At 57.8% G+C, this 57671-nt stretch carries 47 protein-coding genes and 2 pseudogenes (2 of these 49 cut by a window edge); 22 read left to right on the top strand and 27 right to left on the bottom strand.

The window, feature by feature from the left end; all coding sequences use genetic code 11:
* Nucleotides 1-75, bottom strand: the start of a protein-coding gene (locus AO068_RS08180) for a fumarate hydratase (protein WP_058408086.1). 1449 nt of this gene lie to the left of the window's left edge; the window shows 75 of its 1524 coding nt (coding positions 1-75); its start codon is at nucleotides 73-75; its stop codon lies beyond the left edge, outside the window.
* Between the two features lie 179 nt (nucleotides 76-254).
* Here AO068_RS08180 and AO068_RS08175 point away from each other — a divergent pair, with 179 nt between their 5' ends.
* On the top strand, nucleotides 255-1193 hold the full coding sequence (locus tag AO068_RS08175; protein WP_058408085.1) for an iron-sulfur-binding ferredoxin reductase: 939 nt from the start codon (nucleotides 255-257) through the stop codon (nucleotides 1191-1193).
* A 120-nt stretch (nucleotides 1194-1313) separates the two neighbouring features.
* Here the strand turns inward: AO068_RS08175 and pyk are convergent, their stop codons facing one another.
* On the bottom strand, nucleotides 1314-2765 hold the full coding sequence (pyk, locus tag AO068_RS08170) for a pyruvate kinase (RefSeq protein ID WP_002554985.1): 1452 nt from the start codon (nucleotides 2763-2765) through the stop codon (nucleotides 1314-1316).
* Nucleotides 2766-2941: 176 nt separating this feature from the next.
* Here pyk and AO068_RS08165 point away from each other — a divergent pair, with 176 nt between their 5' ends.
* Both AO068_RS08165 and AO068_RS08160 read left to right on the top strand, forming a co-directional pair.
* On the top strand, nucleotides 2942-3337 hold the full coding sequence (locus AO068_RS08165) for a tetratricopeptide repeat protein (RefSeq protein WP_002554984.1): 396 nt from the start codon (nucleotides 2942-2944) through the stop codon (nucleotides 3335-3337).
* A gap of 193 nt (nucleotides 3338-3530) precedes the next feature.
* The gene (locus AO068_RS08160; RefSeq protein ID WP_058400758.1) at nucleotides 3531-3890 is read left to right on the top strand and encodes a PilZ domain-containing protein; all 360 of its coding nucleotides are present in this window, start codon (nucleotides 3531-3533) and stop codon (nucleotides 3888-3890) included.
* A gap of 28 nt (nucleotides 3891-3918) precedes the next feature.
* On the opposite strand, the gene AO068_RS08155 is transcribed toward AO068_RS08160, so the two are convergent.
* Together AO068_RS08155 and AO068_RS08150 are read right to left on the bottom strand one after the other, a co-directional pair.
* A complete protein-coding gene (locus AO068_RS08155) occupies nucleotides 3919-5262 on the bottom strand; it encodes a DUF58 domain-containing protein (protein ID WP_058408084.1) in 1344 nt (447 codons plus the stop codon).
* Nucleotides 5259-6317, bottom strand: coding sequence for an AAA family ATPase (locus AO068_RS08150; RefSeq protein ID WP_058408083.1), 1059 nt, complete (start codon nucleotides 6315-6317; stop codon nucleotides 5259-5261). Before AO068_RS08150 ends, AO068_RS08155 begins: the two co-directional genes overlap by 4 nt.
* Nucleotides 6318-6739: 422 nt before the next feature.
* On the opposite strand from AO068_RS08150, the gene AO068_RS08145 reads away from it, so the two are divergent.
* The 3 genes and pseudogenes from AO068_RS08145 to AO068_RS08140 all read left to right on the top strand — a co-directional run bounded on the left by AO068_RS08145 (nucleotide 6740) and on the right by AO068_RS08140 (nucleotide 9423).
* The gene (locus AO068_RS08145) at nucleotides 6740-7384 is read left to right on the top strand and encodes a haloacid dehalogenase type II (RefSeq protein ID WP_058408092.1); all 645 of its coding nucleotides are present in this window, start codon (nucleotides 6740-6742) and stop codon (nucleotides 7382-7384) included.
* A pseudogene (locus AO068_RS29210) lies at nucleotides 7372-7506 on the top strand (D-amino-acid oxidase); the annotation flags it as partial. The gene AO068_RS08145 and the pseudogene AO068_RS29210, both read left to right, overlap by 13 nt.
* 531 nt (nucleotides 7507-8037) lie before the next feature.
* Entirely contained in the window at nucleotides 8038-9423 is a 1386-nt protein-coding gene (locus AO068_RS08140) for a GntP family permease (RefSeq protein ID WP_058400762.1), read from the top strand.
* 120 nt (nucleotides 9424-9543) lie between these two features.
* Here the strand turns inward: AO068_RS08140 and AO068_RS08135 are convergent, their stop codons facing one another.
* The 4 genes from AO068_RS08135 to AO068_RS08120 are packed head-to-tail and all read right to left on the bottom strand — an operon-like array spanning nucleotide 9544 to nucleotide 14036.
* Nucleotides 9544-10761: a DUF4350 domain-containing protein gene (locus tag AO068_RS08135; protein ID WP_058408082.1), complete on the bottom strand. Its 1218-nt coding sequence runs from the start codon at nucleotides 10759-10761 to the stop codon at nucleotides 9544-9546.
* The gene (locus tag AO068_RS08130; RefSeq protein WP_058408081.1) at nucleotides 10758-12347 is read right to left on the bottom strand and encodes a DUF4129 domain-containing protein; all 1590 of its coding nucleotides are present in this window, start codon (nucleotides 12345-12347) and stop codon (nucleotides 10758-10760) included. The genes AO068_RS08135 and AO068_RS08130 overlap by 4 nt, the downstream gene beginning before the upstream one ends.
* Nucleotides 12334-13314, bottom strand: a complete 981-nt coding sequence (locus AO068_RS08125) for a stage II sporulation protein M (RefSeq protein WP_058408091.1) — start codon at nucleotides 13312-13314, stop codon at nucleotides 12334-12336. The genes AO068_RS08130 and AO068_RS08125 overlap by 14 nt, the downstream gene beginning before the upstream one ends.
* Nucleotides 13311-14036 carry an RDD family protein gene (locus AO068_RS08120; RefSeq protein WP_058400766.1) on the bottom strand — a complete coding sequence of 242 codons (726 nt, stop codon included), beginning with the start codon at nucleotides 14034-14036 and terminating at the stop codon, nucleotides 13311-13313. Before AO068_RS08120 ends, AO068_RS08125 begins: the two co-directional genes overlap by 4 nt.
* Before the next feature lie 180 nt (nucleotides 14037-14216).
* Here AO068_RS08120 and sbcB point away from each other — a divergent pair, with 180 nt between their 5' ends.
* Nucleotides 14217-15647: an exodeoxyribonuclease I gene (gene sbcB / locus AO068_RS08110; RefSeq protein WP_058408080.1), complete on the top strand. Its 1431-nt coding sequence runs from the start codon at nucleotides 14217-14219 to the stop codon at nucleotides 15645-15647.
* 70 nt (nucleotides 15648-15717) lie between these two features.
* Here the strand turns inward: sbcB and mvaT are convergent, their stop codons facing one another.
* Nucleotides 15718-16098 carry a histone-like nucleoid-structuring protein MvaT gene (gene mvaT, locus AO068_RS08105; RefSeq protein WP_002554971.1) on the bottom strand — a complete coding sequence of 127 codons (381 nt, stop codon included), beginning with the start codon at nucleotides 16096-16098 and terminating at the stop codon, nucleotides 15718-15720.
* A gap of 357 nt (nucleotides 16099-16455) precedes the next feature.
* Between mvaT and purU the strand changes: the two genes are divergently transcribed.
* Both purU and AO068_RS08095 read left to right on the top strand, forming a co-directional pair.
* A complete protein-coding gene (gene purU / locus AO068_RS08100; RefSeq protein WP_003363851.1) occupies nucleotides 16456-17307 on the top strand; it encodes a formyltetrahydrofolate deformylase in 852 nt (283 codons plus the stop codon).
* A gap of 78 nt (nucleotides 17308-17385) precedes the next feature.
* Entirely contained in the window at nucleotides 17386-17586 is a 201-nt protein-coding gene (locus AO068_RS08095; protein ID WP_005779067.1) for a hypothetical protein, read from the top strand.
* Nucleotides 17587-17635: 49 nt separating this feature from the next.
* On the opposite strand, the gene AO068_RS08090 is transcribed toward AO068_RS08095, so the two are convergent.
* Nucleotides 17636-19108, bottom strand: a complete 1473-nt coding sequence (locus AO068_RS08090; protein ID WP_002554968.1) for an inorganic phosphate transporter — start codon at nucleotides 19106-19108, stop codon at nucleotides 17636-17638.
* Nucleotides 19109-19313: 205 nt separating this feature from the next.
* A complete protein-coding gene (locus AO068_RS08085; RefSeq protein WP_058400770.1) occupies nucleotides 19314-19511 on the bottom strand; it encodes a hypothetical protein in 198 nt (65 codons plus the stop codon).
* A gap of 836 nt (nucleotides 19512-20347) precedes the next feature.
* On the opposite strand from AO068_RS08085, the gene pcaR reads away from it, so the two are divergent.
* The 5 genes from pcaR (at nucleotide 20348) to AO068_RS08060 (ending at nucleotide 25673) form a co-directional block, all read left to right on the top strand.
* Entirely contained in the window at nucleotides 20348-21190 is an 843-nt protein-coding gene (pcaR, locus tag AO068_RS08080; protein WP_003363842.1) for a pca regulon transcriptional regulator PcaR, read from the top strand.
* Nucleotides 21191-21390: 200 nt separating this feature from the next.
* Nucleotides 21391-22248: a CoA transferase subunit A gene (locus AO068_RS08075; protein ID WP_058400839.1), complete on the top strand. Its 858-nt coding sequence runs from the start codon at nucleotides 21391-21393 to the stop codon at nucleotides 22246-22248.
* A complete protein-coding gene (locus AO068_RS08070) occupies nucleotides 22245-23027 on the top strand; it encodes a CoA-transferase subunit beta (RefSeq protein WP_170947368.1) in 783 nt (260 codons plus the stop codon). Before AO068_RS08075 ends, AO068_RS08070 begins: the two co-directional genes overlap by 4 nt.
* Nucleotides 23024-24229, top strand: coding sequence for a 3-oxoadipyl-CoA thiolase (pcaF, locus tag AO068_RS08065; RefSeq protein ID WP_177342360.1), 1206 nt, complete (start codon nucleotides 23024-23026; stop codon nucleotides 24227-24229). The genes AO068_RS08070 and pcaF overlap by 4 nt, the downstream gene beginning before the upstream one ends.
* 142 nt (nucleotides 24230-24371) lie before the next feature.
* Nucleotides 24372-25673 carry an MFS family transporter gene (locus AO068_RS08060; RefSeq protein WP_058408078.1) on the top strand — a complete coding sequence of 434 codons (1302 nt, stop codon included), beginning with the start codon at nucleotides 24372-24374 and terminating at the stop codon, nucleotides 25671-25673.
* Between the two features lie 67 nt (nucleotides 25674-25740).
* Here the strand turns inward: AO068_RS08060 and AO068_RS08055 are convergent, their stop codons facing one another.
* The 3 genes and pseudogenes from AO068_RS08055 to AO068_RS08045 form a co-directional block, all read right to left on the bottom strand.
* Nucleotides 25741-27201 (bottom strand): AdeC/AdeK/OprM family multidrug efflux complex outer membrane factor, encoded by a 1461-nt coding sequence (locus AO068_RS08055; RefSeq protein WP_058400773.1) that lies wholly within the window; start codon nucleotides 27199-27201, stop codon nucleotides 25741-25743.
* Nucleotides 27198-30333, bottom strand: a pseudogene (locus AO068_RS08050) (efflux RND transporter permease subunit). The gene AO068_RS08055 and the pseudogene AO068_RS08050 overlap by 4 nt, the downstream one beginning before the upstream one ends.
* A 3-nt stretch (nucleotides 30334-30336) precedes the next feature.
* Nucleotides 30337-31497, bottom strand: a complete 1161-nt coding sequence (locus tag AO068_RS08045) for an efflux RND transporter periplasmic adaptor subunit (RefSeq protein WP_058400775.1) — start codon at nucleotides 31495-31497, stop codon at nucleotides 30337-30339.
* A 255-nt stretch (nucleotides 31498-31752) separates the two neighbouring features.
* On the opposite strand from AO068_RS08045, the gene AO068_RS08040 reads away from it, so the two are divergent.
* Both AO068_RS08040 and AO068_RS08035 read left to right on the top strand, forming a co-directional pair.
* The gene (locus AO068_RS08040) at nucleotides 31753-32397 is read left to right on the top strand and encodes a TetR family transcriptional regulator (RefSeq protein ID WP_002554958.1); all 645 of its coding nucleotides are present in this window, start codon (nucleotides 31753-31755) and stop codon (nucleotides 32395-32397) included.
* Nucleotides 32398-32878: 481 nt separating this feature from the next.
* On the top strand, nucleotides 32879-34009 hold the full coding sequence (locus tag AO068_RS08035; protein WP_058400777.1) for a DUF3396 domain-containing protein: 1131 nt from the start codon (nucleotides 32879-32881) through the stop codon (nucleotides 34007-34009).
* A gap of 14 nt (nucleotides 34010-34023) precedes the next feature.
* Here AO068_RS08035 and AO068_RS08030 read toward each other — a convergent pair whose 3' ends face one another.
* Nucleotides 34024-35520, bottom strand: a complete 1497-nt coding sequence (locus AO068_RS08030; protein WP_058408077.1) for an MDR family MFS transporter — start codon at nucleotides 35518-35520, stop codon at nucleotides 34024-34026.
* A 127-nt stretch (nucleotides 35521-35647) separates the two neighbouring features.
* The gene (locus AO068_RS28995) at nucleotides 35648-35818 is read right to left on the bottom strand and encodes a hypothetical protein (protein ID WP_004416346.1); all 171 of its coding nucleotides are present in this window, start codon (nucleotides 35816-35818) and stop codon (nucleotides 35648-35650) included.
* A 165-nt stretch (nucleotides 35819-35983) separates the two neighbouring features.
* Here AO068_RS28995 and AO068_RS08025 point away from each other — a divergent pair, with 165 nt between their 5' ends.
* Nucleotides 35984-36223 (top strand): hypothetical protein, encoded by a 240-nt coding sequence (locus tag AO068_RS08025; protein ID WP_058400779.1) that lies wholly within the window; start codon nucleotides 35984-35986, stop codon nucleotides 36221-36223.
* On the opposite strand, the gene AO068_RS08020 is transcribed toward AO068_RS08025, so the two are convergent.
* The 9 genes from AO068_RS08020 to bglX form a co-directional block, all read right to left on the bottom strand.
* Nucleotides 36224-36847 (bottom strand): flavin reductase family protein, encoded by a 624-nt coding sequence (locus AO068_RS08020; RefSeq protein WP_058408076.1) that lies wholly within the window; start codon nucleotides 36845-36847, stop codon nucleotides 36224-36226.
* Nucleotides 36848-36986: 139 nt separating this feature from the next.
* Nucleotides 36987-37304 carry a hypothetical protein gene (locus AO068_RS08015; RefSeq protein WP_058408075.1) on the bottom strand — a complete coding sequence of 106 codons (318 nt, stop codon included), beginning with the start codon at nucleotides 37302-37304 and terminating at the stop codon, nucleotides 36987-36989.
* 424 nt (nucleotides 37305-37728) lie between these two features.
* Nucleotides 37729-39054: an MFS transporter gene (locus AO068_RS08010; RefSeq protein ID WP_058408074.1), complete on the bottom strand. Its 1326-nt coding sequence runs from the start codon at nucleotides 39052-39054 to the stop codon at nucleotides 37729-37731.
* Nucleotides 39055-39227: 173 nt separating this feature from the next.
* Nucleotides 39228-40871 carry a J domain-containing protein gene (locus AO068_RS08005; RefSeq protein ID WP_058400840.1) on the bottom strand — a complete coding sequence of 548 codons (1644 nt, stop codon included), beginning with the start codon at nucleotides 40869-40871 and terminating at the stop codon, nucleotides 39228-39230.
* A gap of 5 nt (nucleotides 40872-40876) precedes the next feature.
* Nucleotides 40877-42571: a molecular chaperone HscC gene (locus tag AO068_RS08000; RefSeq protein WP_058400782.1), complete on the bottom strand. Its 1695-nt coding sequence runs from the start codon at nucleotides 42569-42571 to the stop codon at nucleotides 40877-40879.
* A 134-nt stretch (nucleotides 42572-42705) separates the two neighbouring features.
* Complete coding sequence (locus tag AO068_RS07995; protein WP_080395015.1) at nucleotides 42706-45078, bottom strand: PAS domain-containing protein; 2373 nt, start codon at nucleotides 45076-45078, stop codon at nucleotides 42706-42708.
* 224 nt (nucleotides 45079-45302) lie between these two features.
* On the bottom strand, nucleotides 45303-46637 hold the full coding sequence (locus tag AO068_RS07990) for a sigma-54-dependent transcriptional regulator (protein ID WP_058408072.1): 1335 nt from the start codon (nucleotides 46635-46637) through the stop codon (nucleotides 45303-45305).
* A 6-nt stretch (nucleotides 46638-46643) separates the two neighbouring features.
* Complete coding sequence (locus AO068_RS07985) at nucleotides 46644-48401, bottom strand: ATP-binding protein (RefSeq protein ID WP_058408089.1); 1758 nt, start codon at nucleotides 48399-48401, stop codon at nucleotides 46644-46646.
* Between the two features lie 69 nt (nucleotides 48402-48470).
* Nucleotides 48471-50765 carry a beta-glucosidase BglX gene (gene bglX, locus AO068_RS07980; protein WP_058408071.1) on the bottom strand — a complete coding sequence of 765 codons (2295 nt, stop codon included), beginning with the start codon at nucleotides 50763-50765 and terminating at the stop codon, nucleotides 48471-48473.
* 319 nt (nucleotides 50766-51084) lie between these two features.
* Here bglX and AO068_RS07975 point away from each other — a divergent pair, with 319 nt between their 5' ends.
* Nucleotides 51085-51777 carry a TPM domain-containing protein gene (locus AO068_RS07975; protein WP_058408070.1) on the top strand — a complete coding sequence of 231 codons (693 nt, stop codon included), beginning with the start codon at nucleotides 51085-51087 and terminating at the stop codon, nucleotides 51775-51777.
* A gap of 26 nt (nucleotides 51778-51803) precedes the next feature.
* On the top strand, nucleotides 51804-52421 hold the full coding sequence (locus tag AO068_RS07970) for a TPM domain-containing protein (RefSeq protein WP_004664032.1): 618 nt from the start codon (nucleotides 51804-51806) through the stop codon (nucleotides 52419-52421).
* Between the two features lie 57 nt (nucleotides 52422-52478).
* Here AO068_RS07970 and AO068_RS07965 read toward each other — a convergent pair whose 3' ends face one another.
* Together AO068_RS07965 and AO068_RS07960 are read right to left on the bottom strand one after the other, a co-directional pair.
* The gene (locus tag AO068_RS07965) at nucleotides 52479-53495 is read right to left on the bottom strand and encodes an alpha-xenorhabdolysin family binary toxin subunit B (RefSeq protein ID WP_058408069.1); all 1017 of its coding nucleotides are present in this window, start codon (nucleotides 53493-53495) and stop codon (nucleotides 52479-52481) included.
* Entirely contained in the window at nucleotides 53492-54712 is a 1221-nt protein-coding gene (locus AO068_RS07960) for an alpha-xenorhabdolysin family binary toxin subunit A (RefSeq protein ID WP_058408068.1), read from the bottom strand. The genes AO068_RS07965 and AO068_RS07960 overlap by 4 nt, the downstream gene beginning before the upstream one ends.
* Nucleotides 54713-55007: 295 nt before the next feature.
* Between AO068_RS07960 and AO068_RS07955 the strand changes: the two genes are divergently transcribed.
* From AO068_RS07955 to AO068_RS07945, 3 genes are all read left to right on the top strand, one after another.
* Nucleotides 55008-56228 carry a class I SAM-dependent methyltransferase gene (locus AO068_RS07955; protein WP_058408067.1) on the top strand — a complete coding sequence of 407 codons (1221 nt, stop codon included), beginning with the start codon at nucleotides 55008-55010 and terminating at the stop codon, nucleotides 56226-56228.
* 151 nt (nucleotides 56229-56379) lie between these two features.
* Complete coding sequence (gene yiaY, locus AO068_RS07950) at nucleotides 56380-57528, top strand: L-threonine dehydrogenase (protein WP_058408066.1); 1149 nt, start codon at nucleotides 56380-56382, stop codon at nucleotides 57526-57528.
* A gap of 24 nt (nucleotides 57529-57552) precedes the next feature.
* A protein-coding gene (locus tag AO068_RS07945) for a GNAT family N-acetyltransferase (protein WP_058408065.1) crosses the window boundary here: on the top strand, nucleotides 57553-57671 show its start. 328 nt of this gene lie beyond the right edge of the window; only the first 119 of its 447 coding nucleotides appear in the window; it begins with the start codon at nucleotides 57553-57555; the stop codon falls past the right edge of the window.

The following is a 57671-nucleotide window of genomic DNA, read 5'->3' as shown; positions in this document are numbered from 1 at the left end:
GGGGTGGTAGTAGGAAATGAACTGCAGTGCGTCTGCAACGCTCTGAATCAGGTCGTCTTGCTTGATCACGGTCATGCGGCGCGCTCCTCTGTAAGGACGGGAACATTCAATTACGCTATCGGCGGCAGTCTGGAACTGCGGCTTGAACCAGAGCTGTCAGGTTAGCCGTAGCGGGCGCAAAAAGGCGCGGCAGTATAACCCGCCCGACAGGCCAGTCTGTACAATCGCCGTTATTTTCTGCACAGGCCGCCTGAATGCCTCAATTGCATGTTGGTGAGCGTAGCTGGTCGGTGCCGTCGGCCAGCAATCTGCTCGACGCCCTGAACCATGCCGGTGTGCCGGTCCCCTATAGCTGTCGTGCCGGCAGTTGCCATGCGTGCCTGGTGCGCTGTGTCAAAGGCGAGCCTGATGACGCGTTGCCCGACGCGTTGCCCGCTGAAAAGCGCCAGCAGGGTTGGCGCCTCGCCTGCCAGTGCCGAGTGGTCGGTGACCTGGCTGTCGAGGTGTTTGACCCGCAGCGTGACGGCCTGCCTGCGACAGTAGTGGGCTGCGACTGGCTCTGCCCGACCGTGCTGCGTTTGCGTCTGGAACCCGCGCGACCTCTGCGCTATAGCGCCGGGCAACACCAGGTGTTGTGGACTGACAGCGGTGTTGCCAGGCCTTATTCGCTGGCGAGCCTTCCGGGCGAGGACCCGTTTCTGGAATTTCATATCGACTGCCACCAGCCCGGTGCCTTCCGCAACGTCGCCCGACAGCTGCGGGTCGGTGACACGTTGAGGCTCGGCGAACTGCGCGGCGGGGCCCTGCGCTATGACCCCGACTGGCAGGAAAAACCTTTGCTCTTGCTGGCTGCCGGTACCGGGCTCGGCCCGCTATGGGGCGTATTGCGTGAGGCGTTGCGTCAGGAGCATCAGGGCACCATCCGCCTGATTCATCTGGCCCATGACAGCCAGCAGCACTATCTGGCCAATGAGCTGCAAGCCCTGGCTGAGCGTTATCCACAGTTGCTTGTTCAACTGATTTCCGTGCAGGCGCTGGAGACGACCCTGGCCGAGCTGCGCCTGTTGTCGCGGCATGCGATGGCGTTGTTGTGTGGCAGTGCCGAGAGCGTGGAGATATTTGCCAAGCGGCTGTATCTGGCAGGTCTGCCGCGTAATCAATTGCTGGCGGATGTGTTTGTGGCGCGGGAATAAGGTGCATGTTAGTCACAGCTCTTGTTCGGCACGATTAATCACAAAGATTCGTCAGGCATACACAATGCAAAAAGGCCCCGACTCTTGCGAGACGGGGCCTTGGCTTGCAGCGTTCTGCTATCAGACCAATGGGTCGCCGACGTGCAGAATCTTCATGCCGTTGGTGCCACCGATAGTGTGGTAGCTGTCGCCCTTGGTGAGGATGACCCAGTCACCTTGCTCGACCAGACCACGCTTGAGCAGTTCGTCGACTGCGGCCTGGCTGACCTGACCCGGTGGCAGGGCTGCCGGGTCGAACGGCACGGTGTAGACGCCACGGAACATCGCTGCACGCGCTTGAGTACCACGGTGCGGAGAGAACGCGTAGATCGGCACCGAGGAGCGGATGCGCGACATGATCAGCGGGGTATAGCCGCTTTCGGTCAGTGCGATGATCGCCTTCACACCCGGGAAGTGGTTGGCGGTGTACATGGCCGCCAGCGCGATGCTTTCGTCACAACGGGTGAACGAGTGGCCGATACGGTGGCTGGAAGTCTTGCCGGTCGGGTGCTTTTCAGCGCCGATGCAGATACGCGCCATCGCCTGAACCGCTTCGATCGGGTAGGAGCCTGCAGCACTTTCCGCCGACAGCATGACGGCGTCGGTGTAGTCGAGCACGGCGTTGGCCACGTCGGACACTTCGGCACGCGTCGGCATCGGGCTTGAGATCATCGACTCCATCATCTGCGTGGCGACGATCACCGCCTTGTTGTGGCGACGTGCGTGCAGAATGATGCGTTTCTGTACGCCAACCAGCTCGGCATCACCGATTTCAACGCCCAGGTCGCCACGCGCAACCATGACAGCGTCACTGGCGCGAATCAGCTCATCGAGCACTTCGTCGTTGGCAACGGCTTCGGCGCGTTCGATCTTGGCGACCAGCCAGGCTGTACCGCCGGATTCGTCGCGCAACTGGCGAGCGTATTCCATGTCGGCGGCATCGCGCGGGAAGGAAACGGCCAGGTAGTCCAGGTCCATTTCGGCAGCGAGCTTGATGTCCTGCTTGTCTTTCTCGGTCAGTGCCGGAGCCGTCAGGCCACCGCCGCGACGGTTGATGCCCTTGTGATCGGACAGCGGACCGCCGATCAGCACGGTGCAATGCAGTTCGTCAGCCGTCTGGGTGTCGACGCGCATGACTACGCGACCGTCGTCGAGCAGCAGCTCGTCGCCTACGCCGCAATCCTTGACCAGATCCGGGTAGTCGATACCCACGATTTGCTGGTTGCCACTGGTCAGCGGATGAGCGGTGGAGAAGGTGAACTTGTCACCGACCTTCAGCTCGATTCGCTTGTCGGTGAACTTTGCGATACGGATTTTAGGACCCTGCAGGTCGCCCAGCAGAGCGACGAAGCGCCCGTGTCTGGCGGCGATTTCGCGGATCAGTTTGGCGCGTGCCTTGTGCTCATCCGGAGTACCGTGAGAGAAGTTCAGACGAGCAACGTCCAGACCCGAAAGGATCAGTTGTTCGATGACTTCCGGCGAGTTGCTGGCAGGGCCAAGTGTGGCGACGATTTTGGTGCGGCGAACGGTCATGCACAAACTCCTTAATTGAAGCGCAGCGAGAGGCTACTCCTGTCTGGGTCTTTAGTCATTGTTCCTTTGCACTACCGTGTTGCTGTCAGGGAGGGCAATCGGCTGACGGTCGGTGTGCGATTTACTTGAAGAAACAGGCTGTGACGCCGATACAGGGCAGAGAACAGGAGAGTCCCATGCGTATTGTAACGATTGTTGTATTACTGACTGCGCTCAGCGGTTGCACCCGCTGGGCGATGAATTCCAACCTCGATCACGCTTACCGTGCCTATCAGGAAGGTGATTGTGACCGGGTCATGCTGGATCTTTCCAAGGTGGAGCGTCAAAGCCGTTCGCGCCGCTATGTTCAGCCGGAAGTGTCGATGCTGCGTGGCCAGTGCCTGGAGCGGCAGAAACTGTATGTCGATGCTGCTCAGACCTATCAATTTCTGATGACTCAGTATCCAGAGAGCGAATATGCGTTCCGTGCACGGGCCAGGCTCGATACGCTTGCGCAAACCGGCCTCTACCCCAAGGCTCAGCCTGCCAGGCCGATCCCGGCACCTGTTCGAAACGCTCCTGTGTCAAAATAGTTACCCTCATTTGAATGGCAGGCGCCGTGTTCGGGTGGATTTTGAAAAATTCTGAGCTAGGCTGTGATCACATAGTGGACGAGCTGCAGAGCTCTAGGCCGAGGCGGTTATCGTGCAGTGCCTCGTTTTTGAAGTCCGCAGCCAGCGAACGGTGTTAAGTGATCGCAACAGTGGTCTTGGAAGGCAGCCTGCCATGTATAAAGAGCGGAAAATAGAACGGCACCAATTGCAGGATTACCTGCAGGTGTTCAATCGTCATACTGGCAAGCTGATGGGGTGTCTGGGGAATGTGTCCGGGGAAGGGCTGATGCTGATCAGCGAACTGCCCGTTCTGGTAGGGGCCAGGTTTGATCTGTGTCTGAAAATGCCGAATGGCACTGCCGGGCAATCAATAGATCTTAGCGCCAAGTGCCTCTGGAGCCACGAAGACGAGACGCCAGGCAGCTACGACTCCGGTTTCGAGTTGTCTCAGGTCTCGACAGAATATCTGGCGTTCGTCCAGCTCTTGCGGGAGTATTTCTGTTTCTACCCCTTTTATGAAGCCTCAGCCTGAGTCAGCTGGCTGACTCGCAAGGTTTCGCTTATAGCGTACCTGCCTTTTTCCAGCTCAGATAACGGCTGACCAGCTGCGGCCCCAGCTCCCTTGGTCGAGCATCCATTATTGCAATGCCTTGAGCACTCAAGCGGTCGTGCAGCGAAGCGCGAGCGTTGAGGAAATTCAGGGTCCCGCAATAATCCAGCGCTTGATCATAGGTGTGTACGGGGGCCTGACGCAGACTGTCGAGCACTTCCTCCCTGAGGCTGGCAATCAGCACCCGATGCTGCTTACCTAGCTGTCTTGCAGCAGCCACCAGCTCCTCATCGTCTTCATCGCGCAGGTTGGTGATCAGTACCACCAGTGAACGTCTTTTATGGCGCACCATCAATTGGCGAACGGCGGCGCTGTAGTCAGCGGGTCGCCGGGTGGTTTGCAGGTCATAGACCGAGTTGAGCAACAGGTTGAGCTGCCCCGGCCCTTTTACGGGGTCCAGATAGCGGTCCTGCTCACCCGCAAACGTTGCAAGGCCAACCGAGTCACCCTGGCGCAGTGCGACATAACTCAATAGCAGGCAGGCATTCAGCGCGTGATCGAAGTGAGACAAATCACCGTCCTGGCTGCGCATTCGACGTCCGCAATCGAGCATGAAAACGATCTGTTGATCCCGCTCGTCCTGATACTCGCGAGCAATGGGGGAGCGCTGGCGGGCGGTAGCTTTCCAGTCTATCTGGCGCAAGCTGTCGCCTTCACGAAACTCGCGCAACTGATTGAATTCCATTCCTGCCCCGCGACGTTGCAACTGGCGCACCCCCAGTTGGCTCAGCCAGTTGTCCACCGCCAGCAGTTGCCCACCGTAAAGCCGGGCGAAGTCCGGGTAGACGCGGGTCGTGCTGTGTACCGGAAGATAGCGGCGTGCCGTCCACAAACCCAAAGGCCCCGGCAGGCTGATTTCGCACTGCTCAAAAGTAAAATGGCCACGGCTTGAGGGGCGCAGACGGTAACCGATGCTGCCTTTGCCGCGCGCAGGCAGGATGATGGACTGCGGCAGGTTTTCATGTTCCAGGCCATGCGGCACATGATCGAACACCTGCAAGGTGACTGGCTTGACACCGTTGTGTTGCAGGTCGAGCCGCGCCTCGTTCCAGCGGTCCAGCGCCAGGCTGCCCGCAAGCTCGCGCTGCACGCGTGGCGAGGGACGCCTGAACAGCCAGAATGCATCAAGCAGGCTGATACCCGCGAAAGCCAGCAACGCTGCCCGATAAAGCTCGTCGATTTTTGCCGGATACTCGATGCCCAGCGCATGGAGCGTTCCTGTCAGCAACGCAACGCACATGAACCCACCGAGCCAGCGCAGCATCGGAACCGACGGTTTCAGAACCTGATTCACAGGCGCGGTGCCGAGACCTGGTCAAGGATCTGCCGAAGCACCTGATCCACTGAAAGGCCCTCGATGTCCAGTTCCGGTGATAGCCTGACCCTATGTCGCAACACAGCCAGCGCGCAGCCCTTGATATCGTCCGGAGTAACGAACTCACCGCCGCGCAACAATGCTCTGGCCCGCCCGCCACGCACCAGTGCAATTGAAGCGCGCGGCCCTGCGCCCTGGCTAAGACCTGGCCAGGTGCGCGTACTGCGCGCCACGCGCACGGCGTAGTCCAGCACCTGCTCATCAATGGGCAGCTCGCTGGCAATGCGTTGCAGTGCCTGAACCTCCCGAGCCTGCATGATGACCCGCAGCGGCCGCACATCCAGCATGTCGGCACGGGTCGAGCGGGTGACCTGGCGCACCATGTTCAGCTCTTCCAGCGCTTCGGGATAGCCCATGCGCAGCTTGAGCATGAAACGATCCAGTTCGGCTTCCGGCAGTGGGTAAGTGCCTTCCTGTTCGATGGGGTTCTGGGTTGCCAGCACCATGAACGGCTGCGGGATGGACAGCGCCCGACCTTCGAGAGTTACTTGCCGCTCCTGCATGGCTTCGAGCAGCGCGGCCTGAGTCTTGGCCGGTGCCCTGTTTATTTCGTCGGCCAGCAGCAGGTTGGTGAACAGCGGCCCCTTGCGCAGCTTGAACTGCTCGGTCTGCATGTCGTACACAGCATGGCCGGTGACATCGCTGGGCATCAGGTCCGGCGTAAATTGAATGCGCGCGAACTCACAGCCTATGCAACTGGCAAGCGCCCTTACCAGCAATGTCTTGCCCAGCCCCGGTACGCCTTCCAGCAGCACATGCCCGCCGCCGATAAGGGCGGTCAGCACGTCCTCGATCACTGTGTTTTGGCCAATCACAGCCTTTTGCAGCTCGTTACGCAACGCCTGAGCCAGCTGGCTGGCGCGTTGTCGCTGCTGCAACTGATTGCTTGCAGCGTTTGCCGGGCTGGCCGGTTCGGTGGCGGGGTCGATAAATGGCTTGGTGCTGCCTGATGTTTCGGGCGTTTGCTCGCTCACGATTTCTGGAGCGTTACTAACTGTTATATTAGATTTATCGTCCATAAATCAATTACTTACCTGATTTGGCTTTTCGTAATTTTTGTGCGCAGCGACTGAGTGTTTCTTCTCTTGCCGAGCATTATTTCCATGGTAACCGCTCAGGGCATGCGGCGTATTGGTGCATGCGATTCAATTGCGCTGACATAGCTGCCGTCTGCACCACAGGTAGAAATCTGCGCAAGGATGCCTTTTCTGCCTGGAAGGCAGGTGCGTTTGCGTGCCAGTTACGAAAGACAGCAATCGGCGAGGGTCGGGCACTCACAGGCAGTGCCTCTCCGGCTTTATTCAGGAGCAGCGTCGCTCAAAATTGGCTCTTAGCAACTTGGTGCTCAAATCCTCCCAATGCTCGACAAAAGCAGTGCTTTCTTCGTCCCAAGTACATCACCTTAGACTGCTACGACACCTTGACCAACTTCAAGACGGCGGCCCTGACGCGCGAGCTGTTCGCCGATCGCATCGGCCCCGAGCGCATGGAGCAATTCATCAAGGATTTCGCTGCGTATCGTCTGGACCAGGTCATGGGCGACTGGCGGCCTTACGATGAAATTCTCAAAACCGCGCTGGCGCGAACATGCAAGCGATGGGGCATCGAATACTGCGATGAAGGCCAGACCTACTACGACGCGGTGCCGACCTGGGGGCCGCACCCGGATGTACCGGCGGGCCTGGCAAAAATCGCCGACAAGATTCCACTGGTAATTTTCTCTAACGCCATGGACGAACAAATCATGTCCAACGTCAACAAGCTCGGAGCGCCGTTCCACAAAGTGTTCACCGCCCAACAGGCTCAAGCCTATAAACCGCGCCTGGCAGCGTTTGAGTTCATGCTCGATAGCCTTGGCTGCGCGCCTGAGGATGTGCTGCACGTATCTTCAAGCTTCCGTTATGACTTGATGTCGGCCCATGACATGAAGATCAAGCACAAAGCCTTCGTCGCCCGCGGCCATGAACAGCCGGCGGATGTCGCCTTTGGCTACCACCAGATCCCCGACATTGGCGGATTGCCAGGATTGGTCGGTCTTTAAGCCCCGGCGCGGGTCACTTGATTGCCGATATCGTCAGCGGCGCACCCCCGATAGTCGATCCGCGACCTTATAACCCGGACCGATTCCGGAAATCAGCCTGGAGTAAAGTGGCGGACTTCTGATCGACTGCATTGCTCCATAGATCAGCTGGCGTCCCTGAGCACAGCTTGCATCTGCCCTCTAGCTGCAGTTACGACCTGATCTTGCTTATGAAAGAAGATCAGTCTTGACAAGTTTTTGTCATTGGGGAAATACTTTGCCGCGATTCATATATATGACTATATAACAAGGCGAATAGGTCAATGAATGCTCTGTCCAACGATGCCCGTTTGCCGCTGTATCAACGTCTTCATGACCAGTTGGCCCAGCAGATTGCAGCCAATCACTGGCACCCTGGCCCGTGACTACGCCGACACCCCGCTAGAGTGGCGTCGCTCCCATGCCCATTCCCATATTGGCCTCCTGACTGAACTACCTGACCGCAGTGACATGGCAGCAGGCTGCGAAGTGTTTGCCTTTCCTGAAACGGGTGTTGCACGTGAAGGCACCCATACGCTGTCTGGCTTTTCGCGTGCTTCGTCGAGCGTTATGTCTCGAACCGGTTTTTCAAATGCTGAGTGCAGCCTCAGCGCCAGCCCAACTGAGATATTTTCATGACTAGCATAGATATACAGCTTCTAATGACCGCGCTTGTAAGCGTCGTGGTGTTGGTGGCACTGATCGTGTCGCGCCTCAAGATGCACCCGCTTTTGGCCCTGATGGTAGTTTCTGTTGGTGTGGGTTTTGCCACCCAAATGCAGCCAGAAAGCATTGTCGCTCACTTGATCGCCGGTGCCGGAAAGACACTAGGGGCCGTTGGGATTGTAATCGCGCTTGGCGCAATGCTAGGCAAAATCCTGGCTGATGCTGGCGTCACGGAGCAGCTGGCCGAGGTCATCCTCAAGCGCACCCCGGATCGCCTGATACCTTGGGCAATGATGATGGTTGCGTTTGTAGTTGGCATACCCATGTTTTTCGAGGTGGGTTTGGTAATTATGCTGCCGCTGATATTCAGTGTGGCGCGAAAGCTGGAAAGCCAGGCTCGCTTCAAAGGCTCGGCGTATGTGTATGTGGGTGTTCCAGTGATTTCGGCGCTCGCCGCCATGCATGGCATGGTACCGCCGCACCCTGGCCCGTTGACGGCCATCGCCGCACTCAAAACCTCAGTGGGGCCCACAATGCTCTACGGTTTTTTCGCGGCTATTCCAGCAATGATTTTGGGCGGTCCACTTTACGGCGCGTTCATTTCGAAGCGCATGAGCACCAGGCCTGATCAGGCATTACTTGATCAGTTCACTCTGGCCGAAAAAACCGACAATCAACCCCGCCCCGGCGTTTTGCTCGGCGTACTGGCAGCCTTGCTACCGGCGATCCTGATGCTGATCAATGCCGTCGCCGAGATGGTGCTACCCAAGGGCAATGCGATGCTGCAAATGGCCAGTTTCGTGGGCAACCCGCTGATATCCATGCTCTTAGGCGTGCTTTTCGCCGGCGCAAGCCTGGTACTGGCGCGCGGTGGCGACGCCGAAAAGGTGCGCGATTCGCTGGGTAAAAGCCTCAAGCCTATTGCCTCCATCATCATGATCATCGCAGGAGGCGGGGCATTTCAGGAGATGCTAACCAGTGCCAAGGTAGGCGATGCTATCGTGCACCTGACCCAGCAGTCTGCCTTCCCTCCGTTAATCCTGGGTTGGCTGATTGCGATGTTACTCTCGGTCTCCACTGGCTCCGCAACTGTGGGCATCGTAGGGGCTGCAGGCTTGCTGGCACCACTTGCGGGCGCTGATCCCACCCTTAACTTGCCCTTGCTGGCATTATCAATCGGCTGCGGTTCGCTGTTTTTCAATTATGCGAACCATGCAGGCTTCTGGATGGTAAAGGAGTCCTTTGGCATGACAATGGGAGAAGCGACGAAGACTATCTCGGTGGTTCAATCCATTGTGGCGGTGGTCGGATTGGTTGTGGTGTTGATCTTGAATGCGATTATTACAGTAAGTTGAGTCGGGATTCATTCGCCGCGCCGAAGCCTGCCCAAATGAGGTATCCAACACTACGTACCCACGAGCTTCTAAAGGTTTGATTTCAATATCGCAGATATCCAACGATTCGCCAGTGCAGGATCACAGGGCATTCCTGAGCGTTTGCAGGTGGGCTACCTGACGGGTGAATTCGCTGTGTGAGACGCGTTGCGGCGGGCGAGGGCGCAGGGCGTCGCTGATGGCGCTGGTGGGCTGCCGCGTCAGGCGCGAAAGCACCTGCCATTGTTCTGCGACAGCCAGCCGCTCGAAGCCTGGATGAAGCTGGCGGGCGCGGCGCAGGATGTCTTGTTGCAGGCTCTTTATCAGCGTTTGTTGCCCGCTGCGTCTGCGCAGGAACTCGGCGCTGGCACGCAGGTGCTCGGTCAGTTGGCGACGTGCAAGGGGGGCGGGCCGTCGCATCGGGCCTTCGCGCAGGCCGATGTGCCAGAGGCCCAGGCCAATCAGCAACGCCAGCGTCAGCAGTGCCTGAGGGTAGTTGCGCAGCAGCAGGGTCAGCAGGTTGTCGTGTTCGGTTTGCAGCACCAGGGTCACTTCACTGCCCTGGGTCAGATACCAGAGCAGCCAGGCATTATCATAGTTGCCGATCGAGCGGATTTTCCACAGGTTGGCGTCAGTCACAATCGTGATCAATCCGTTACCACGGTTTATTTGCAGCAGGTGTGTGGCATCGGCGCTGTTGGCCCACGACTGTGCATGGTCTTGCGGGTCTTCCAGATGGAACGCAGGATCGAAGCTCATGTATGCCGGGGCACTTTCGTTTTCCAGATACAAGCGGGTCAGTTCCGGCCAAGGCTCTTTTTTGCGTTTTGGCGAGGGGGTTATCAACGGGATGGGCAGCGGCTGCTGAGCGTCGCTCAGCTGTTGTTCCTGCGCATTGATGTCCGTAGTGAGGTATTGATGAACTTGCAACCTGTCCAGCAACAGATCGCCGCTGCGACCTTTTTTCTCATTCCAGAGTTGCTCGGCCACTACCAGCAGGTGCCCGCCCGCTTCGGCCCAGTTCAGCAGCCGTTCGGTTTGCGCAGGTGTCATGTCTTCCCGGTCATTGAGCAACAGCAGCGTCTGGGTGCTCTGACTCGGGTCGGGAAGCCGGGCCAGTGTGTCAGTGGTGTTTACCGTGATGGAGAGGCTACGCAGGAAGTGTTCGGCCGCAAGCCAGGGATTGGCCTTTGCCTGTGGCGAGGGGCCCTGATCCACGGTTTTCTCGTAGCGCTCCAGGTCACGGCTGAGGTAAAGCCCTGCGCCTGTCAGCAGTAAAAGGGCCAGTAGCCCGATCAGTATTCCGGTGCGGCGGCTCATGCCTGCACCGCCGGATTGAACAGGCGACGCCAGCCATCGCAAAGCTGCTGCCGGGCATGCGCCGGTGGCAGTCGATGCCCGTAGGCGAGGTTTTGCCAGTGCATGGTCAGGTCATGACTGAATTCACTGAGCAGCGGCTGGTTCAGCGCAGCGATATGCGCCAGTACCTGAGCTTCGGTATCGGCACTTTTCAACGGCAGTCGATAGTCGCTCAGCAAGCGACTGAGCAGTGCGCGGTACAACAGGCTCAGGGCTTCACGAGGCTGGCTGCTCCAGAGCTGCTCGGCCCGGCCCGCGACATCGTCAGGCAGGCTTTCGGCATTCACTTGCAGGCCCAGGAACTGCTGTGGATCCGGGCGGGCGGTTTTTGTTCTGCCGGGCGCCCGGCTTGCAAAGGTCTTGAACCAGTCTCTGTAATACCAGAGCACCAGCCCGGTCAGGCCGATAACCACGCCCCACAGCAGCACCTCAATCAGGCTGGCCATGGCGCTCGCGGCCCTAAGAAGCCGATTGAGCCAGGTAATCAGCCAGCCCTGGTCGTGGGTGTCCCGAACCACTGACTGGCTTTTCTGTTGTTCAGGGAAGTGCCAGCCTGTCTCGGTTTTGGGGTTCTTGAAGGGCGGCTGTTGCAGGATGCTGTGTATTTCGCTACGTGCCGCTTCGCTGGTCAGTGTCTGGCGGGTCAGGCGCGGCGTGTCCGGTGCTGCGAGGGTGGGGGGCGGTTCTGCCGCGCTGCTATCAGGCAGCGGGCAGCTGTAGCTCTGTTGTTCGGCCCAGACCGTGGCCGGTGCCGTCGAAAGCACCAGTCCGACACCGATCAACACTACATAGGCGCTGCCGATTAGGCGCTGACGCAGGCGTCTGAAAACCAGCTCTATATCCCACGCCTCAAGAACCGTTCGGCGATTGAGGTACAGGGTGAAGCCGCACGCAACGTAGATGGGTTCCCAGAGTACCAGCGCCAGTGCATAGAAGAGGTTGGTCAGGTGGTCGATCCACAGCCACTGGTTTTCAACGTCGAGCAGACTCATCCAGTGCCAGTCGATCTGGATCTGCTGCGGAATAAACGCGTAAAGCAGGATCAGCAGACCTACCCACAATGAGTATTCCAGGTGTGCGCCGACGATGGTGAGCAGCCGTGCGGCACGCAGGTCTTTCTGGCTGAGCAGGCTGATACGCAGGTCGCGTTCCGTGCCTGCCAGATGCTCCAGTTGCTGCACCGGCAACTGAAAGCTGCGACTCAGGCAGAGTCTTCGCCACAACAGGCTTGGCAACAGCTGGCTTTTCAAGGTCGCGGGCCACGCCTTGAGAGCTTGCCCGAGCGTAGGCGTTGCCCCGAACAGTGACTGCGACAGGATGAGCAGCGGCAAGCGTTCGAACGCAGGCTTGAGCCACCAGAACAGCAGAATGGCGGCCGTGGGGTAGTCCCATAGCAGTGCGCTGAGCAGGCAGAAAACGGGCAGGGTGACGATTGCCCAACTGCTCATCAGCAGACCGCGGTGCCGACCCGCGAGCAGCACGCCCAGGTCGATGGCTTCCCAAGGGGATCGAGGGCGTATGGCGACGTTTGACTCAGTCAGGCGCATGAGGTGTACGTCCTGCCAGGGTCAGATACGCAGCGACCAGCAGCCATAGGGCGGCACCTGCAAGGTACTTGAGCAGCGCTCCGGGCCAGGTCATCGATGACCAGTAAGCCTCGATGAATGCCGCAATCAGCAGAAACAGGATGACCCCGCCGATCAGTTGCACACTGGTTCTGGCCGCAACACGCAGCGCGGTACTGCGCGTCAGCCTTCCAGGGGCCAGCAAAGCCCATCCCAGCTTCAGACCCGCCGCCCCGGCCAGGGCGATGGCGGTCAGCTCGAAAGCACCGTGACCGATGACGAATGTCCAGAATGTCTGCCCGAAGCCGATGTCGGTCAGATGACCGGCAATTGCGCCTGTCATCAATCCATTGAACAGCAGAAAAAACAGGCTGCCCAGCCCGAACAGCAAACCGCTGGCGTAGGTTTGAAAGGCAATGCCGATATTGTTCATGATGTAGTAGCCGAACATCATCCAGTCCGCGTCGGAGGCTCTTTCGACGGGTTGTCCGATCCGGCTGGCCGATGGGTCATACATGCTCTGCATGTCGGCCAGTTGCTCAGGGCTGACGATGCTGTAGATCAGTTGCGGAAAACCGTAGACCAACAGCCCCATACCGATCAGGCTGCCGAAGAACAACAGGCTGGCGACCAGGACGAAACGCCACTCGGCGCGCACCAGTCGTGGAAAACCTCCGAGAACAAAGCCCAGCAGACGAGCGCCCATCGCACTGCGGTGTCGGTAAAGCTGTTGGTGGCCGCGCATGGCCAGTTGATGCAAGGGGTCGACCAGGTGGCTGCTGTAGCCACGCTCCTGTGCCAGCGCCAGGTGGTGGCAGACGCGTCGATAATCACCGGGGAATGTTTCGCAGGCATTGGCATCGGCCTTGCCGTTTTCCAGCGCATCAAGGCGCTGACCAAAGCGTTGCCACTCATCTTTATGGCGGGTTTCAAACAGGCTCTGCTTCATTTAGGCCCCAGCAGGTTGCGGGCGATGCCGTTTACATGAGCGACCGCTTTATCAGCGGGGATGTGCAAGGGTTCTGCAAGAATTGCCGCCAGCTCCCGGGTGCGGGCAATGGACAGTTCACCTTGTCGTTCCGCCAGACTGAGTACTGCCCGCTGTTCATCAAGATGCAGGGCGAACGGCACAATTACCGGTTCTGCCTCTGGCAGGGTGGGGCGCGTTACCGGCTGGTCGCTATAGATAACCAGCGTCCCGGCTGCGAGATCACCCAGTCGTTTGAACAATGGATGGCTCAGGCAACTGATTGCACCCAGCCCGTAGCCCAGCGGGAGCATGTCGACGAAACGCAGCAGGTTGCGTATCAACGACGCGGACCAGTCTATCGGCGTGCCGTCATCGTGCACCACCCGCAGGCCTAGTATCCGCTTTCCGGGAGTACGCCCCTGACTCAGCACTTCAAACAGCACCATGTACCACCAGTTGATCAGAAAAAACACGATGGCGGCCAGGCCCATGCCGAGCTTGTCAAACCACTGCAAGAGTAAAAAGAACACGCCGATGAGGGTTGCGCGAATGGCGAAGTCGATACCGAACGCCAATGCGCGGGAAACCAGTCCGGCAGGGCGAAGAACCATATCGATGCCTTCCGGCGTCTCGATTTCAATGCGGGTGTCCAGTGGCGTGGGCAGCGCTGCATTCCTTGGCGAAGCGGGAGGAGATGACATTGTCGGGAGGACGCGCCTGAAAACGAAAACTGATGCTAGCTATCGCAGCGGAGCTAAGCAACCGACCATTCAAGACGCGGGCTGTAAGAAAACATTTCCCGGTACGCCGGATATTACCCGATTAGGCAATGACACCTGTCACGCCCTACACTTCGCGGGTCTTTTGTTCAGGATCAGCCCGTGACTTCCAGCATTTTCTGGTACGACTACGAAACCACCGGCATCAACCCGCGCAATGATCGTGCGCTGCAGATGGCCGGAATCCGCACCGATACCGAACTCAATGAAATCGCGTCGCCGGTCAATCTGCATTGCCAGCTAAGTGACGACATTCTGCCCCATCCCGCTGCCTGTGTGATCACCGGAATCACGCCGGCCACGCTGGCAGAAAAAGGCTTGTGCGAGGCGGATTTCATGACCCGCGTACATGCCGAACTATCTGCGCCAGGGACATGTGGTGCGGGTTACAACACCTTGCGTTTTGACGATGAAGTCACGCGTTACAGTTTTTATCGCAACTTCTTCGACCCTTATGCACGCGAGTGGCAGGGCGGTAACAGCCGCTGGGATCTGATTGATGTCGTGCGCGCGGCCTATGCATTACGCCCCGACGGCATTGTCTGGCCCGAACAGGACGGTCGCGTCACACTCAAGCTGGAACGACTGACTGCTGCAAACGGCATTGATCATGGACAGGCGCATGATGCGTTATCCGACGTGCGTGCAACTATTGCCTTGGCGCGCCTGATTCGTGAAAAACAGCCGAAGCTTTATGACTACCTGTTCGCATTACGCAGTAAACAGAAAGTCCAGGAGCAGGTTCGTCTGATGCAGCCACTGGTGCATATATCGGGACGTTTTTCTGCGGCACGCAATTACCTTGGCGTGGTGCTTCCGCTGGCATGGCACCCGCATAACCGCAACGCGCTGATCGTCTGTGACCTGCACCTTGACCCTTCACCGTTGTTGCAAGACGACGCTGAAATACTCAAGCAGCGTTTATATACCCGGCATGAAGCGCTGGGGGAAGGCGAATTGCCGGTGCCGCTCAAATTACTGCATATAAACCGTTGCCCGGTGATAGCCCCCCTGGGGGTGCTACGTAGCGAAGATCAGCAGCGGCTGCAACTGGACATGGCGGGCTACCAGGCACGCGCAACGCAGTTGAGTGAAAGCCGGGAAGTTTGGCAGGATAAACTGAGCGTCCTTTATGGCAAGGAAGATTTTGCTGCAAGTGAGGATCCAGAACAGCAGTTATATGACGGTTTTATTGGTGACCGTGATCGTCGACTGTGCGAGCAAGTTCGGCAAGCCGAGCCCGAACAACTGGCACGTGACGCGTGGCCGTTTGATGACGCCCGCTTGCCTGAATTGTTATTCAGGTACCGCGCTCGTAACTTTCCTGACACCTTGAGCAGTGAAGAGCAACAGCGGTGGGAGGACTTCTGTCAGCAGCGGCTGAGCGACCCGGAACGGGGGGCGCCCAATACCCTGAAGGACTTTGCGACTGCGCTGGCTGAATGCTCTCTTAGTGCCGCGCCAGAGCAGTTGGAGGTATTGCGCCAATGGCAGGATTACGCGCAGGCGCTGAGTAAACGTCTGGGTGTATAAATAACGGACAATAAAAAACGCCAGCAGGCTGGCGTTTTTGCAATCGCAATGAAGCGCGACCGTTTGAAGCTTAGCCCAGCAGAGTGGCCCAGCTTTCGACGTCGTCACTGCCCCACTTGGCTTTCCACTCTTTCAATGTCTTGTGGTTGCCACCTTTGGTTTCGATGACTTCACCGTTGTGCGGGTTCTTGTATTGCTTGACCTTGCGGGCGCGTTTGGTACCGGCAGGTTTAACAGCGCCGCCACGGGGGGCTTTGTTTACCTTGGCATCCGGATCCAGCAGGGCAATGATGTCACGCAGCGACTTTTGATATTCGCCCATCAGCGTACGCAGCTTGCCTTCGAATTCTAGCTCGGTTTGCAGTTTGTCGTCTTGCGACAGGTTCTTCAAACGGGCTTGCAGTTCTTTGATGGCTTCTTCTGTGGCGCGGTATTCGTTGATCAGGGACATGAGGAGACCTTATGTTGTGTAGGTTGCAGGGATACAGTGGGGCAATAATAGTCACTGTAAATGAGCAAGTAAACATTAAATAAAAGTTTTATTTGAATTATTTAGCAATATACACGCGTCCTACAGACGTCTGAACTAGGCAAGCGCCGAGCCCCCTTCAAAAGATCCTCGCTATAAAGCCCTTCTTTATATAGGTCTTGTTAGGCGTCGCGGGTGGTAAAAGTCGATACTGGCACGGTGCAATCTTTTGCCTGGGCGGTGTCCTTTTCGGCCTGCACATTCAGGCAGCAAAGATACTGCAGTTTTGCTGCGCAGCCGCTAGAATAGCGGCTTTGCGAAGTTCTGGAGTTTCCCCCAATGCGCACTTTTCGTCTGGTGATTGCTTGCCCGGACCGTGTAGGCATCGTTGCCAAAGTCAGTAACTTTCTGGCGTCCCATAACGGCTGGATCACCGAAGCGAGTCATCATTCGGACAATCTCAGCGGCTGGTTTTTCATGCGTCACGAGATACGTGCCGACACCCTGCCTTTTGACCTGGACGGGTTCCGTGAAGCGTTCACGCCGATCGCGGAAGAGTTTTCGATGGACTGGCGCATCACCGACTCGGCGCAGAAGAAGCGCGTCGTGCTCATGGCAAGCCGCGAGTCGCACTGTCTGGCCGATCTGCTGCACCGTTGGCACAGCGACGAACTCGACTGTGACATAGCCTGTGTGATTTCAAACCATCAGGACCTGCGCAGCATGGTCGAGTGGCATGACATTCCTTATTACCATGTCCCGGTGGACCCGAAAGACAAGGAGCCTGCATTTGCCGAAGTCTCGCGTCTGGTCGGGCATCATCAGGCGGACGTTGTGGTCCTTGCGCGTTACATGCAAATTCTGCCGCCACAACTGTGCCGTGAATATGCCCATCAGGTGATCAACATTCACCACAGCTTCCTGCCATCCTTCGTCGGTGCCAAGCCTTATCATCAGGCGTCGTTGCGTGGCGTCAAGCTGATTGGCGCGACCTGTCACTATGTGACCGAAGAGCTCGATGCCGGCCCGATCATCGAGCAGGATGTGGTGCGCGTCAGCCATCGCGACAGCATCGAAAACATGGTGCGCTTCGGTCGCGACGTGGAAAAGATGGTATTGGCCCGCGGCCTGCGCGCTCATCTGGAAGACCGTGTTCTGGTACACGACAACAAGACAGTCGTCTTCGACTGATCTATCTTTTCGGGAGTGCGCCTGTCGCGCTCCCGACCTGGCTCGTCGGCAATGGTGCAATGCTCAGGGTGACAGCCAATGACCGATCCTTTCGAAAAAGCCACATCCACCGCTCCCGCCACGCTTGGCGAGGGCTGTCTCAGCCGCTATGACCCCGCCGCCCTGACTCCGGAAAACGGTGCCGATTTCGACGGTGCAGCAGCGCTATGGCGTGAGTTGCAGCAATCGGAAATGCCCGCTGAAAGGCTTGTCGAGAAAGGTGCGGAGGGAGAGGGGTGAATCAAGCCCTTCAGGCAGTGCAAGGCTGCACCACCTGAAGGGCTCTGAGTCAGGACAGTGCCTTGGAGGCCAGCCAGAACAGCGCTGCGGACAAGGCGACCGTTGCAGGCAGGGTCAGCACCCAGGCCAGCAGGATGGTGCGAACCGTTCCGCCTTGCAGGCCGCTCTTGTTGGCGACCATGGTCCCGGCAACGCCTGATGACAGGATGTGGGTGGTGGAAACCGGCAGACTGAACACGTTAGCCAGGCCGATTGCGCAGGCGGTGGTGATTTGCGCCGACATGCCCTGTGCGTAAGTCATGCCCTGTTTGCCGATCTTCTCGCCGATCGTCAGTACCACGCGTTTCCAGCCAACCATGGTACCGATGCCCAGTGCCAGTGCGACCGCCAGAATTACCCAGAACGGTGCGTATTCTGTGGTGGTGGTCAGGTCTTTGCGAAGTTTCTCCAGATCGGACTTTTCACGCGCTGACAGGTCTGGAAGTTTGCCGACCTTGCGGGCCGTGTCGTCCAGGCACAAGAGATAGCGGCGCACTTCGATACGGCTTTCAGGGGCCAGCGAGTGGTAGTCGGACACGCCTTTGAGGCGGTCGAGCAACGCGTCGATGGTGGGTTCGGTCTGCTTCGGATTACAGGCAGAGCTGGACGGCAAGTCGCCTTTTTCAGCTTTGCCCATGGCCAGATATTCGCCCAGCGTGCTGCTGTTGCGTTGATAAAACTGGCTCAGATGCTGGGTCGCATCGCGGGTACGTTCGATCTGGTAGGTCGTGCTGGTCAGGTCCAGTACAAACTGGCTGGGCACGATGCCGATCAACACCAGCATGATCAGGCCGATGCCTTTCTGGCCGTCGTTCGAACCATGTACGAAGCTGACCGCCATTGCGGAAATGACCAGCACCAGACGGTTCCAGAATGGCGGGTGCTTTTTGTCGTCCAGCTTGCGACGCTGGTCCGGGGTTTTATGCATCTTCGACTGCGGGCGCCACCATTTCAGCGCAACCAGCACCAGGCCTGCAACGATGAAGCCGGCCAGCGGCGAGAACACCAGCGAAGCACCAATGTCGATCGCTTTCTGCCAGTTGACGCCGTCGGCCAACGGGATGCCGTTGATCAGTGCATTGGCCAGACCGACACCGAGTATCGAACCGATCAGGGTGTGCGAACTGGAGGCCGGGATACCGAAGTACCAGGTACCGAGGTTCCAGGTAATGGCCGCCGCCAGCAGCGAGAACACCATGGCCAGGCCATGTCCGGTGTTGACGTTGATGAGCAGTTCGACCGGCAGCAGATGGACGATGGCGTAGGCAACGCCCACACCGCCCAGCAGCACGCCGAGGAAGTTGAATACACCAGAGAAGAACACGGCCAGATGAGGCGGCATGGCTTTGGTATAAATGACTGTCGCCACCGCGTTGGCGGTGTCATGAAAGCCGTTGATGAACTCGAAGGTGAGGACAAAAGCCAGGGCGAGCAAAAGGCTCACAAGCACCCAGGCATCGAGCCCGCTGAATAAATCGATCATGTAGGTTTTCTGACCGGGTCTGAAGGGGGCGCGATTATGACAGAAAAAATACCGAACGACTTGTCGTCACTGCGAGGTGTCGCCTCAAACCAAAAAAAAGACGCATGAGCGCCGCCCCGTTGAATGCTCAATGAGGCTGTAAGGCGGTTAGTTCCGGGGGCTGGAAGGCAGAGATGAGCAGTCGGGGATCATGAGACCCGCGATGTCACTGCTCTTCTTTCAGGCCTTCTTCCATTTTTTGCAATTCTTGCTTGAACGCCTGGTCCAGCAGGCTGGCTCTTTTGCGCCAAGGCTTGCGTTCCGGTTCCGGTTGCGCGGCGTAGGTGGTGATTTCACCGCCGTAGACATCCTTGTAACGTTGTTCCTGGCGCTCAAGTTCCGCGCGCAGTTCATCTTTAGTCACTGTAATACCTGATCGAGTCGATTGAGTTCTGGTGATGACGCAAAACAATGCAAGTATGTTCACGCCATTCGGACTGTATACCAGATACAGTCAGAGACCTGCTCGGGCCATTGCCCGAAGAGGTTGCGGAACATCCTGTTATTGCCTGCGGCTACGTACACCAGAGAAACAGCTGTCGTAGCGACATGTGTGTGATTTCGAGCGCAAGGCTTGCGCTGGCAGGCTTCCCTTTGATCGCGCGGCGATGGTGCACCGTGACAGCGCTTCGATGGGATAATCGAGGCAGAAATCGGGTGAACGGATCAATCGTTTGCGAGGGTGTTGCCGGCCCACTGATGGATACTATCTCCAAGAAGTTCTGTTACGTCAACAACAGAGGTTGAATAAGTTCACAGGTCTGGTTTTTTTGTACGATTGTTCCGAAGTTTTAGTGAGCCATTTATATGACGGAACTTTTATAAAACAAATTTTACACACCTGGTGACAAAACCCTGACGATGAAATTCAGAGAGTTTTATATGCACGATGTCTGGAGTTGTGATGCGGGGTTCAGCAGGCGGGGCGTGTTCATGCGCAGCAGGCGCTGCCGCAATGAAAACGGCCTTGCTTGGTAAGCAAGGCCGCTGCCTTGGACTTCTCAGTGGGTACCTGACCAGTAATTTCCAAGAAGTCACTTCGTGGCAGAGGTAAAGGTATAAGTATATTTACGGCGGGTCAATTGCGATTATCGGCCACCTGTTCGATAATCGCACAAGCAGAGGCTGTCTTCACTGCTTCCAATAGACCTGAAACCTGCGCTCCACAGGGCCTGAAAGGGAGTTACAGAGGGTGTGTCAATGAACGATGAACTGCGTAAATCTTTTGCCTCATTGGCACCGCCCATCGTGGCGTCACCCGCAAAGCGCATTCAGGCGCTGACCGGTGACCCGGATTTCATGACTTCGCTGGCGCGCGGGCTTGCCGTTATTCATGCATTTCAGGAGCGCAAGCGGCACCTGACCATTGCCCAGATCAGCCACCGGACGGAAATTCCCCGGGCTGCAGTGCGTCGCTGTCTGCATACGTTGATCAAGCTGGGTTACGCGACCACCGATGGTCGTACGTACTCGCTGCTGCCCAAAGTGCTGACCCTGGGCCACGCCTATCTGTCATCTACGCCTCTGGCGACTTCTTCGCAGCCTTATCTGGACCGTATGAGCGATCAGTTGCACGAGGCTTGCAACATGGCCACGCTAGAAGGGGACGACATCCTTTATATAGCGCGCTCGGCGACCACGCAGCGATTGATCTCGGTCGACCTGTCGGTGGGCGGTCGCCTTCCGGCATATTGCACGTCCATGGGCCGAATTCTGCTGGCCGCGCTGGATGATGTGTCGTTGCATGAATACCTTGATCATGTCGATCTGCAGCCCAAGACCAGTCGTACCATTCGCACGCCGGAAGCGCTGCTGGAATGTCTGCAACTGGTCCGTCAACAAGGCTGGTGTATTGTCGATCAGGAACTGGAGCAGGGGCTGCGCTCTATTGCCGTGCCGGTCTATGATGCGTCGGGCCAGGTGCTGGCGGCGCTGAATGTCAGTACCAGCGCCGGCCGTGTGGCACGTAGCGAGCTGGAACAGCGCTTTTTGCCGATCATGCTCGATGCCAGTCGCGACCTGAGTACGCAGCTGTTTACCTGACCTTGTTTGCCTGGGTATGGTTAAACGGGCCTGGTTATCCAAGCTCGTGAGCGATTGTTAGTCAGCTGAATTTGTTCGGTTACCGAACGGTTAGTCGATTATCGGATTGTTTGCCTGTCTGCTCAGGCATAACCTCATTTTCATTCCGGCGCAGGTCTTCGCGCTGTTTATTGAACGTGATGTTGGGTTCGGAGCACCTCATGGCAGACATTCTTTCTCTACGCGATGCTGTGAAGCAACTGGTCAACGATGGCGACATCGTTGCGCTGGAAGGCTTCACGCATCTGATCCCCACCGCCGCTGGTCATGAAATTATCCGTCAGGGTAAAAAAGACCTGACCCTCGTGCGCATGACGCCTGACCTGATCTACGACCAGTTGATCGGTGCCGGTTGTGCGAAGCGTCTGATTTTTTCGTGGGGCGGCAACCCCGGTGTCGGTTCTCTGCACCGCCTGCGTGATGCCGTTGAAAAGCAATGGCCGCGCGCGATGGAAATTGAAGAGCACAGCCATGCCGACCTCGCCAACGCCTACGTGGCTGGTGCGTCGGGCCTGCCGTTCGCGGTGCTGCGCGCCTACGCCGGGTCCGACCTGCCCAAGGTCAACCCGCTGATCAAGACGGTGACCTGCCCGTTTACCGGTGAGGTGCTGGCGGCGGTGCCATCGGTACGCCCGGACGTGACCGTTATCCATGCACAGAAAGCCGACCGCAAAGGCAACGTGCTGCTCTGGGGGATTCTCGGCGCGCAGAAAGAGGCCGCGCTGGCTGCGAAGCGTTGCATTGTGACGGTGGAAGAAATTGTCGATGACCTGAAAGCGCCGATGAATTCTTGCGTACTGCCGACCTGGGCATTGAGCGCCGTGTGTCTGGTGCCCGGTGGTGCTCACCCGTCTTATGCGCATGGCTATTACGAGCGTGACAACCCGTTCTACCAGGCCTGGGACCCGATTGCCCGGGACCGTGACACCTTCACCGCGTGGATCGATGAATACATCCACGGCACCGCAGATTTCAGTGAATTCCAGAGCAAGCTGGCTCGCGCTTCGGAGGCCAAATAATGACCTACTCCACCAGTGAAATGATGACCGTTGCCGCAGCCCGTCGTCTGCGTAATGGCTCGGTATGCTTCGTTGGCATCGGTCTGCCCTCCAAGGCTGCGAACCTGGCGCGTCTGACATCAGCGCCCGACGTGGTGTTGATCTACGAGTCCGGCCCGATTGGTGCCAAACCTACCGTGTTACCGCTGTCGATTGGCGATGGCGAGTTGGCGGAAACCGCCGACACGGTGGTGTCCACCAGCGAAATCTTTCGTTACTGGCTGCAGGGCGGGCGCGTCGACGTTGGCTTTCTCGGCGCAGCGCAGGTGGACCGCTTCGGCAACATCAACACCACCGTTGTCGGTGATTATCATCATCCCAAGGTGCGCCTGCCGGGTGCCGGTGGCGCGCCGGAAATCGCCGGTTCGGCCAAGTCAGTGCTGATCATTCTCAAGCAGTCGGCGCGTTCGTTCGTCAACAAGCTGGACTTTATCACCTCGGTCGGCCACGGAGAGGGCGGCGATTCGCGCAAGCGCCTGGGGCTGCCCGGTGCAGGCCCGGTGGGGATCATTACCGACCTGTGCATCATGGAGCCGGAAGCTGACACCAACGAGTTCGTTGTGACCACGCTGCACCCTGGCGTGACTCGCGAGCAGGTGATCGCTGCCACGGGCTGGGAGATCCGCTTTGCCGACACAGTGGTCGTCTCCGAAGAGCCTACCGAGGTCGAGCTGACGGCGCTGCGTGATCTGGAAGCCCGGACCGCCGCCGCTCATGGTCAGGTTGCAGGAGAAGCGTGATGCGTGAAGTATTTATTTGCGATGCGATTCGCACACCCATCGGTCGCTTTGGCGGCGGGCTGTCTTCGGTGCGTGCCGACGACCTGGCCTCGGTGCCGATCAAGGCACTGATGGAGCGCAACCCATCGGTCAACTGGGAAGAGATCGACGAAGTATTCTTCGGCTGTGCCAACCAGGCCGGTGAGGACAACCGCAACGTTGCGCGCATGGCTGCGCTGTTGGCGGGGCTGCCGGAAAGCGTGCCGGGGGTGACCCTCAATCGCCTGTGTGCTTCCGGGATGGACGCCATCGGCACCGCGTTCCGTGCCATCGCTTCCGGCGAAATCGAACTGGCGATTGCCGGTGGCGTTGAGTCGATGTCCCGTGCGCCGTTCGTGATGGGCAAGGCTGATGCAGCGTTCTCGCGCAACATGAAGCTGGAAGACACCACCATCGGCTGGCGCTTCATCAACCCGGCGATGAAAGCGCAGTACGGCGTGGACTCAATGCCCGAGACAGGCGACAACGTTGCAACCGACTTCAGGATTTCTCGAGCCGATCAGGACGCTTTCGCCCTGCGCAGCCAGCAGCGCACTGCCGTTGCCCAGGCTGCGGGCTTTTTCGAGGAAGAGATCGTGCCGGTACGAGTTGCGCACAAAAAAGGCGAAACCATCGTCGACAAGGACGAGCATCCGCGCAGCGATACCAGTCTGGAAACCCTGAGCAAACTAAAGCCGGTCAACGGTGCGGACAAAACTGTCACCGCAGGTAATGCCTCCGGGGTCAACGACGGGGCTGCTGCATTGATTCTGGCTTCGGCCGAAGCTGTCAGAAAGCACGGCCTGACGCCCCGTGCCCGTGTACTGGGTATGGCCAGCGCAGCGGTTGCGCCTCGGGTGATGGGCATCGGCCCGGTGCCTGCGGTGCGCAAGCTGGTCGAGCGGTTGGGTCTTGCGGTGACTGATTTCGACGTCATCGAGCTCAACGAAGCCTTCGCCAGCCAAGGTCTGGCAGTTCTGCGCGAGCTGGGCCTGGCGGACGACGCACCGCAGGTCAACCCCAACGGCGGGGCCATTGCGCTCGGCCATCCACTGGGCATGAGCGGCGCGCGGCTGGTGCTGACTGCGTTGCACCACCTGGAAAAAACCGGGGGACGCAAAGGTCTGGCAACCATGTGCGTCGGCGTAGGGCAGGGCCTTGCCCTGGCGATAGAACGCCCATAACCCCCGACATAACCCACGGTTCAATGACCCGACTCAGCGGATTGCCTCCACGAAAAGGCAATCCGCTGGTTCGGGTTGTTGTGCTTGGATGAGTAGGATGTTACAGATTGTTGCTTATGGACAAATCCGCGTGGGGAAAATAATGACTACAACTTCAAAAGCACCGCATTACACCGGCGAGGAGCGAAGCAAAAGAATCTTCGCGATTGTCGGGGCGTCATCGGGCAACCTGGTCGAATGGTTCGACTTTTATATCTACGCCTTCTGCGCGATCTATTTCGCGCCTGCCTTTTTTCCTTCCGATGATCCGACGGTACAGTTGCTCAACACCGCAGGCGTGTTTGCTGCTGGTTTTCTGATGCGCCCGATTGGCGGCTGGTTGTTTGGCCGTGTGGCGGACAAGCATGGCCGCAAGAACTCCATGCTGATTTCGGTCACCATGATGTGCGCGGGATCGCTGATCATCGCTTGCTTGCCAACCTACGCTTCGATCGGTGCCTGGGCACCGGCCTTGCTGCTCATGGCGCGCCTGCTTCAAGGCCTGTCGGTGGGCGGTGAATACGGCACCACGGCCACGTACATGAGTGAAGTGGCCTTACGCGGGCAGCGCGGTTTTTATGCCTCGTTCCAGTACGTCACCCTGATCGGCGGCCAGTTGCTTGCCGTGTTGACAGTGGTCATCCTCCAGCAGTTTCTGACCACCGAAGAGCTGCGTGACTACGGCTGGCGTATCCCGTTCGTGATCGGTGCGGCCGCTGCTGTCATTGCCTTGCTGCTGCGTCGCACACTCAATGAAACCACTACCGCCGAAAGCCGTCAGGACAAGGATGCAGGCAGTATTGCCGCACTGTTCAAGCATCACGCAGCGGCCTTCATCACCGTGCTGGGCTACACCGCCGGTGGCTCACTGATTTTCTACACCTTCACGACCTACATGCAGAAATACCTGGTCAACACCGGAGGCATGGAAGCCAAGACCGCTAGTTACATCATGACCGGCGCGCTGTTTCTGTACATGTGCATGCAGCCGTTTTTCGGCATGCTGGCGGACCGTATCGGCCGTCGCAATTCGATGCTCTTGTTCGGCGCCCTGGGTACGCTGTGTACGGTGCCGATCCTGATGACGCTCAAGACCACCACCAACCCGTTCATTGCCTTTGTGCTGATTACCCTGGCGCTGGCGATCGTCAGTTTCTACACCTCGATCAGCGGGCTGGTCAAAGCCGAGATGTTTCCTCCCCAGGTTCGCGCACTGGGCGTCGGGCTCGCTTATGCAGTGGCCAACGCAATGTTCGGCGGCTCGGCTGAGTGGGTTGCACTGAAACTCAAGAGTGCCGGAATGGAAAACAGCTTTTACTGGTACGTGACGGCGATGATGGCGGTAGCGTTCCTGTTCAGTCTGCGTTTGCCCAAAGAGCCCAAGTACCTGCATCAGGACCATTGATCGCAGGTTTGTTTCGGCCACAAAAAAACCACCTGATCAGGTGGTTTTTTTTGTGTGCCGCTTTAAATCAGAACAGTTGAACCGAAGGCTTCTCTTTGGAGATGGTTTCGGTCTGCCCGGTCCTTTCGTACCAGCCGCCGCCGAGGGCCTTGTACAGGTTGACCTCGCTGGTCAGCTGCGACAGGCGATCGGTGATCAGCGTTTGTTGCGCACTGAACAACGAGCGCTGGGCGTCGAGGAAGGTCAGGTTGCTGTCGATACCGATCCGGTAGCGACGCTCGGCCAGACGATAGTAGTCCTGGTTGGCCGCGACGAAGTCACGTTGCGCCTGGAGCTGCTCGTCGTAGGTCTTGCGCGAAGCCAGGCCGTCAGACACTTCCTGGAAGGCGGTTTGAATCGCCTTCTCGTAGTTGGCGACGCTGATTTCTTTCTGGATCTTCGAGTAGTCCAGGCTGGCGCGCAGGTTGCCGGCGTTGAAGATCGGGATATTGATGCTCGGCTGGAACAGCCAGGTTCCCGAGCCTCCCTTGAACAGGCCGGACAGCTCAGTGCTGCTGGTCCCGGCACTGGCCGTCAGGCTGATGCTCGGGAAGAACGCTGCGCGTGCTGCGCCAATGTTGGCGTTGGCTGCCTTGAGCGTATGCTCGGCCTCCAGAATGTCCGGACGACGCTGCAGCAGATCGGACGGCAGGCCAGCCGGCATTTCGGTCAGCATGTCGGAATCCAGCAAGTGGCTGGCCGGCAGGTTGTCGGGCAGCCCGGTGCCGAGCAGCAGCACCAGACTGTTCTGATCCTGTGCAACCAGGCGCTCGTACTGAGCCAGTTTGGCACGCGCGCTTTCGACGGCGGTGCGTGACTGGCTCAGGTCCAGGGCCGAGGAAACACCGACTTCATTACTGCGCGAGGTCAGGCGATAGCTTTCTTCGTAGGTCTTGAGGGTGTCCTGCGTCAGCTTGAGCAGTTCCTTGTCGGCCTGCCATGTCATGTAGGCATTGGCGACGCTGGCCACCAGACTGATCTGGGTGCTGCGACGCGCTTCTTCGCTGGAGAAGTAGGTTTCCAGCGCCTGCTCGCTGAGGCTGCGCACCCGGCCAAAGAGGTCCAGTTCGTACGAGCTGACACCCAGCGTTGCCGAATAGCTGCTGGTGATGCCTGCTTGACCGGTCTGCGACTGTTCGGCTGGCACGCGTTGACGAGTACCGCTACCTGTCGCCGAAACAGCAGGGAACAGGTCCGAGCGCTGAATACGGTACTGGGCACGGTAGGCGTCAATGTTCAGAGCCGCGACCCGAAGGTCACGGTTGTTGAGCAGTGCAGTCTGAATCAGCTGTTGCAGCGCCGGATCATTGAAGAAGTGCCGCCAGCCTTGCTCCGCAGCGGCCATTTTGGCGCCTTCGACCGGCGAGTACGCTGGCCCTTGCGGATATTGTGCGGCGACCGGTGCTTCCGGCTGCTTGTACTCGGGGATCAAAGAGCAGCCGCCGAGAATGAACGCGGTAACTGCAAGAGAGATCAATGACTTGCTCATTGGCCAGCCTCATCGTGTGAAATATGTTTCTTCTTGCTCTTGAAGAGCCCTGAAACCGAGACAAAGAACAGGGGCACCCAGAAGATCGCCAGGATAACGGCCGTGATCATACCGCCAATTACACCAGTACCGATCGAATGTTGACTACCTGAACCTGCGCCCGTGGAGATTGCCAGCGGCACAACGCCGAGGATAAACGCCATGGACGTCATGATAATCGGGCGCAGACGCATACGGCACGCCTCGATTGCCGAGTCGACCAGGCTCTTGCCCTGCTCGTGCAGCTCTTTGGCGAACTCGACGATCAGAATGGCGTTCTTCGCCGCCAGACCCACCGTCACCAGCAAGCCCACCTGGAAGAACACGTCGTTGGACAGGCCGCGCAGGCTGGTCGCCATCAGTGCACCGATAACCCCCAGCGGCACCACGAGGATGACCGCGATCGGAATCGACCAGCTTTCATACAGCGCCGCCAGACACAGGAACACCACCAGCAACGACAGCGCGTAGAGGGCAGGGGCCTGCGAGCCGGACAAACGTTCCTCGTAGGACAGACCGGTCCACGAAATGCCGATACCTTGCGGCAGTTTCTTGGCCAGGGCTTCTACCTCGGCCATCGCCTCGCCGCTGCTGTAACCCGGGGCAGGAGTACCGAGCACTTCCTCTGCTGCCACGCCGTTGTAGCGCGACAGTTTCGGTGAGCCGTAGGTCCATTTGCCGCTGGCGAAGGCCGAGAACGGCACCATTTCACCCGAGCTGTTGCGCACGTACCACTTCTTGAGGTCTTCAGGCGTCATACGGGCACCCGCATCGCCCTGGATGTACACCTTCTTCACACGGCCACGGTCGATGAAGTCATTGACGTAGCTGCCACCCAACGCGATGGACAGTGTGTTGTTGATGTCCGACAGGGTAATGCCCAGCGCACTGGCGCGTTCGTCGTCGATGATCAACTGGTATTGTGGCTCGTCGTTCAGCCCGTTCGGACGCACGCCTGCGAGAACCTTGCTCTGCGCCGCCATACCGAGGAACTGGTTACGCGCTTCCATCAGTTTGTCGTGACCCACGCCGCCCTGATCCTGCAGGTAAACGTCGAAACCTGTGGCGTTACCCAGCTCGAGAACAGACGGTGGAACGACCGCGAACACCATTGCGTCGCGCAGGCTGAAGAAATAGCCCTGAGCGCGCTTGGCCAGCTCGAAGACGCTGTTGTTGGAATCCCGTTCTTCCCACGGCTTGAGCATGACGAACGCAATCGCCGAGCTTTGGCCGCGGCCCGCAAAGTTGAAGCCGTTTACCGAGAACACCGACTTCACTGCGCCGCTTTCCTTGGTCAGCAGGTATTCACGCATGTTGTCGATGACTTCCTGCGTACGCTCGGTCGAGGAGCCTGCCGGGGTCTGAATCTGGGCAAAGATGACGCCCTGATCTTCTTCCGGAAGGAACGCGGCCGGGATACGCATGAACATCCAGACCATGCCTGCGCAGATCAGGATATAGCCCAGATAGGCCGGCCATTTGTGCTTGAGCATGTTGCCGACGCCACGTTCGTAGCTCAGAACGCTGCGGTCGAAGGTGCGGTTGAACCAGCCGAAGAAACCACGTTTTGGCTGGCCGTGGGTCTTCTCATCGATAGGCTTGAGCATGGTGGCGCACAGCGCCGGGGTGAAGATCAGGGCGACAACCACCGACAGGGCCATGGCCGAGACGATAGTGATCGAGAATTGCTTGTAGATCACCCCGGTAGAGCCGCCGAAGAACGCCATGGGCAGCAGAACCGCCGACAGCACCAGCGCAATACCGACCAGCGCACCCTGGATCTGGGTCATGGATTTGATCGTGGCGTCGCGCGGGGAGAGCTTTTCCTCCTCCATCACCCGCTCGACGTTTTCCACCACCACAATCGCATCGTCCACCAGCAAGCCGATGGCCAGCACCATACCGAACATGGTCAGGGTGTTGATGGTGAAGCCGAATGCCGCGAGGATGCCGAACGTGCCCAGCAATACCACCGGTACGGTCATGGTCGTGATGACCGTGGCGCGGAAGTTTTGCAGAAACAGGTACATCACCAGGAACACCAGCACGATCGCTTCGATCAGGGTGTGAACCACACCGTTGATCGATTCGCTGACCACTGGCGTGGTGTCATACGGGTACACGACTTTCATGCCTGGCGGGAAGAACGGCTCCAGCGACGAAACGGTCGCACGGATAGCCTTGGCGGTATCCAGTGCGTTGGCGCCGGTCGCGAGTTTGATCGCCAGACCCGATGCCGGTTTACCGTCGAACTGCGAGTCGGTGCTGTAGTTCTCTGCGCCCAGGCCGACAGTCGCGACGTCCTTGAGGCGAACCTGCGAGCCGTCGGTGTTGACCTTGAGGAAAGATGTTGCCGAACTGCTCGGCGGTCTGCAGGCGCGTCTTGCCGATGATCGTGGCGTTCAGTTGCTGACCGCTGATGGACGGCAGGCCACCCAACTGGCCGGACGATACCTGAACGTTCTGCGCAGTGATCGCGTTTTTCACGTCCACCGGAGTCAGCTGGAAGTTGTTCAGCTTGGCCGGGTCCAGCCAGATACGCATGGCGTACTGCGAACCGAAGACCTGGAAGTCACCCACACCGGAGGTCCGGGAAATCGGGTCCTGCATGTTCGACACGATGTAGTTGGCCAGGTCTTCCTTGCCCATGCTGCCGTCTTCGGACACCAGGCCGATCACCATCAGGAAGTTCTTCACTGCCTTGGTCACGCGGATACCCTGTTGCTGCACTTCCTGTGGCAACAGCGGGGTCGCGAGGTTGAGCTTGTTCTGCACCTGAACCTGCGCCGTATCGGGGTTGGTGCCCTGATTGAAGGTCGCGGTAATAGTCATGCTGCCGTCGGAGTTACTTTCCGAGCTCACATAACGCAGGTTGTCGATACCGTTGAGCTGTTGCTCGATCACCTGCACCACAGTGTCCTGCACCGTCTGGGCAGAAGCGCCCGGATAGGTAACCTGAATACCGATGGCTGGTGGTGCGATGCTCGGGTACTGGTTGATCGGCAGGCTGGAAATCGACAGCGCACCGACCAGCATGATCACGAGGGCAATAACCCAGGCAAAAATGGGTCGATCAATAAAGAATTTCGACATGGGTTACTCCCCTTTGCTGCCTGCGGCTTTATCAGTGGCCGGGGCAGGTGCCGGGTTTGCTCCTTTGACGTTGGTCGCTTCGGCGACTTTCACTTCGGCGCCTGGTTTGACGTACTGCAAGCCTTCGGTAATGACCCGATCACCTTCTTTCAAGCCGTCTTCGATCAGCCAGTCGCTGCCCACGGTGCGGTTGGCCACCAGCGTACGCATTTCAACCTTGTTGTCCTGGTTGACGATCATGGCGGTCGGCGTGCCTTTCAGGTCGCGGGTCACGCCTTGCTGCGGCGCCAGAATGGCTTTCGCACTGACGCCAGCCTGCAATTGAGCGTGGACGAACATGCCAGGCAGCAGGCGATGTTCCGGGTTCGGGAACACGGCGCGCAAGGTTACCGAGCCTGTGGTCTGGTCAACCGATACTTCGGAGAATTCCAGCTTGCCTTCCTGGCCGTAGACACTGTTGTCTTCCAGCGTCAGCTTGACCTTGGCCGCGTTATCGCCAGCTTTCTGCAGCTTGCCGCTTTCCAGGTCATTGCGCAGTTTGAGCATGTCGGCAGACGACTGAACCACGTCCACGTAGATCGGATCGAGCTGCTGGATGGTTGCCATCGCATCGGTCTGTGCACTGCTCACCAGTGCGCCTTCGGTCACTGCGGAGCGGCCGATACGACCGGAAATAGGTGCCAGCACCTTGGTGTAGCGCAGATTGATCTGGGCGGTCTGCAAGGCGGCCTGAGCTTCCTGCGTGGATGCCTGGGCGGTGTCGTATTCCTGACGGCTTACCGCTTGCTCGCTGACCAGTTGCTTGTAGCGATCAGACATCGACTTGGCGGACTGCAGAGTCGCCTTGGCGCTGTTGGCATTGGCCTCATAGACAGCCGGGTCAATCTGATAAAGCTGCTGACCGGCTTTGACGTCGCCACCTTCGGTAAACAGACGTTTGAGAATAATGCCGTTGACCTGAGGGCGTACCTCGGCGACGCGGAATGCGGTGGTCCGGCCTGGCAGCTCGGTGGTCAGGGTATAGGGCTGTGCTTTGAGGGTAACGACGCCGACCTGAGGGGTTTGCGCAGGCGGGGCCGCCTGTTCCTTCTTGCTACAGCCACTGAGCAGGGTTGCCAGGGCGACGGCAGTGACCAGAACGGTAACAGCTGGCTTGAATTGCATGAAGATCCTCGGGGCAGGAGCCTGTTGTCTCAACAGTACGTTGAAGTGTTAAAAAATATTTCGGCTAGATAAGTAGCATGCTAAGGAATATACTTACATTCGCGGCTGTTTGTAAACACCCGCTGTGCGCATTCGGCCACTATTCACAGTGCCGACAGCCAATTCGGGACAAGGCGAGACAAATGCCGCCCGGTCATATCTCCAGGTCTGCCGCCAGACGCATGCCTGAGGTGAATTTTTTGAGGTTTTATTGCCATGGTTCGTCGCACCAAAGAGGAAGCTCAGATCACTCGCAGCCAGATTCTGGAGGCTGCCGAGCAGGCTTTTTATGAGCGAGGCGTCGCCCGCACCACGCTGGCTGACATTGCAACGCTTGCCGGTGTGACGCGAGGAGCCATTTACTGGCACTTCAACAACAAGGCCGATCTGGTTCAGGCAATGCTCGACAGCCTTCAGGAACCGCTCGATGAAATGGCGCAGGCCAGTCAGAGCGAAGAGGAAGAAGACCCGCTGGGCTGTATGAGAAATCTTTTGATTCATTTGTTTCATGAGCTCGCACTGGACCCGAAAACCCGTCGCATCAATGAAATCCTGTTTCACAAGTGCGAGTTTACTGACGAGATGTGTGATTTTCGTCGTCAGCGTCAGGACAACGCCATACAGTGCCACGACCGGATCACCCTGGGGCTGAACAATGCCGTGCGCCAGGGGCAACTTCCCAAAGATCTCGATACGGCCCGGGCCGCAGTCGCCCTGTTTTCTTACGTTAATGGCATCATTTATCAATGGCTGCTGGTTCCAGACAGCTTTTCATTGCCGGCAGAGGCCGAGCAACTGGTTGATGTGTGTCTGGACATGCTGCGCTTCAGCCCTACGCTAAGAATCAGCAAGGCTTCCTGACTGAAGATGACAGGCCTTGGAGCATGCCGGTTCAGTCGGGCCGTTATCTTTCATACAAAGCCTAACTCCAATTCGTATTTTTTATACAGTGTGTTTACCGACTGTTTACCCGTCCTGATCTATTGCACTCACCGATTGCTGCCGACCGGGTATTGATCCGACAAAATATTGTAGGAAGTGGGTAGGACATTTCCTGATACATGTAGCTGATTTCCCAAAGTAATTTCCGAGTATTGCCCCGCGGGAAAACTCCCTTCACTCTTCGGCTCCGGAAAGATCAGAAGAGAGGAAGGTTGCATGTTTTTGCCGAATCTTGCGCCCATGTGCCCTGAAATCAACGCCAGATCCGCTGAAATGTACGCGCGTGGGCAGGGTCGTGGCTTGCGTAATCGCAGGTCTGCGTCGGACGTGATCGAAACATGCAAAGGGCATGCAGGCATGAGCGTAAATCTGGCTCTCTCGATCAAGGGGAGGGCAGAGCATGTCGGACACTACAACTGATGCTGTGAGGCTGCTGGCCGGAGTCGCGCAGCAATCCGAACGGGTTGCCATGGATTCTGAATTGGGGACACCCGTCATTCGGCTTGGGTTGATCACTACACTGTATTTCCGCAATGGTCACACGCTGGAGATGAAGCGTCGGGTCGAAGCCTGCTTTTCGCGCTTCTATGAGGCGTTCAAGCCGAAACTCAAATGGCAACTGTTCAAGCGCATGCGTCGCTTGAGCGCATCGGGTTTTGCGTCGACCCGGCGTCAGGTTGTCGAGAGCCTCCCGGACGAGCAGTTCATCTGGTCTATCGCCAGTGCGACCCAGGCCGAGGTCGCCATGTACAGCCTGTTTGTCATGAACACCCCGCAGGGGCAAGCCGACAACGATCGCTCTTGCCTGAAAATGGTCTTGCCCTGGTCCTGCCTGACCGAGCCTGACGGTTTGAAGAACTATGAAGCCTGGATCCGCTATCTAAGCAGCGAAGTGCAGGCCGAGCATGGTTTTGGCGGGCTCGCCTGTGTATTGCCTTGCGATGGGCACCAGTATTTACCCTGGGAGTATCGACTGGCTCAGGACTACATCGGGTTGATGGTCGATCCCGGTCCGCACATTGAAAGCCTGCGTTTGCTGGACCGTATAAAGGGCGTCAGCTGGTATACGGTGCTGGGCGAAGGGTTTGTCAGGCAGCTGGGAGGGAGCGACAGATTGCGGGGCGAGATGAGCGCGCACAGCGACATCGTGTTTCATAGCTATCGCAACGGGTTGATCATTCGGGCGGGTGCGGTGCCTGAATTGGGTGGTCGAGGCCTGCCGCCGCAACCTTATGTGACGGTCAACCGTATGATCAAACCGGTTCGCCTGCAGGACACCGGCAACCTTCATCCCTACCTTGCTCCCGGTATCGGCTTTACCGAGGAAACCACCGCGCAATGGTATGCGCGATTTGATGAAAAACCGCTGCCGCCGGTTGATGCGGGGCAGGCATGCCCTCGATCTGGCTGCTGGTTCAGCAGCGCACAGTTTGGCTCTCGTCGACATTTCGACGAAGGTGAACTCATGCCGGCGTTCACCCATATAAAAAGCAAGAAAACCCAGTGGTTCTGGGCCGGGATGTCGTCCTGAGTCAGCGCGTCGAGCTAATCGCGGCCTCGCAATAGCGTATTGGGCATTGCTACGGCTGCGGCAAGGCCGAGCAGCGAAATGGCCGCACTGGTGATCAGCAGGTTTCTGAAGGTCAGCGCCAGTTCGGCTCGCAGTGTTTCCAGAGCCGGTCCGGTTGCTGCATTAAGGCTGTCGAGCAGGACATTACCGGAGCTGCCTTCGCCACCCAGCGCTCCCGAGCCGGGCAGACCGACACCGGTATGCTGCAACATAGCCAGCAGCAGCGCCGACATCAATGCTACGCCTACTGCACCACCCAGTGAGCGGAACAGATTGGTTGTGCTGGTGGCCACGCCCATATCCCTTGGTTGAACCGAGTTCTGGGTGCCGACCAATGAGGTGGGGAACTGCATGCCGGTGGCGATGCCGGTCAGGACCATGAACAGGCTCATCGCTATCAGCGATTGGGGAGGCGTGAAGGCCATGCCCAGAATCGCGATGGGCATCAGCAACGCCCCGGTCAGGATAAGTGGTTTGTAGCGCCCGGTTTGTGCGGTGCGTCGCCCGGCGAAATAGGCACCCATCGGCATGCCGATCGCCAGCGGAAGCAGGTGCAGGGCGGCACTGTCTGCACCGCCACCGGTGACGGTCTGGTAACGTAACGGCATCAGGACAATCAGGGAAATAGCCTGAAAGCTGGTAAAGAACACCGTGCACCAGCAAAGCACGGCACTTTTATTGGTGAACAGGTGCATGGGCAACAGGGGCTCGGCGGTGCGGCGTTCGTACCAGACGAAAATGCCCAGCGTCAGCAGGGCGGTGCCCAGTAACATCTGAACCTCGAAATCGCCCAGACCATGCCCCTGACCAATTTCGGTAATTCCCAGCAGCAGCGCGGTCAGGCCGATGATCATCAGCACCGTACCCAGGTAGTCGATAATCGGTTTGCGCTGTGGCACAGGCAGGCCGACCAGGGTTCGATATGCGACGATCAGCGCGGCGGCCCCCAAGGGCAGATTGATCAGGAACACCCAGCGCCATGACAGGTATTCGGTCATCAAACCGCCCAACACCGGGCCCGCAACGCTGGCCAGGGCGTACATGCTGCTGAAGTAACCCTGATAGCGGCCCCGCTCACGAGGCGGAACAATGTCGGCGATGATTGCCTGGCTTACCGAAACCATGCCGCCTGCACCGATGCCTTGAAGGACGCGCGCCAGCACCAGTTGTTCCATGCTCTGCGCCATGCCACAGAACAAAGAGGCGAGGGTGAAAAGCCCCAGGCCGAACAGCATCAGTTTACGCCGCCCGTATAGATCGCCCAGCTTGCCGTAGATCGGCACTGCAACGGTCAGGGAAACCATATACGCGGAAATGACCCACGCCAGCAGATCGATGTCCCTGAACTGGGCGGAAATGGCAGGCATCGAAACGGCAACGATGGTCTGATCCAGCGCGCTGAGCAATACCGCCATCATCAACGCAAACAGAATGCTGCGAATGGCCGGAGGCGTTTGAGTAAGACTGGTCAAGGCAAAACCTGATGGCAGTGTTGACCCGCCGCAAGTGTGGCGGGAGAGTCTGGCCAGTCTAATCCGATAGCTTGCTAATCGATAGCTGCCTTTGCTGAACGATGACGCAATTCATGCTCCGCAAGCGTCATCGCAAGGCGCTGAAGGTGGCATCGGTTGGCACGCAATGGCCAAACGTACAGCTGGAGACATAGGGGGCCTGGCGCGCCAGTTCGTTACGATAGGCACCGGCGCTGTACACGGCCAATACCGCCAGAGCTCCTGCGACAACCATGCATTTTCTTGTTATTGCTTTCATGACGCACTCCTTACCTCGGCTACAGAGCAGTTTGAAAGAACTGATTAAAGTGTAGGACACGGTTGGAGTTTGCGTCGGTAGTCATCATCTGCGCTTGCTGCGTGACGAATGCGCTGGAAGACGCGCTAGAATTCGCGCTTTGATTTATGAGCAGGGTCCAGACGCATGGCACGCAAGGAATACAACGGGTTTGAAGTGGTGTCGGCAGTCATGCCTTCCGAGCAGGGGTACAACGCGGCAATTGCCATCAAGGGGTTGGGTGCCGGCGGAGCGCCGCGCTTTCATGCGCTGCTGCCGGACCAGAAGTTCAAGACTGCCGATGACGCCGACCTGGCCGCTGCACAGGAACTGCAGCGGCTGATCGACATTGATGCCGAGGGCGAGCCGGTATGGGGCGATTCCTGATCAGGCGCCTGGACGGAACATCTTGAACAGCGCTTCCGGCCCAAGCTGGAAGTAATCTGCAGGACCGCCGCCACGCAGGATCGGCTCAGCGGCCGCGGTGTCGTAAACACCGTCCTTGAGCAGGGATTTCTCGATGTGTACGGCCACCACTTCGCCCAGAATCAGCCAACTGGACACCAGCTCCTTGTCGGCGCGTTGCAATTGAATGATCTGGGTGACTTTGCATTCGAACGACACCGGCGTCTCCAGCACACGTGGGACCGAGACGATATGGGAGGCCAGTGGCGTGAGGTTGGCCAGCTCGAACTCGCTGACATCCGGCGCTACCGGGGCACAGCTCTGGTTCATGGCTTCAGCCAGCGAGCGGGTCGCAAGATTCCAGACAAACTCACCGGTCTGCTCGATGTTATTGAGACTGTCCTTGCGACCAACGCTGCAGAACCCAATGATGGGGGGCACATAGTTGAACGCATTGAAGAAACTGTAGGGTGCGAGATTCAATTTGCCGTTGGCATCCTGCGATGAAATCCAGCCGATCGGGCGTGGGCCTACAATCGCGTTGAACGGGTCATGCGGCAGGCCGTGACCCTTGGATGGCTCGTAGGAGTGAATAGCGTCTGACATGCTCGATTCCTGATGGGCTCTGTAGGATGCGGACATAGTGCTGCGCATTTGCAGAGGATGCCAGAGCAGCGTGTATTTCAGCCTGGGCCAGACATGAAGAAGCCCGACATCGGCCGGGCTTGGGGCGTTGCGTGGGCTATCAACCCAGACGGTTGGCACCGACGTGGTCTGCACCATCGGCGGCCTGACGGTTTGCACCGACACGGTCCGCGCCATCAGCGGCCAGGCGGTTGGCACCGACGTGGTCTGCACCATCGGCAGCCTGACGATTCGCACCGACACGGTCTGCGCCGTCAGCAGCGACACGAATTGAACCGACATTAGTGTGTTTGGTGCCGCCTTCAGCAACGATGGTCGAGCGGGACATATCGTTTTGAACAGTTGTGACTGGAAGTGCAAAGGCGCTGGAAGCCAGAACAGAGAAAGCCAGGCCGAAGATCAATTTAGTGGTTTTCATGATGATGTCTCCAATGAGTGTCGGGTGAGTTGTCATCCCGGTATGGAGGCAATGCTACGCGCCAGCGGATTATTAAGAAGTTAATCGGATTGCTAGCGACCATCGCTGAAAATGATAGTTGGCTGTGATGCTCTGATTTCGGGCCTTGCAGGCGATGTTGCGTTATCGAGGTGCATATTTTGAAAAATCTTGTAATAAAGCCTCTTGACAAACTGGAAGTGTAATTTTTTCAATGTCTTATCGCTGATTGGTCTCGAAAGTGTGCACTGTATTGAAACACTTTGTAGCAAGTGCTCATGTCGTTTCAGGGGGCGATGATGACGGTTGTATCGATGTGACCGATATTGTGTTCCTCACACCGGCGTGGAAACAGCACGCCAACTCAGGCGTTGGCATGCTGCTCAGGCGTGTTAACGAAGAGTGATCAATCTGTCTCGATCCGCGAATGTTTGCGCGTGTCTTTCATGAAGACATACACCAGCAGCGAACAGGCGATGCACGCGGTTACGTACCAGTAGTAGCCGTTTTCCATGCCGATGCTCTTGAACCACAGTGCGATGTATTCCGCAGTACCGCCGAAAATCGACACCGTCAGTGCATACGGCAGGCCGACACCCAGCGCACGGATCTCGGTCGGAAACAGCTCGGCCTTGACCACTGCGTTGATCGATGTGTAACCGCTGACGATGATCAGCGCCGCCATGATCAGGAAGAACGCGCCCCACCAGGTCTGAATGGTATGCAGCGTGGTCAGGATCGGTACGGTACACAGCGTTCCCAGTACGCCAAACGCAATCAGGATCGGACGCCGCCCGACCTTGTCGGACAGGGCGCCAATCACCGGCTGCAACAGCATGAACAGAAACAGCGTCGCGGCTGATATCGAGGTCGAGTCGGTGATGCTCATGCCGACGGTGTTGACCAGGTACTTCTGCATGTACGTGGTGTAGGTATAGAAAGCCAGGGTCCCGCCCATTGTCAGGCCGACTACGGTCATCAGTTCCTTGGGATGACGCATCAATGTGCGCATCAGGCTTTCCTTGGCCTTTTCCTTTTTCTTGCGGGTGAACGACTCGGTTTCTTCCATGCCACGGCGCAGAAACAGCGCAACCACTGCACACAGGGCACCGATGACAAACGGGATACGCCAGCCCCAGGCATACAGCTGCTCGGTGGTCAGTGTCTGCTGCAGCACGATCAACACGCCCAGCGCGATGAGTTGGCCGGAAATCAGCGTGACGTACTGGAAGCTGGAAAAGAAGCCGCGACGTTCCTTGCTGGCCATTTCGCTGAGGTAGGTGGCCGAGGTGCCATATTCACCCCCGACAGACAGGCCCTGCAGCAGTCGGGCGAACACCAGCAGGATCGGGGCACCGACGCCGATGCTCTCATAGCCCGGGGTCAGGGCAATGATCAGCGAGCCGAAACACATCAGCAGTACCGATGCCATCAGCGCAGCCTTGCGCCCCTTGTAGTCAGCGTAAAGCCCCATCAGCCAGCCACCGATAGGCCGCATCAGAAAGCCCACGGCAAAAATCGCGGCGGTGTTGAGCAGTTGTGCGGTGGTGTCGCCCTTGGGGAAGAACGCTTTGGCGAAGTACAGCGAGAAAGCGGCGTAGACGTACCAGTCGTACCACTCGACCATGTTGCCGACCGAGCCGCTGAAAATGGATTTCAAACGGCTGGAAGTGGTTTTTTGGCCAGCAGCAGTAGCAGCCGACCCACGGGAGGCGGGATTGGAAGTTTCCATGGTGTTCCTTGTTTTTCATTATTTTTGGAAGGAGGCATTGGATGCCCTGCCTGTGACATAGCAGGAGCTGTGCCACACCATGAGAGCCTGTTCTAGAGCGGTTGAGAGACTTTGATGAGCAAGAATCCGCTTATCTGCCCGATTGAGGTAGGCGGATTCTTGCCGATGGGTACTCAAGCGAGGTAGTGGCCGCGTGCAGGGCCGAACACAATCACGCCCACGACGAAAGCGAGCATCAGACCCAGAACGATCATGATTGCCTTGAAGGTATTTCTGACGCAGAAGGCTTTTACGCTATCCCAGCCTCCGGTCCTGACGGAAATGGCGTCCTGAAAACCTGAAATCCGGTACGGCGACAGCACGATCCATAGCAGCAGGACTGCGCCATACAGCGCTGCCAGTACGGGCCCTTTCTGTACACAGACGTAGCCTAGCGTGACGATCGGAATACCGTGGCGCAGCGCCAGCGCCTGATAACCGGGCCAGCTCAGGTAATCGGGCAGCAAGCGCGCACTCCAGCGCATATCCACCGGCTTGATACGCTCAGCGAAAGGGCGCCAGAACGACATGAATATATGGATGACAGGCAGGAGGAAAACCGGCGCGGTCAGCGCAAGGCCAGCTATTTCGTACCAGGTGACGTTGCTGCCGGAAGGGTCCAGTGATGCCGTCGTGAAGATCGTCAATACGCCGAAAAAATAGGCCCTGAGATTGAGATTGGATGACACCTGCTCAGGCAATTTACGCCAGGATTGTACGTCGGCGTCCGGGAACTCTTGCATGGCATCCGGGAACCGGTGAGTCAGGTCGGACGCCAGTTTTTCGCAGGCTTGCCACAGCTCTTGATTACCGTGCCTTGCCAGTCGCAGCCTTTCATCCAGGGGTGGTGGTTGCAGAAGAAGACGCGCAGCCATGGCCTCGGGACTGTCTTGTGAGGCTTCGAGCAGTTTCTGCTGGTGTGCGACGAATGCCTTCTTTTCACAACGCTGGACCAGATTCATCCACAGGGAAAGCGGCCCTGCATACACGTCATGTTTCTGATCCCAGGCAAAAAGGCTGCTCAAGCGTTCGAACAGGGCAGGGGACCAGTCATGGTTGTTGAGCAGCAGTGTCATGGTCCACTGTTCAAGTTGCTCCTGGCGATCAAATGATGTCAGCCATGGCTGCTGCCGGAGTGCCTTGAGCGCATCGAGAAAGGCACGTTCCTCGTTGTTTTCGAGCATGGCATGAAATGACTCAAGCGAGCTGTCCAGCAGTGCCTGAGTCAGCCGATGCGCCTGATGAGTCCTGAGCTGTACTTTTTGCCAGGGTGTCAGCCAATGCAGTTGTTCGACGGCGGCCTTGATCAGCGCCTGATTGTCCTCCGGGTCCAGCAGGCAACGCCGGGCCAGATGTTGCTGGAAGAGCTCATCGCAGCCTTGATCCTGGGCTATCTGACGTTGTGAGTGCAGGTTTTCCGGTGTGGTCTGACTGGCTTGCTCATACCAGCTCAACTCTACTGCCGGGCGGGCAGGAGGCTCGGCCATGTCGAATGCCGGGTGTACCTGTCGATGGTCCGGTCGGACTACCAGCGCAGGCTCATCAAGGGGCAGCGATTCGGGGGGCTGACCAGCAACTGCCCAGACGTCACTGCCCTCATCGTCGTCTTCCACACGATTTCTTGCCCAGTTCAGCGCCTGCTCGTAAGCATCGCGCAGCGCCTGAAAGGCAACCGGGTCGTCGTCGGGACGTGTGGTTTTCAACAGCCTGGCGTATTGGCGCTTGATGCTGCGCTCGTCGGCATCATGGCCCAGATCCAGTACGCTCCAGCAATCCATTGCCGTCACCATTCACCTCGTTCGAAACGGTCTGCTTCCTGTTCGAGCTGTTTGCGCAGTTCATTGATCTGCCGGTCATCCTGGGTTTCCAGCACGCGCTGGAATTGTGCAGCCCAGACTCCGATGGTTTCACGTGCCTCGCCCAGATACTCCTGATAGAGCCGTTCCAGACGTGCTGTCAGGTGAGTGTTGACCTGTTGTTCGCGAGGATGAACCTTGAGCGCTTCCAGCACCTTGAGTCGTTCACGGATTTCGGCGGGTGTCATGACTCCGGGGTTGTTCTCGATAACCAGCTTGTGATTTTCGCCGGTCATCTGGATCCGCACATCGGCTTCCAGCAGGCCGTTGTTGTCGTACGTGAAGCGCACGTCCAGTTCGACCTCGCCAGCCTTGGCTTTCGGCACGGGAATATTCAGTTCGCCCAGCGCGATGTTGTCTTTGACCAGGCGGCTTTCACCTTGAAAGATCCGCAGCAGAACGTGCTCCTGATTATCGGCAACCGTGTTTACGGTACGCACCCGGCTGACCGGTACCACGCTGTTGCGCTCGATGATCGGAAGGTAATGCCCGGACTGATAGCCGTTGAACACGTATTGTGTGGTTTCGATACCCAGGGTGTAGGGGCACACGTCGGTCAAAACGACTTCTTCCAGCGCCGCATCGCGCTGCTTGAGTGCTGCCTGAATCGCAGCACCCTGCGCGACGACCTCATCCGGGTTGAGCGTGATGGCCGGAAAACGCCCGAACATCCCGGCGGCCAGTTTGCGGATTAGCGGCATACGTGTAGTGCCGCCCACCAGCAGGATTTCGTCCAGATCTGCGACGCGAATTTTCGCATCGCGCAAGGCTCGCTCGATAGGCGCGCGCAGGCGGGCCAGCAGAGGCGCAAACAGATCATTCATCTGCTCTTGCGTGATTGTCTTGCGCCATTCGCGGTCGGCATGGCGCAGCACGAAATCGACACTGTTTTCCTGGCCCAGCGCCTTGCGCACGCGCTCGGCTTCACGTCGTAGCGAAGGCGTTACCAGTTCCTTGCCGGGGAAGTCCTGCTCATCTCGGTGCAGGGTCAGAAAGTGCTCGACCAGCAAACGGTCGAAGTCTTCACCCCCCAGGAAGTTGTCGCCTGCGCTGGCACGCACCTCCATCACGCCGTCGAAGAGTTCGAGGATCGAGATGTCGAACGTGCCGCCACCCAGGTCGAAGACCAGAAACGAGGTTTCGCCTTCCTTCTGATGAAGTCCGTAGGCCAGGGCTGCTGCTGTCGGCTCGTTGATGAGCTTCTCGACCTTGAGGCCGGCCAGCTCACCGGCAATGCGCGTCGCTTTACGCTGAGCGTCACTGAAGTATGCCGGAACGCTGATCACCGCCTCGGTGACAGGCTCGCCAAACGCGCGCTCGACGTCGGCTTTAAGACTCTTGAGCACCAGCGAAGATAACTCTTCCGGGCGATAGGTGGCAGATCCCAGGCGAATCTCCTGAGCGCTGCCCATGTAACGCTTGAACAGCGCCGTGGTTTTGTCCGGGTGAGTTTGCAGACGTTCGCGCGCCGCCTTGCCAACCAGAATCTGCCCCTCGTCGTCCAGCCCGACCACACTTGGGGTCAGTGTTTCTCCCAACGCATTGGTAACCAGCTCGCTGCTGCCGTCGCGCCAGACAGCCACCAGGCTGTTGGTAGTGCCCAGGTCAATACCGACGATCATCTCAAAAATGCTCCCTGCTCAAGGATTGTTGCAATGCTTTGCGTGATTCTGAATCAAGGCCACCGGTGTTGTCTTGGTTTTATGCGTCGGGAATGCCTGCTGGCACCCCGCGTCAGGATGCCTTTGCAGCATTATTATTCTCCAGTGCGACTCACCGCCCTGTGCAGGATCGCTGCCAGATCTTCTCTGGAGTAGGGTTTTTGCAACAGGTCAAAGCGGTGTGTTTCGTCCTGAGCGATCGTTGCAAATTCAGTGCTGTAGCCGGAGGTGAGGACGACCGGCATCCAGGGATAACGAGCTTCGATTTCGGCGTACAGTTCCAGCCCGCTCATGCCGGGCATCGCGATATCCGAAAACACCACATGAAAGTTTTCCGGGTTACCGGACAACTCATGCAGCGCCTCGGTGGCACTCTTGACCCAAAGCACCTGAAAACCAAGCTGCTCAAGCATCGGTCGGGTAAAAGTACCGATGTCCTGATTATCCTCGACCATCAAAACGCACAGGCCGGGCAACGCGGCAGGCGCGCAGTGCTTGTCTTGCGCGACGACTTCGTGATTTTTTGCACTCGGCAGACATAGCGTGAAGCAGCTGCCTCTGCCCAGTTCGCTTTCAACCAGCACTTCGCCGCCCGATTGTTTGGCAAAGCCGAATACCTGCGACAACCCCAGCCCTGTACCCTGTCCCACGCTTTTGGTGGTGTAGAACGGTTCAAAGATCATGCCCAGTTTTTCCTTGGCGATACCCGCGCCGGTATCGGTCAGCGACACCTTCACATAATCGCCATCGCTGAGTGAGGCAGGCTGATCGGCAGTGGGGCAGGCAGCGCATTCAACGCTTATGCTGAGTCGGCCCGCGCCCGACATTGCATCGCGTGCGTTGACCACCATATTGACCAGCGCAGTGTCGAACTGGCTGCCATCGGCGAAGATAAAGCACGGCTCGGCAGGCAGGTCGATGCTCACCTGAATGCGTGCGCCGGTGAGCGTATCCATCATCTCGCCAATACGCGCCACACTCTTGCAGACATCGAACACTTCCGGCTGCAAGGCCTGACGGCGGGCGAAGGCCAGCAACTGACCGGTCAGACGAGCCGCCCGGTCTACCGTACTGGAAATGGCCTCGACGTACTTCACACGGCGATGCTCTTCAAGGTTAGGTGCCTTCAACAGGTCGCTGCAGGAGCGGATTACCGTCAACAGGTTATTGAAGTCGTGCGCCACACCGCCGGTGAGTTGGCCGATAGCCTCCAGTTTCTGCGCTTGATGCAGGGCCTCCTGGGACAGACGCAACGCTGCATTGGCCTCTTCCTCGGCCTGAATGTCACGGCCGACGGCATGAATGTATTGCTGGTCCGGCACGGCAGTCCACGAGATGGTCCGGTACGAACCGTCCAGATGACGATAGCGATTCTTGAAGTGAGGAATGGTCTGGCCGTTTTCCAGCCCGCTCATGGCGGCCAGCGTACTGTCCACGTCTTCAGGATGTACCAGCCCCAGGAACTGGCTGTCGAGCAGTTGTTCTTCCGACCAGCCGAGAGCCTGAGTCCAGGCCGGATTGACCGCGCAGATGATCCCGTCGAATTGCGCCACCAGCATCAGGTCAGTCGACAGGCGCCAGATGCGGTCACGGTCACGGGTGCGCTCGATCACACGCTGCTCAAGCGTTTCGTTGAGAGACATCAGCGCTTGTTCAGCGTCTCGGAGCTGGGTCATGTCGCGGGACACGCACAGAATTTTCTCCGGCTTGCCGTCCTTGCCGAAGATCGGACTGACTTGCACATGCCACCATTTGACAGTGCCCGCCATGGTTTGCGCCGAGCCCATGAAACTGGCGTTCTGACCCGCGCGGGCCGCTTCGACAGCAGCGATGGCGTCCAGATTGCCCTGGTCCTGCCAGAAGTCAGGCCAGGGGCAGCCGCGAATCGCGTTGAAATCGCTGACTTCCATGATCCGCTGACCGCCTTCGCTCATGAAGGTCAGGCGCGAATCGAGGTCCAGCACCTTGATGCAATCATTGATGCTCGACAGAACACGCTCGGTAAACGCTTCGTTTTCATTTTGTCGGGCCTGGGCAATGACTTGGGAAGTGGTTTCATTGACCCGGCAGAACACGCCCTCGATCAGGCCGCTATCGCCGTAGAGCGGCGAATAGGAAAGCGACCACCAGGTCTGCTCGGGCTTGCCGTTGCGGACGATGGTGCGCTCAATATTGTCAGACCGGCGGCTTTGTCCACCAAGCGCCTGCTCGGCCAGCGGGCGCACGGCCTCCCAGGCATCGCCCCACACCGAGGCAATGGGTTGTCCTTGAGCCTGCTCTGCTGCAACGGGCAAAACCTGGGCATAGGCGTCATTGAAAAACAGGACAAAGTCCGGCCCCCAAAGCAGATACATGCTGTCGGGGCAACTGAGCATCAGGTTCATTGATGACAGTAGCGCTGCTGGCCATGCTTGCTTCGGTCCCAGCGCAGACATCGACCAGTCTGTCTCTCGGATGAGCCGGCCCATATCGCCGCCTCCCAGTGGGAGGTCGAGGGGAGTATTCACGGTAGAAAATGCCCCAACTTTCGGACTGCCAATGTGAGCTTGAATAGCCAGGCGGGAATGATGTCATTATGCCTTAAAACTATCCAGCCATCACGGCCTTACATAGCCGGGACAGTATGCAGACCCGGCAGCGCGGGAAATGTTCGGTTATCGCCAGAAGAAGCCATACAGGATGTGCGCAGCCATCAGTTCAGGAACATTTCCCGTACCAGAGCATGACGCTGCATTTTCTCGTTCAGCGTCCGTCGCGGCAGTTGCAGCTCGTTGAGCACAGCCTTGATATCACCTTTATGACGGGTCAGCGAAGCGCGCAGGCATTGTGCCTCGAAGGCTTCCTGGCGTGCTGCCAGAGAGTGCCCTTGCAATTGAATATCGGGCTGCGTCGGGGTGAGTTCGAGGCCCAGCGCCTGCCGCTCGGCCGCATTGGCCAGCTCGCGTACGTTGCCGGGCCAGTCATGGCTGAGCAACTGGGTCAGGCGCGTGGCGCTGAGTGCTGGAACTTCACGGCCCATGCGTTCGGCGGCGGCTCGGGCGAAGTGGCTGAACAGTTGCGCGATGTCTTCAAGGCGCTCGCGCAACGGCGGCAGACGCAGTTCGGCAACGTTCAGGCGATAGGCCAGATCTTCACGGAAGCGCCCGGCGCGGGCCTCTTCAAGCAGGTCCGGTTTGGTCGCAGCAATGATCCGCAAGTTGACATCGATACTCTGATTCGAACCCAGCCGTTCAAGGCGCTTGTCTTGCAGAACGCGTAGCAGCTTGACCTGTTGCGCCATGGGCATGCTCTCGATTTCGTCAAGAAACACGGTGCCGCCGTCGGCATATTCCAGTCTGCCGATACGTTTGCCCTGTGCACCGGTAAACGCGCCGCTTTCGTGCCCGAACAACTCGGCTTCGAACAGATGCTCGGGGATGGCCGCGCAATTGAGCGCGACAAAAGGTTTGCCGGCGCGTGGACCGAAATCGTGCAGGCAGCGAGCGACCAATTCCTTGCCACTGCCGGTTTCCCCCCGAATGATTACATTGACCGGCAGTTGCGCGAGCTCAAGCACCTGGCGGCGCAAGATCTGCAGGCTGGGCGACACGCCGAGCAGCGTTGCGTCCAGTCGGATTCTTGCATCTGCCTGTTCATGCAGGCGGCGGTTTTCCAGCACCAGTTGGCGCTTCTCCAGCGCGCGCCGCAGGTTGCTGATCAGCGTTTCGGGGCTGAAGGGCTTTTCCAGAAAATCATAGGCACCTTCGCGCATCGCCTCTACAGCCATTGGCACATCGCCATGGCCGGTGAGGAGGATGACCGGCAGGTCCGGGTCCATGCCTTGCATTCGGCTCAGCAGTTCCAGACCGCTCATGCCCGGCATGCGTACGTCGGTCAGCACCACACCGGGGAAATGTTCCGGCATTTGTGCCAGGCACTCCTCGGCACGGGCGAAGACTTGCACCTCAAACCCCGACAGCGTCAGCCATTGCTCGACGGCTTGCCGAATGGGTGCCTCGTCGTCTACCACGATGACCGCGTTCAACATGTCGGGTCAGGCCTCCAGAAAGTCATTGGGCAGGCTGAACCAGAACACAGCACCTTCGGCATGGTTTTGCGCCGTAAGTTGCCCGCCCAGTTCGTGAATGATGGCGTACGACACGGCCAAGCCAAGGCCCAGACCATCGCCCACAGGTTTGGTGGTGAAAAACGGATCGAAAATACTGGCCAGGTTTTCCTCGGCGATCCCCGTTCCGTTGTCTTTGACGCTGAGCCGCCATTGCTTGTCGATGGCGTCGATACGCACTTCAAGGCGCCTGGACGGGCGCTCGCGCATGGCGTCCAGTGCATTGCGCAGCAGGTTTATCAGCACCTGCTCCAGACGTATGGCATCGCCACGCACCCACGCGGGACGTGACAGATGCAGCACGCAGTCGATGTGCTCCTCGCGCAGGCGCGGATCGAGCAACAGCAAGGCCTGATCGACTACCGTGGCCAGGTCCAGCCTCTCGCGCAAACCGCTGGGGCTCTTGCGGGCAAAGGTCTTCAGATGGCTGGTCAAGGCGGCCATACGTGTCAATTGTTGATCGACCGGAATCAGCGCTTTGCAGGCTTCATCGATTCGGCCCTGATCCAGCAGCAGCCGCACGGTTGCCAGTTGCATGCGCTGGGCTGTCAGCGGCTGGTTGATTTCGTGGGCCAGCGCTGCCGACATCTGCCCCAGCGCCGCCAGTTTGGCCGACTGGACCAGACCGTCCTGCGCGGTTTGCAGATCACGGGTGCGTTCCTGTACCAGACGCTCCAGTTCGTCCCGGTTGCGCTCCCGTAATCGCGCCAGTCGCCAGCGCTGATAGAGAAACAGAGCCAGAAATACCAGTGCCAGCCAGATGCCCGCTGCGGCGAGGCCCGCGTTGCGAATGTCCTCGCTGGACGTGGGTGGCTTGCGCAATAGGTGCAAGGTCCAGTTTTCATCGGGCAGCGGCAGCGACTGCCAAAGATAATCCGTGGTGCCATCCGGGCCTTCGACACGGCTTAAATGACTGTTTTCGCCAAAGCTTTCGATGACCCGACTGCGCAGCGGGGACAGTACTTTCTTGTCGTATTGGCGCGTGCGCAGCAGGTCGGCACGGTCCTCTACAGAAATAGGCAGCAGCTCGCGATAGCGCCAGCCCGATTGATTGGCAATGAAAACGATGCCTTTTTCATCGCTGACCAATAGCAGGTCGTCACCTTGGCCCCACTCCTGCTCAAGGTCCGGAAACTCCAGCTTCACGACCATCGCACCGATGAAGGCGCCCGTATCGTTTACCACTGCACTGGACAAAAAGTACCCGGGGATTCCGGTGGTCACACCGACCGCGTAAAAGCGCCCGGTACCCTGCGCCCGTGTTTGCAGAAAGTAGGGGCGAAAACCATAGTTGTGGCCGACATAGCTGTTGGGTGCGCGCCAATTGCTCGCGCTGATCGCCAGACCGTGCAGGTCGAGCAATTCAAGCGTCGATGAATGCGCCGTATTGTTGATTTTTTCCAGCTTGAGATTGAGCGCGCTCTGCACGTCAGCGGCTACCGGACCGCTCAACGCCGCACGTATCTCCGGGTCCAGTGCCAGAACAGAGGGCAGGGCGCGATAACGTTCGATCAGGGTATGCAGGGTATTGGCATACAATGCCAATTGCCCTTCGGCACGCACCGCATCTTCTGATAGCGCGTGACGCTGGGCCTGATGCATCGCAAGCCCGGCGCACAGCACCGCACCGGCCATAATCAGCAGCATGTACAGGGTAACGCGCCAGTAACGATGCTTGAGCGTCATGTTGCGGCCTGATCGGACTCCGCTGGCGCGTTTGCAGATCAATGCCTGCGAACGCGCCATGGACGAGCGTTACAACAGATTGAAGGTCGCTTCTTTCACGGTCTGCGAGTCCAGGCCGATCATGACCTTGAATTCACCAGGTTCCGCAGCGTACTTGAGCTCGCTATTGTAGAACTTGAGGTCGTTTTCACTGAGCGTGAAGTTAACGACTTTTTCCTCGCCAGGCTCAAGCATCACTTTTTCGAAGTTCTTCAGTTCTTTCACCGGGCGACTGATCGAGGCAGCCACATCATGCAGATACAACTGCACCACGGTCGCGCCTGCAACCTTGCCGGTGTTTTTCACGGTTACACTGGCAGTGAGCTTGCCTTTGCGCGTCATGCTGGCGTCCGACAACTTGATGTCCGAGACGTCGAACTGCGTATAGCTCAGACCGTAACCGAACGGAAACAGCGGGCCATTGGGCTCCTCGAAATAGTGCGAGGTATAGTTGCCCGGCTTGTCTTCATGATACGGACGGCCGGTATTCAAGTGTGCATAGTAGACCGGCAGTTGACCGATCGAGCGCGGGAACGACATGGCCAGCTTGCCCGACGGGTTGTAGTCGCCGAACAGTACATCCGCCACCGCGTTGCCACCTTCGGTGCCCGGGAACCAGGTTTCGAGCATGGCATCGGCCTGTTCCTGCTCGTCGACCAGTACCAGGGGACGGCCATTCATCAACACCAGCACCAGTGGTTTACCCGTGGCCTTGAGTGCCTTGATCAGGTCACGCTGCTTGCCCGGAATGTTCAGGCTGCTGCGGCTGGCCGACTCATGGGACATACCGCGCGACTCGCCGACCACGGCAACGATCACATCGGCCTGCTCGGCGACCTTGACCGCTTCGTCGATCATTTCCTGCGCGGGACGCGGGTCGACCTCGACTTCCTTCTCGATGAAGTTCAGATAGTTGAGGATGTGCTCGTTGTCACTGACGTTGGCACCACGGGCGTAAACCAGTTTGGCCTTGTCGCCGACCGCGTTGGCCAGCCCTTCATAGACAGTGACCGACTGGTTGGGACGGCCCGCTGCCGACCAGCTGCCGAGCATGTCGAGGTGGCTTTGAGCCAATCCACCAATAACCGCGATGGTGCCTTGTTTCTTCAACGGCAGCGTGTCGTTCTGGTTCTTCAGCAGCACCAGTGTCTTGCGCGCAACATCGCGAGCCTCGGCACGGTGCAGGCGGTCGTCGGAATAGGTGTCTGCCGGGTCATCGGCAGCGACGCCGATTCGGCCGTAAGGAGCGGCGAACAGGCCCATGTCGTATTTTGCCCCAAGTACCTCACGCACGGCGCTGTCGATTTCCTTCATGGAAACCTCGCCGTCCTTGACCAGCCCGGGCAACTGCTCGCCATAGGCCACGTCGTTCATGCTCAGATCGACGCCAGCCTTGATCGCCAGCTTGGCGGCCTCGCGAAAGTCCTTGGCCACGCCGTGGTCGATCAGTTCCTTGATCGCGCCATGGTCGCTGATGGTCACGCCCTTGAAGCCCCAGTCCTTGCGCAGCAGATCCTGCATCAGCCATTTGTTGGCGGTCGACGGGACACCATTGATCGAGTTGAGCGCAACCATCACGCCGCCAGCCCCTGCATCGATGCCAGCCTTGTAGGGCGGCAGGTAGTCCTGATACATGCGCGTCATGCTCATGTCCACGGTGTTGTAGTCGCGTCCGCCTTCGACCGCGCCATACAGAGCGAAGTGCTTGACGGCAGCCATGATGCTGTCATTGGCTGCGATGTTCTTGCCCTGGAAAGACCGGACCATCACATCGGAAATGCGTGACACCAGGTAGGTGTCCTCGCCAAAGCCTTCGGAGCTGCGGCCCCAGCGTGGATCGCGGGAAATATCGACCATGGGCGCGAATGTCATGTCGATACTGTCAGCACTTGCCTCTTTAGCCGAAACCCGGCCCATCAGTGCGACGGCGTCCATGTCCCAGCTGGCGGCCATGCCCAGGCTGATCGGGAAAATCGTACGATGACCGTGAACCACGTCGTAGGCAAAAAACATCGGAATTTTCAGACGGCTTTTGGCGACAGCAGCTTCCTGCAGCGGACGATTTTCCGAGCGGGTAACGGAGTTGAACGTGCCGCCGATTCTTCCGGCAGCAATTTCCTTGAGAATTTGCGGCTGTGGCATGTCGGCGCTGATGCTGATCAAACGCAACTGGCCGATCTTTTCGTCCAGGGTCATTTGTTTCATGAGTTTGCCGATGAAGGCATTCTTGGCTTGAAGCGTTGTATTGTCCGTGGCGGCGCTTTGGGCCATCACCGACTGACTGGCCATCCCGACCAGCAAACCTAATAAACACAGCTTATTCATGAATGATTTCTCAAGGCTTTTGTCAGCAACTCGCGTTTAATATCCGACAGCCAGTTTTTGGGTTATGGACCTTTGGCGTTATGGTTCGTACAGGGCGCAAGGATAGTTGCCATCCGCTTCACTGTACGAAGTCCCCCAAGGTGTGTACGAAAATGGAGGTTTGATTGACTTTTGTACAAACCCTGTTCGATCAGCTATTGACCGCATCAGGCGTTGGCGATGGATTATGCCGGGGAACTTGTGTTTTGGCTAAGGCGTGTCGTTTCAATAGATTCAAAAAAGCACCGGAGGTCTGATTTTGAAGTCTGTTTCACAATGGATGTTGTACGTGGTGATGCTATTGGGAGGTGGGTTGCGTGCCGAGGCGGAGCCAACCGCGCTGGTTTTTCCGCCAATGACCGGCAGTGTGGTCGATGCTGCACAAATGCTCGACAGCCAGACCACGGTTCGTCTGGCCAGACTTCTGCGTGCCCATGAGCAGGCTACCGGTGAGCGCGTGGTAGTGGTCACCCTGGCCGATCTGCAGGGTACGAGCATCGAAGAGTTCGGTGCCCGACTCGGCGATGCCTGGAGCCTTGGGCCGCATGGCGAAGACGACAGCGTTCTGCTGGTGGTTTACCGTGACAAGCGCAAAGTATTTATGGAAGTCGGTGCTGCCCTGAAGGATCGTCTCAATGACGCCCAGGCCTCCTTGATCATGGATATGTTGATGACGCCCGAGTTTGACGACAATCGTTTTGCGGTCGGCATCGAGCGCGGCACACGGGCGGTTATTGCGGCTTTGGGCGGTCAGATACCGGATTATCCCGAACCGACGAGACAGATGTCCGAATATGAAGAGCAGACCAATGACGATCAGGTCTGGCTGATCGCGATTGTTCTGACCCTTATCGTGCTGGGCATCGTGATCATCAGTATCAAACGCGGTGCCGTTGCCCGGCCCGCACGTGACAGGGCCGCTGACCGCAATGGTGGTCGCTTTGGCGGTGGCGGGGCTTCGGGCAACTGGTAGCCGATCGATTGGTCAATGAGGGAAGCATGGCGTTATTGAACAGAGATGAACAGCGGCAGGTCGCCGAAGCGATTGATCGCGTCGAGCAGCGCACCGATGCCGAACTGGTTACGGTACTGGCTGCTCGTGCCGACGACTACGCGTACATGCCGCTGATCTGGGCCGGGTTGATCGGCCTGCTGCTGCCGGGCACGGTCAATTACTGCGTTCAGTGGTTGAGCGCGGACGAACTGATGCTGGCGCAAATGAGTACGTTCATTGTTGTGGCGCTGGTCTGCCGCGTTTCGAACGTGTCGGCCTTGCTGGTGCCGCTTTCGGTTCGGCGCTGGAGAGCCGGAAATCTGGCACGTCGGCAGTTTCTTGAACAAAACCTGCACAAGACCCATGACGGAACCGGCATTCTGGTTTTTGTCAGTGAGGCCGAACGGTATGTCGAAATTCTGGTTGATCATGGCATTGCCAGTCGTCTGCATGACGATACCTGGAAGGCGATGGTCGACGTATTTACCCAGCAGGTCAGAGACGGGCAGACCTTGCAGGGGTTTCTCGGCTGTATCCATGCCTGTGGCGAGTTGCTTGCCGATCACGTTCCAGTGACGCACGGCAGGAATGAGCTGCCGAATCGGCTGGTGGTGTTGGGGTAACGGCAAAAAGCAGATGTCGATTTTATCGACATCTGCCTTGCTTGAAAATCGTGCGGGTCAGACGATACGTTTTACGTCATAAAACGATTTTATGTAGGTCTTCAGTTGTTCGACATGCTGGCTGATCAACGCCGAAGCATCACTTGGCGATGTTATCTGATCCAGAAAATGATAGAGCGATTGATAAACCTTTTTCGCTTCTTGTACCCAAAGTGCTTTGCTCTGAGCGACGGCAGCGAGCCCTGTCAATTCGTCGAGTTTTTCCTTGATTACCTTTGTTTCCTGGGTAGACAGACGGGAGTCGTCGAGCAGGGCGTTATAGCGCGATCTTAGCCTGTCGCGCTCTCGAGTAAGATCAAGATAAGTCAGGGCGCTGCTGATCTTGTCGAGTAGTTTTTCGAGTCTGGCAATCCCTGCGGAGACCAGCGCAAGTTCTGGCGATGGTGTGATGATGAGCTGTAGCTCCTCCGGGGTAGGCAGTAGTTCCTTGAACAGGTCGGCAATGTTGTACTTTTCAAGCGTACTGATCGTTGCGTCAAGCAGGCGTCGGTCTTCAGCGATTAGAGCCATTGCGCTTTCTAAAGTGGCTGATCGTTGGGTGATGCTGTCGATCTGTTGCTGGAGTGTTTCCAGCAAACGATTGCTTTCCAGCGTCAGGTTGATCTGCGCCATATTATCGTTGTGCTCGGCAATGGCCGCCGCGCTGCGGCGTACCGCAGCTGTGATATTCGATACCTGCCGAATGCGCTGCCCGTTCAGCAGGTTGATCGCTTGTTGTTTCTGTTTGTCGCTGAGCGTTGCGTCGACCTCAATCAGTTGTTGTTTCTGATCGATCGGTTTCAGGTTTACAGTATTCAACTGCACGGTGATATTGGCCAGTTCCTGGCGATAGGCCTTGTCTGCGCTAATCAATGCGTCTTGAAGCGGCAGCATTTTTTCTTTCATGGCCGGCAGAAAGTTCAGCTTCAAACTGCTCACCTGCGCAAGAATATTCTGGCGGGCGGCTGTCATGACTTCGTTGTCAGGAGGGGTGAGGACCAACGGCTCACTCAGGGTTTCAGTGCTCATGATCATTGTCCTCTCTTGCCGGATTGCTGTTCGCGTTGAAACTGATCCAGTGCACTATCAAATATCTTGAGTAGCTGATTCGCCATGCCTCTTATTTCCCGCCAAGGTGTGACTACGCCTTGAAACTGCATAGCGAAAATCATCAGCGCCTGATCAGTCGTGATCGCTGAAAGTTCACTGGCAGAACGGTCGATATACGCCGCCAGCATGGTCCAGAGGTCTTTCAAATGGGTGGCGCTCTGGTGAGCGTCCATCATGCGAATATTCATGTCTTCAAACAGTATTTGCAGGCTGCGCACGGCGGCTGCCAAAGGAGATTTTTCTTCGAGTTTTTGAACTTTCTGGTTCTTGGAAGCCACCATTCGATTTTTTTCTTTTCGGATTTCCTCCGCTTGGGCGCCAAAAATGCCCCCCGTGATAGCGACCCCGATGGGCCCGCCGAAAAGACCCCAGGCAATATTATAAAGGGCGGTTTTATACTCGTTGTTTTTCTGCTCGATTTCCGTCGTCAGTTGTTCGATATCTTTTTCCAGGCCCTGGATCTGCTGGTCCAGATCAGAACAATTTGCCAGTTTCACCTTGTCATTGATGCCGGGAATGAGCTGGACGCTCAGGACGGTGCTGAACGTATCGATGTGGTCCGCCAGGGTTTGCGCAGCGTGCTGATGGTTTTTTATTTGTGACGCCGTTTTCTTCAGAAACTCTGCCAGCGTGATACACACCCTCTGATCGGTTTCACCCAGTGGTACCGGCTCAGTGTTACGGACCTCTTCGATGTTTAAATCGGCAACGGTCAGGTCCAGTTGTCTGGCAAAATCCATTTTTTCGATGTAGTTGATGATCTGTTCGCCCTGTCTCGAGAATTGGGTGGCAAACAATTCAATGGCGAACCCGCTGCGTTTGATGCCATCCTCGATACTGAGCCAGCTCTTGCCATGATTATTGATTGCCTGGTAAGTCACCAGCATATCTTTAGGCTCAAGCCCGGGAATGTAACTTCTTGTAAAACCCAATTGCTGTTCGACACGAGTAAGCGAAGTGGGAATGTTCAGGGCGTGACGCTCGTAACGCTTAAGACTGAGGATGTCTTCCCTGGTCAGAATAAGTGCCGCGCTCCGGCCTCCGTTTTTTTCATCATCGAGTATGACGCTCAAGTACTCTACGGGTTTTAAAGTAACCCGTGCGATATCTTCGTTTTCCAAGAGTGCTGCTTGACTCAACATACTGCACGTTCCTTGTACAAGTTATTCTGTTAGAGCAAAAAGCTCCAAGAGTGAGATCTGATTGTCTGTCATCAGTGAGGGCGACTATAAAGGTGTTTTTGCGCGGTACAAGTAATGGCTCGTGATTTTCGTCGTGATTGTTTTACAGGTTATGTGTGTTTCGCTTTGGTGTGTAGGTCCGTGCAAACAGTGTGTGTAGTCTTTGAAAAATAGAGGTGCCCTTGACGCGTCGACGCGCCTAAAATGCCGGTCTGATTTTTCGAGTCCCGGCCGGGACGTTTGAGGCACATTTTCAATGTCAGTCATTACCCCCACGTCATCCAACACTGCGACCGATCACCGCGCGCAGTTTCTCGGCCTGCTGGACACCAGCCTGTCGCAAAACTCGCTGATCAAGCTGGTGCTGGCCAAATACGTGGGCAGCGAGGCCGAATTACAGCGGGTCATCATTAAACCGCTGACCGTCAAGGAACAGCCATGCCTTACCTTTGTGTATCGCTACAAGACCCGCGATATCACCAAGAATTTCCCGCTTGCAGAAGCTGTGGGCGTTATTGCCAGCCTGATACCTGAATCGTTCAAAAACGCGCATCTGCTGTCGCTGACCGACGAGGTGCAGCTGGAATTCAGCAAGAAGGGCAAGACCACGCTGTTCAAAAGCAAGGCTCAGCAGGAGCGTGAAGCTCCTTCGGCCGGGCATGATCGTGAGAAAAAACGCTATCTGGAGCTGAGCCGCCCGTTCCTGGCCGACTTGGGTGTCACCAATCGGCAGCATGAACTGATCCCTGCGATGTCGCGCAAGTGGAAGCAGATCAACAAGTTCATCGAAGTGTTTTCCCATGCCTTGAGTTCATCGCCACTCAAGCTCGATCAACCGATCAAGGTGGCAGACTTCGGCTCAGGCAAGGGCTACCTGACCTTCGCGATCCATGACTACCTGTGCAATACCTTGCAGGCGCAAGGCCAGGTGACCGGTGTCGAGCTGCGTGAGGACATGGTCACCTTGTGCAACAACGCTGCGGCGGGTCTTGAACACCCCGGCCTGACGTTCCAGCACGGCGATGTGCGTACTGTCGCGCCCAGCGCGCTGGATGTGATGATCGCGCTGCATGCCTGTGACATCGCAACCGACTACGCCATTCATATGGGCATTCGCTCCGGCGCCTCGATCATCATGTGCTCGCCGTGCTGCCACAAACAGATTCGCCTGCAGATCCAGAGTCCGGCCTTGCTGAAACCGATGTTGCAATACGGACTGCATATGGGCCAGCAGGCAGAAATGGTCACGGACAGCCTGCGTGCCTTGTTGCTGGAAGCGTGCGGTTACGAAACCAAGGTCTTTGAGTTCATCTCTCTGGAGCACACCAACAAGAACAAGATGATCCTGGCGGTCAAGCGCGCCGAATCGGTCAACCCTGACCTGTTGATCGCGCGTATCCAGGAACTGAAGACGTTTTACGGCATCAGCGAGCAGTGCCTTGAAACGCTGCTGAGGGCGGACGGCTTCATCGGCTGAAATAGCCACCCTGCACACGTAGGACCGAAGAATCTTCGACCAACGGTCTGCTATCGGGCTGCTTCGTTGCGCCAGGTCAATGGTTGTACCTCGCACACGGCGGATGCTTGAGCTATCACCCAAGCATCCGAGCTACCCACGAGGGTCCGTTATGATCAGCACCTTTTTCATCCCCGCAGTGAACATCATCGGCACTGGCTGCATTGATGAAGCCATGCTCGCCATTCGCAAATACGGATTTCTCAAGGCGTTGATCGTGACCGACGCAGGGCTGGCCAAGGCCGGGGTGGCCAGTCAGGTCGCGGGGCTGTTGGTGGAGCAGGGCATCGACTCGGTGGTGTATGACGGTGCCAGACCCAATCCGACCATCGCCAACGTCGAGAACGGTCTGGCCTTGCTGCGGGAACGCCAGTGCGATTTCGTGATTTCTCTGGGCGGCGGTTCACCTCATGACTGCGCCAAGGGAATTGCCCTGTGCGCCAGTAACTGTGGGCATATCAGTGATTATGAAGGCGTCGACCGTTCGGCAAAACCCCAGTTGCCGCTGATTGCGATCAACACCACCGCCGGAACCGCCAGCGAAATGACCCGCTTCTGCATCATCACCGACGAAGCGCGCCACGTAAAAATGGCCATCATTGACCGTAACGTGACGCCACTGTTATCCGTAAACGACCCGAACATGATGATTGCCATGCCCAAGTCACTGACCGCCGCCACCGGTATGGATGCCTTGACTCACGCGATAGAGGCCTATGTCTCGACGGCTGCCACTCCGATCACGGATGCCTGCGCGTTGCAGGCCATGGCACTGATTGCCAACAATCTGCGCGACGCCTTCACCAATGGAGCGAACATTACTGCGCGCGAGAACATGGCCTACGCACAGTTTCTGGCCGGCATGGCGTTCAACAACGCATCATTGGGCTATGTACACGCCATGGCGCATCAACTGGGCGGCTTCTATGATTTGCCGCACGGTGTGTGCAACGCCGTATTGCTGCCTCATGTTCAGCGTTTCAATGCGAGCGTCAGCGCTGCGCGGCTGACTGATGTTGCACATGCGATGGGCTGCAATATTCGTGGTCTTTCTCCGCAAGAAGGCGCTCAGGCGGCAATCGAGGCCATTCGCGCACTGTCGGCTGCCGTGGACATCCCGGCGGGGCTGGCGGTGCTTGGCGTCAAGGAAGAGGATTTTCCGATCCTGGCCACCAATGCCCTGAAAGATGCGTGCGGTCTGACCAATCCGCGTCGTGCCGATCTTGAGCAGATTCAGGAGATATTTCGTCAGGCAATGTGATCAACCGCAACAGACAGGCTAAAAATGGCAACGCTCTTACCCTACACATTTTCGGCCCGGAATATCTGTCTGGATATTTTCGACAGCAACGTACCGCGTTACTTTGATCCTGCGGAGCGCGAGCAATTTGCAAGCTTCCTGCT

It is taken from the genome of Pseudomonas sp. ICMP 3272 (assembly GCF_001466905.1).
Taxonomy (GTDB): domain Bacteria; phylum Pseudomonadota; class Gammaproteobacteria; order Pseudomonadales; family Pseudomonadaceae; genus Aquipseudomonas; species Aquipseudomonas amygdali.
Note: the sequence above shows the minus strand (reverse complement) of the source record. Positions and strands in the feature narration are given on the sequence as shown.

What these genes read in the sequence shown, in the direction of transcription:
- AO068_RS07970 (WP_004664032.1), top strand. Translation starts at nt 51,804, where the DNA reads ATGGCGTTATTGAACAGAGATGAACAGCGGCAGGTCGCCGAAGCGATT.
- AO068_RS08025 (WP_058400779.1), top strand. Translation starts at nt 35,984, where the DNA reads ATGGCACGCAAGGAATACAACGGGTTTGAAGTGGTGTCGGCAGTCATG.
- AO068_RS08035 (WP_058400777.1), top strand. Translation starts at nt 32,879, where the DNA reads ATGTCGGACACTACAACTGATGCTGTGAGGCTGCTGGCCGGAGTCGCG.
- AO068_RS08010 (WP_058408074.1), bottom strand. Translation starts at nt 39,054, where the DNA reads ATGGAAACTTCCAATCCCGCCTCCCGTGGGTCGGCTGCTACTGCTGCT.
- AO068_RS08140 (WP_058400762.1), top strand. Translation starts at nt 8,038, where the DNA reads ATGACTAGCATAGATATACAGCTTCTAATGACCGCGCTTGTAAGCGTC.
- AO068_RS08135 (WP_058408082.1), bottom strand. Translation starts at nt 10,761, where the DNA reads ATGAGCCGCCGCACCGGAATACTGATCGGGCTACTGGCCCTTTTACTG.
- AO068_RS08165 (WP_002554984.1), top strand. Translation starts at nt 2,942, where the DNA reads ATGCGTATTGTAACGATTGTTGTATTACTGACTGCGCTCAGCGGTTGC.
- AO068_RS08160 (WP_058400758.1), top strand. Translation starts at nt 3,531, where the DNA reads ATGTATAAAGAGCGGAAAATAGAACGGCACCAATTGCAGGATTACCTG.
- AO068_RS08040 (WP_002554958.1), top strand. Translation starts at nt 31,753, where the DNA reads ATGGTTCGTCGCACCAAAGAGGAAGCTCAGATCACTCGCAGCCAGATT.
- AO068_RS08005 (WP_058400840.1), bottom strand. Translation starts at nt 40,871, where the DNA reads ATGGATTGCTGGAGCGTACTGGATCTGGGCCATGATGCCGACGAGCGC.
- AO068_RS08075 (WP_058400839.1), top strand. Translation starts at nt 21,391, where the DNA reads ATGGCAGACATTCTTTCTCTACGCGATGCTGTGAAGCAACTGGTCAAC.
- pcaR (WP_003363842.1), top strand. Translation starts at nt 20,348, where the DNA reads ATGAACGATGAACTGCGTAAATCTTTTGCCTCATTGGCACCGCCCATC.
- AO068_RS08125 (WP_058408091.1), bottom strand. Translation starts at nt 13,314, where the DNA reads ATGAAGCAGAGCCTGTTTGAAACCCGCCATAAAGATGAGTGGCAACGC.
- pyk (WP_002554985.1), bottom strand. Translation starts at nt 2,765, where the DNA reads ATGACCGTTCGCCGCACCAAAATCGTCGCCACACTTGGCCCTGCCAGC.
- AO068_RS08060 (WP_058408078.1), top strand. Translation starts at nt 24,372, where the DNA reads ATGACTACAACTTCAAAAGCACCGCATTACACCGGCGAGGAGCGAAGC.
- AO068_RS08015 (WP_058408075.1), bottom strand. Translation starts at nt 37,304, where the DNA reads ATGAAAACCACTAAATTGATCTTCGGCCTGGCTTTCTCTGTTCTGGCT.
- AO068_RS08175 (WP_058408085.1), top strand. Translation starts at nt 255, where the DNA reads ATGCCTCAATTGCATGTTGGTGAGCGTAGCTGGTCGGTGCCGTCGGCC.
- yiaY (WP_058408066.1), top strand. Translation starts at nt 56,380, where the DNA reads ATGATCAGCACCTTTTTCATCCCCGCAGTGAACATCATCGGCACTGGC.
- AO068_RS08130 (WP_058408081.1), bottom strand. Translation starts at nt 12,347, where the DNA reads ATGCGCCTGACTGAGTCAAACGTCGCCATACGCCCTCGATCCCCTTGG.
- AO068_RS07975 (WP_058408070.1), top strand. Translation starts at nt 51,085, where the DNA reads ATGTTGTACGTGGTGATGCTATTGGGAGGTGGGTTGCGTGCCGAGGCG.
- mvaT (WP_002554971.1), bottom strand. Translation starts at nt 16,098, where the DNA reads ATGTCCCTGATCAACGAATACCGCGCCACAGAAGAAGCCATCAAAGAA.
- AO068_RS07990 (WP_058408072.1), bottom strand. Translation starts at nt 46,637, where the DNA reads ATGTTGAACGCGGTCATCGTGGTAGACGACGAGGCACCCATTCGGCAA.
- AO068_RS08120 (WP_058400766.1), bottom strand. Translation starts at nt 14,036, where the DNA reads ATGTCATCTCCTCCCGCTTCGCCAAGGAATGCAGCGCTGCCCACGCCA.
- AO068_RS07965 (WP_058408069.1), bottom strand. Translation starts at nt 53,495, where the DNA reads ATGATCATGAGCACTGAAACCCTGAGTGAGCCGTTGGTCCTCACCCCT.
- AO068_RS08055 (WP_058400773.1), bottom strand. Translation starts at nt 27,201, where the DNA reads ATGAGCAAGTCATTGATCTCTCTTGCAGTTACCGCGTTCATTCTCGGC.
- AO068_RS07955 (WP_058408067.1), top strand. Translation starts at nt 55,008, where the DNA reads ATGTCAGTCATTACCCCCACGTCATCCAACACTGCGACCGATCACCGC.
- AO068_RS07995 (WP_080395015.1), bottom strand. Translation starts at nt 45,078, where the DNA reads ATGGGCCGGCTCATCCGAGAGACAGACTGGTCGATGTCTGCGCTGGGA.
- AO068_RS08095 (WP_005779067.1), top strand. Translation starts at nt 17,386, where the DNA reads ATGACCGATCCTTTCGAAAAAGCCACATCCACCGCTCCCGCCACGCTT.
- AO068_RS08020 (WP_058408076.1), bottom strand. Translation starts at nt 36,847, where the DNA reads ATGTCAGACGCTATTCACTCCTACGAGCCATCCAAGGGTCACGGCCTG.
- AO068_RS08045 (WP_058400775.1), bottom strand. Translation starts at nt 31,497, where the DNA reads ATGCAATTCAAGCCAGCTGTTACCGTTCTGGTCACTGCCGTCGCCCTG.
- bglX (WP_058408071.1), bottom strand. Translation starts at nt 50,765, where the DNA reads ATGAATAAGCTGTGTTTATTAGGTTTGCTGGTCGGGATGGCCAGTCAG.
- AO068_RS08000 (WP_058400782.1), bottom strand. Translation starts at nt 42,571, where the DNA reads ATGATCGTCGGTATTGACCTGGGCACTACCAACAGCCTGGTGGCTGTC.
- AO068_RS07985 (WP_058408089.1), bottom strand. Translation starts at nt 48,401, where the DNA reads ATGACGCTCAAGCATCGTTACTGGCGCGTTACCCTGTACATGCTGCTG.
- AO068_RS08090 (WP_002554968.1), bottom strand. Translation starts at nt 19,108, where the DNA reads ATGATCGATTTATTCAGCGGGCTCGATGCCTGGGTGCTTGTGAGCCTT.
- AO068_RS28995 (WP_004416346.1), bottom strand. Translation starts at nt 35,818, where the DNA reads ATGAAAGCAATAACAAGAAAATGCATGGTTGTCGCAGGAGCTCTGGCG.
- purU (WP_003363851.1), top strand. Translation starts at nt 16,456, where the DNA reads ATGCGCACTTTTCGTCTGGTGATTGCTTGCCCGGACCGTGTAGGCATC.
- AO068_RS07960 (WP_058408068.1), bottom strand. Translation starts at nt 54,712, where the DNA reads ATGTTGAGTCAAGCAGCACTCTTGGAAAACGAAGATATCGCACGGGTT.